50 protein-coding genes, 1 other RNA gene and 2 pseudogenes are annotated in these 42,726 nt (G+C 63.2%); 32 read left to right on the plus strand and 21 right to left on the minus strand.

Annotated features, from left to right (window positions below; all coding sequences use genetic code 11):
• On the minus strand, positions 1–879 hold an 879-nt coding region (locus EOB80_RS35340), incomplete at its 3' end, for a UvrD-helicase domain-containing protein (protein ID WP_245466378.1).
• A gap of 274 nt (positions 880–1,153) precedes the next feature.
• On the opposite strand from EOB80_RS35340, the pseudogene EOB80_RS18380 reads away from it, so the two are divergent.
• Positions 1,154–3,456 (plus strand): annotated as a pseudogene (locus EOB80_RS18380) (glucose/quinate/shikimate family membrane-bound PQQ-dependent dehydrogenase).
• A 137-nt stretch (positions 3,457–3,593) separates the two neighbouring features.
• On the opposite strand, the gene EOB80_RS35345 reads toward EOB80_RS18380, so the two are convergent.
• A complete protein-coding gene (locus EOB80_RS35345) occupies positions 3,594–3,848 on the minus strand; it encodes a hypothetical protein (RefSeq protein ID WP_245466379.1) in 255 nt (84 codons plus the stop codon).
• A 54-nt stretch (positions 3,849–3,902) separates the two neighbouring features.
• Entirely contained in the window at positions 3,903–4,028 is a 126-nt protein-coding gene (locus EOB80_RS35885; RefSeq protein ID WP_281058031.1) for a hypothetical protein, read from the minus strand.
• Between the two features lie 433 nt (positions 4,029–4,461).
• On the opposite strand from EOB80_RS35885, the gene EOB80_RS18395 reads away from it, so the two are divergent.
• Positions 4,462–5,349, plus strand: coding sequence for a dienelactone hydrolase family protein (locus EOB80_RS18395; protein WP_127328897.1), 888 nt, complete (start codon positions 4,462–4,464; stop codon positions 5,347–5,349).
• A gap of 9 nt (positions 5,350–5,358) precedes the next feature.
• On the opposite strand, the pseudogene EOB80_RS35350 reads toward EOB80_RS18395, so the two are convergent.
• Positions 5,359–5,469, minus strand: a pseudogene (locus EOB80_RS35350) (EamA family transporter); the annotation flags it as partial.
• 3 nt (positions 5,470–5,472) lie between these two features.
• On the opposite strand from EOB80_RS35350, the gene EOB80_RS18405 reads away from it, so the two are divergent.
• Positions 5,473–5,952 (plus strand): Lrp/AsnC family transcriptional regulator, encoded by a 480-nt coding sequence (locus tag EOB80_RS18405; protein WP_127328898.1) that lies wholly within the window; start codon positions 5,473–5,475, stop codon positions 5,950–5,952.
• A 17-nt stretch (positions 5,953–5,969) separates the two neighbouring features.
• On the opposite strand, the gene EOB80_RS18410 is transcribed toward EOB80_RS18405, so the two are convergent.
• Together EOB80_RS18410 and EOB80_RS18415 are read right to left on the minus strand one after the other, a co-directional pair.
• Complete coding sequence (locus EOB80_RS18410; RefSeq protein ID WP_056582983.1) at positions 5,970–6,167, minus strand: hypothetical protein; 198 nt, start codon at positions 6,165–6,167, stop codon at positions 5,970–5,972.
• A gap of 236 nt (positions 6,168–6,403) precedes the next feature.
• Positions 6,404–6,883, minus strand: coding sequence for a thioesterase family protein (locus tag EOB80_RS18415; protein WP_127328899.1), 480 nt, complete (start codon positions 6,881–6,883; stop codon positions 6,404–6,406).
• A 187-nt stretch (positions 6,884–7,070) separates the two neighbouring features.
• Here EOB80_RS18415 and EOB80_RS18420 point away from each other — a divergent pair, with 187 nt between their 5' ends.
• Complete coding sequence (locus EOB80_RS18420) at positions 7,071–8,483, plus strand: FAD-linked oxidase C-terminal domain-containing protein (protein WP_127328900.1); 1,413 nt, start codon at positions 7,071–7,073, stop codon at positions 8,481–8,483.
• 62 nt (positions 8,484–8,545) lie between these two features.
• Here the strand turns inward: EOB80_RS18420 and EOB80_RS18425 are convergent, their stop codons facing one another.
• Positions 8,546–9,055, minus strand: coding sequence for a DinB family protein (locus EOB80_RS18425; RefSeq protein WP_127328901.1), 510 nt, complete (start codon positions 9,053–9,055; stop codon positions 8,546–8,548).
• Between the two features lie 115 nt (positions 9,056–9,170).
• Here EOB80_RS18425 and EOB80_RS18430 point away from each other — a divergent pair, with 115 nt between their 5' ends.
• Together EOB80_RS18430 and EOB80_RS18435 are read left to right on the plus strand one after the other, a co-directional pair.
• Positions 9,171–9,767, plus strand: coding sequence for a TetR/AcrR family transcriptional regulator (locus EOB80_RS18430; protein WP_206516822.1), 597 nt, complete (start codon positions 9,171–9,173; stop codon positions 9,765–9,767).
• A 122-nt stretch (positions 9,768–9,889) separates the two neighbouring features.
• Complete coding sequence (locus EOB80_RS18435) at positions 9,890–10,411, plus strand: hypothetical protein (protein ID WP_127328902.1); 522 nt, start codon at positions 9,890–9,892, stop codon at positions 10,409–10,411.
• Between the two features lie 65 nt (positions 10,412–10,476).
• On the opposite strand, the gene EOB80_RS18440 is transcribed toward EOB80_RS18435, so the two are convergent.
• Positions 10,477–11,439 (minus strand): Dyp-type peroxidase, encoded by a 963-nt coding sequence (locus tag EOB80_RS18440; RefSeq protein WP_127328903.1) that lies wholly within the window; start codon positions 11,437–11,439, stop codon positions 10,477–10,479.
• Between the two features lie 153 nt (positions 11,440–11,592).
• Between EOB80_RS18440 and EOB80_RS18445 the strand changes: the two genes are divergently transcribed.
• Positions 11,593–15,561, plus strand: a complete 3,969-nt coding sequence (locus EOB80_RS18445; RefSeq protein ID WP_127328904.1) for an AsmA family protein — start codon at positions 11,593–11,595, stop codon at positions 15,559–15,561.
• 23 nt (positions 15,562–15,584) lie between these two features.
• Here EOB80_RS18445 and EOB80_RS18450 read toward each other — a convergent pair whose 3' ends face one another.
• Positions 15,585–16,022: a helix-turn-helix domain-containing protein gene (locus EOB80_RS18450; RefSeq protein WP_127328905.1), complete on the minus strand. Its 438-nt coding sequence runs from the start codon at positions 16,020–16,022 to the stop codon at positions 15,585–15,587.
• 157 nt (positions 16,023–16,179) lie between these two features.
• Here EOB80_RS18450 and EOB80_RS18455 point away from each other — a divergent pair, with 157 nt between their 5' ends.
• Complete coding sequence (locus EOB80_RS18455; protein ID WP_127328906.1) at positions 16,180–17,982, plus strand: chloride channel protein; 1,803 nt, start codon at positions 16,180–16,182, stop codon at positions 17,980–17,982.
• Here EOB80_RS18455 and EOB80_RS18460 read toward each other — a convergent pair.
• The 4 genes from EOB80_RS18460 to EOB80_RS18475 form a co-directional block, all read right to left on the minus strand.
• Positions 17,979–18,203, minus strand: a complete 225-nt coding sequence (locus EOB80_RS18460) for a ribbon-helix-helix domain-containing protein (protein ID WP_127328907.1) — start codon at positions 18,201–18,203, stop codon at positions 17,979–17,981. The genes EOB80_RS18455 and EOB80_RS18460 overlap by 4 nt on opposite strands.
• Positions 18,200–18,397: a DUF4169 family protein gene (locus tag EOB80_RS18465; protein WP_127271798.1), complete on the minus strand. Its 198-nt coding sequence runs from the start codon at positions 18,395–18,397 to the stop codon at positions 18,200–18,202. Before EOB80_RS18465 ends, EOB80_RS18460 begins: the two co-directional genes overlap by 4 nt.
• Positions 18,398–18,413: 16 nt before the next feature.
• Complete coding sequence (locus EOB80_RS18470; protein ID WP_127328908.1) at positions 18,414–18,950, minus strand: SspB family protein; 537 nt, start codon at positions 18,948–18,950, stop codon at positions 18,414–18,416.
• Positions 18,951–19,068: 118 nt separating this feature from the next.
• Positions 19,069–19,758, minus strand: coding sequence for a TetR/AcrR family transcriptional regulator (locus EOB80_RS18475; RefSeq protein ID WP_127328909.1), 690 nt, complete (start codon positions 19,756–19,758; stop codon positions 19,069–19,071).
• 188 nt (positions 19,759–19,946) lie between these two features.
• Between EOB80_RS18475 and EOB80_RS18480 the strand changes: the two genes are divergently transcribed.
• Complete coding sequence (locus tag EOB80_RS18480) at positions 19,947–21,152, plus strand: multidrug effflux MFS transporter (RefSeq protein WP_127328910.1); 1,206 nt, start codon at positions 19,947–19,949, stop codon at positions 21,150–21,152.
• A gap of 60 nt (positions 21,153–21,212) precedes the next feature.
• Here EOB80_RS18480 and EOB80_RS18485 read toward each other — a convergent pair whose 3' ends face one another.
• Together EOB80_RS18485 and ssrA are read right to left on the minus strand one after the other, a co-directional pair.
• A complete protein-coding gene (locus EOB80_RS18485) occupies positions 21,213–21,545 on the minus strand; it encodes an AAA family ATPase (RefSeq protein ID WP_245466380.1) in 333 nt (110 codons plus the stop codon).
• An 87-nt stretch (positions 21,546–21,632) separates the two neighbouring features.
• Positions 21,633–21,992: a transfer-messenger RNA gene (gene ssrA / locus EOB80_RS18490) on the minus strand.
• A 170-nt stretch (positions 21,993–22,162) separates the two neighbouring features.
• Here ssrA and EOB80_RS18495 point away from each other — a divergent pair.
• The 4 genes from EOB80_RS18495 (at position 22,163) to EOB80_RS18510 (ending at position 24,217) form a co-directional block, all read left to right on the plus strand.
• Entirely contained in the window at positions 22,163–22,474 is a 312-nt protein-coding gene (locus EOB80_RS18495; RefSeq protein ID WP_127271793.1) for a DUF2853 family protein, read from the plus strand.
• Positions 22,475–22,632: 158 nt separating this feature from the next.
• Positions 22,633–23,427: a thymidylate synthase gene (locus EOB80_RS18500; RefSeq protein ID WP_127328911.1), complete on the plus strand. Its 795-nt coding sequence runs from the start codon at positions 22,633–22,635 to the stop codon at positions 23,425–23,427.
• Positions 23,424–23,843 (plus strand): HEPN domain-containing protein, encoded by a 420-nt coding sequence (locus tag EOB80_RS18505; RefSeq protein ID WP_127328912.1) that lies wholly within the window; start codon positions 23,424–23,426, stop codon positions 23,841–23,843. The genes EOB80_RS18500 and EOB80_RS18505 overlap by 4 nt, the downstream gene beginning before the upstream one ends.
• Positions 23,822–24,217 carry a hypothetical protein gene (locus EOB80_RS18510; RefSeq protein ID WP_127328913.1) on the plus strand — a complete coding sequence of 132 codons (396 nt, stop codon included), beginning with the start codon at positions 23,822–23,824 and terminating at the stop codon, positions 24,215–24,217. The genes EOB80_RS18505 and EOB80_RS18510 overlap by 22 nt, the downstream gene beginning before the upstream one ends.
• Positions 24,218–24,237: 20 nt before the next feature.
• On the opposite strand, the gene EOB80_RS18515 is transcribed toward EOB80_RS18510, so the two are convergent.
• Positions 24,238–24,447, minus strand: a complete 210-nt coding sequence (locus tag EOB80_RS18515; RefSeq protein ID WP_127328914.1) for a molybdopterin-binding protein — start codon at positions 24,445–24,447, stop codon at positions 24,238–24,240.
• Between the two features lie 160 nt (positions 24,448–24,607).
• Between EOB80_RS18515 and modA the strand changes: the two genes are divergently transcribed.
• The 4 genes from modA to EOB80_RS18535 all read left to right on the plus strand — a co-directional run bounded on the left by modA (position 24,608) and on the right by EOB80_RS18535 (position 27,653).
• Complete coding sequence (modA, locus tag EOB80_RS18520; RefSeq protein WP_127328915.1) at positions 24,608–25,402, plus strand: molybdate ABC transporter substrate-binding protein; 795 nt, start codon at positions 24,608–24,610, stop codon at positions 25,400–25,402.
• Positions 25,403–25,417: 15 nt separating this feature from the next.
• Positions 25,418–26,122, plus strand: coding sequence for a molybdate ABC transporter permease subunit (gene modB / locus EOB80_RS18525; RefSeq protein WP_127328916.1), 705 nt, complete (start codon positions 25,418–25,420; stop codon positions 26,120–26,122).
• Complete coding sequence (gene modC / locus EOB80_RS18530; RefSeq protein ID WP_127328917.1) at positions 26,119–27,231, plus strand: molybdenum ABC transporter ATP-binding protein; 1,113 nt, start codon at positions 26,119–26,121, stop codon at positions 27,229–27,231. The genes modB and modC overlap by 4 nt, the downstream gene beginning before the upstream one ends.
• An 80-nt stretch (positions 27,232–27,311) precedes the next feature.
• On the plus strand, positions 27,312–27,653 hold the full coding sequence (locus EOB80_RS18535; protein ID WP_127271788.1) for a winged helix-turn-helix domain-containing protein: 342 nt from the start codon (positions 27,312–27,314) through the stop codon (positions 27,651–27,653).
• A gap of 60 nt (positions 27,654–27,713) precedes the next feature.
• Here the strand turns inward: EOB80_RS18535 and cobF are convergent, their stop codons facing one another.
• On the minus strand, positions 27,714–28,499 hold the full coding sequence (cobF, locus tag EOB80_RS18540) for a precorrin-6A synthase (deacetylating) (RefSeq protein ID WP_127328918.1): 786 nt from the start codon (positions 28,497–28,499) through the stop codon (positions 27,714–27,716).
• Positions 28,500–28,630: 131 nt separating this feature from the next.
• On the opposite strand from cobF, the gene EOB80_RS18545 reads away from it, so the two are divergent.
• The 9 genes from EOB80_RS18545 (at position 28,631) to EOB80_RS18580 (ending at position 34,988) form a co-directional block, all read left to right on the plus strand.
• Positions 28,631–29,632 carry a DUF4424 domain-containing protein gene (locus tag EOB80_RS18545; RefSeq protein ID WP_127328919.1) on the plus strand — a complete coding sequence of 334 codons (1,002 nt, stop codon included), beginning with the start codon at positions 28,631–28,633 and terminating at the stop codon, positions 29,630–29,632.
• Positions 29,632–30,150 (plus strand): dihydrofolate reductase, encoded by a 519-nt coding sequence (locus EOB80_RS18550; RefSeq protein WP_127328920.1) that lies wholly within the window; start codon positions 29,632–29,634, stop codon positions 30,148–30,150. The genes EOB80_RS18545 and EOB80_RS18550 overlap by 1 nt, the downstream gene beginning before the upstream one ends.
• 168 nt (positions 30,151–30,318) lie before the next feature.
• A complete protein-coding gene (hflK, locus tag EOB80_RS18555; protein WP_023813074.1) occupies positions 30,319–31,443 on the plus strand; it encodes an FtsH protease activity modulator HflK in 1,125 nt (374 codons plus the stop codon).
• Positions 31,443–32,411, plus strand: coding sequence for a protease modulator HflC (locus tag EOB80_RS18560; RefSeq protein ID WP_127328921.1), 969 nt, complete (start codon positions 31,443–31,445; stop codon positions 32,409–32,411). Before hflK ends, EOB80_RS18560 begins: the two co-directional genes overlap by 1 nt.
• 6 nt (positions 32,412–32,417) lie before the next feature.
• Entirely contained in the window at positions 32,418–32,606 is a 189-nt protein-coding gene (locus EOB80_RS18565) for a DUF2065 domain-containing protein (RefSeq protein ID WP_023813072.1), read from the plus strand.
• A gap of 127 nt (positions 32,607–32,733) precedes the next feature.
• Positions 32,734–34,251, plus strand: coding sequence for a DegQ family serine endoprotease (locus tag EOB80_RS18570; protein WP_127271780.1), 1,518 nt, complete (start codon positions 32,734–32,736; stop codon positions 34,249–34,251).
• A 56-nt stretch (positions 34,252–34,307) separates the two neighbouring features.
• Entirely contained in the window at positions 34,308–34,445 is a 138-nt protein-coding gene (locus EOB80_RS35980; RefSeq protein WP_348629444.1) for a PIN domain-containing protein, read from the plus strand.
• On the plus strand, positions 34,438–34,731 hold the full coding sequence (locus EOB80_RS18575; protein WP_245463834.1) for a PIN domain-containing protein: 294 nt from the start codon (positions 34,438–34,440) through the stop codon (positions 34,729–34,731). Before EOB80_RS35980 ends, EOB80_RS18575 begins: the two co-directional genes overlap by 8 nt.
• The gene (locus tag EOB80_RS18580) at positions 34,728–34,988 is read left to right on the plus strand and encodes a pilus assembly protein HicB (protein ID WP_127328922.1); all 261 of its coding nucleotides are present in this window, start codon (positions 34,728–34,730) and stop codon (positions 34,986–34,988) included. The genes EOB80_RS18575 and EOB80_RS18580 overlap by 4 nt, the downstream gene beginning before the upstream one ends.
• On the opposite strand, the gene EOB80_RS18585 is transcribed toward EOB80_RS18580, so the two are convergent.
• Together EOB80_RS18585 and serB are read right to left on the minus strand one after the other, a co-directional pair.
• A complete protein-coding gene (locus EOB80_RS18585; RefSeq protein WP_127328923.1) occupies positions 34,989–35,552 on the minus strand; it encodes a GNAT family N-acetyltransferase in 564 nt (187 codons plus the stop codon).
• Positions 35,549–36,436 carry a phosphoserine phosphatase SerB gene (gene serB / locus EOB80_RS18590; protein ID WP_127328924.1) on the minus strand — a complete coding sequence of 296 codons (888 nt, stop codon included), beginning with the start codon at positions 36,434–36,436 and terminating at the stop codon, positions 35,549–35,551. Before serB ends, EOB80_RS18585 begins: the two co-directional genes overlap by 4 nt.
• Here serB and miaA point away from each other — a divergent pair.
• From miaA to EOB80_RS34570, 3 genes are all read left to right on the plus strand, one after another.
• Complete coding sequence (gene miaA, locus EOB80_RS18595) at positions 36,426–37,394, plus strand: tRNA (adenosine(37)-N6)-dimethylallyltransferase MiaA (RefSeq protein WP_127328966.1); 969 nt, start codon at positions 36,426–36,428, stop codon at positions 37,392–37,394. The two genes, serB and miaA, sit on opposite strands and share 11 nt — an antisense overlap.
• Before the next feature lie 105 nt (positions 37,395–37,499).
• Entirely contained in the window at positions 37,500–38,291 is a 792-nt protein-coding gene (locus tag EOB80_RS18600) for a GGDEF domain-containing protein (protein ID WP_127328925.1), read from the plus strand.
• A 70-nt stretch (positions 38,292–38,361) separates the two neighbouring features.
• The gene (locus tag EOB80_RS34570) at positions 38,362–38,514 is read left to right on the plus strand and encodes a hypothetical protein (protein ID WP_164762654.1); all 153 of its coding nucleotides are present in this window, start codon (positions 38,362–38,364) and stop codon (positions 38,512–38,514) included.
• On the opposite strand, the gene EOB80_RS18605 is transcribed toward EOB80_RS34570, so the two are convergent.
• Positions 38,511–40,340, minus strand: a complete 1,830-nt coding sequence (locus tag EOB80_RS18605) for an ATP-binding protein (protein WP_127328926.1) — start codon at positions 40,338–40,340, stop codon at positions 38,511–38,513. The two genes, EOB80_RS34570 and EOB80_RS18605, sit on opposite strands and share 4 nt — an antisense overlap.
• A 154-nt stretch (positions 40,341–40,494) precedes the next feature.
• Between EOB80_RS18605 and EOB80_RS18610 the strand changes: the two genes are divergently transcribed.
• From EOB80_RS18610 to EOB80_RS18620, 3 genes are read left to right on the plus strand one after another with little or no spacing between them, the layout of a single operon-like run.
• Positions 40,495–41,058 carry an XRE family transcriptional regulator gene (locus EOB80_RS18610; RefSeq protein WP_127328927.1) on the plus strand — a complete coding sequence of 188 codons (564 nt, stop codon included), beginning with the start codon at positions 40,495–40,497 and terminating at the stop codon, positions 41,056–41,058.
• Positions 41,059–41,062: 4 nt separating this feature from the next.
• Entirely contained in the window at positions 41,063–41,371 is a 309-nt protein-coding gene (locus tag EOB80_RS18615; protein WP_127328928.1) for a hypothetical protein, read from the plus strand.
• 44 nt (positions 41,372–41,415) lie between these two features.
• The gene (locus EOB80_RS18620; RefSeq protein ID WP_127328929.1) at positions 41,416–41,943 is read left to right on the plus strand and encodes an N-acetyltransferase; all 528 of its coding nucleotides are present in this window, start codon (positions 41,416–41,418) and stop codon (positions 41,941–41,943) included.
• A 4-nt stretch (positions 41,944–41,947) separates the two neighbouring features.
• Here the strand turns inward: EOB80_RS18620 and EOB80_RS18625 are convergent.
• The coding region (locus EOB80_RS18625; protein ID WP_245466381.1) for a LysR substrate-binding domain-containing protein at positions 41,948–42,726 on the minus strand (779 nt) is incomplete at its 5' end.

Consider the following 42,726-nt stretch of genomic DNA (forward strand, 5'->3'; position numbering starts at 1 on the left):
GCCGGACATCTCCCCCTCAAGGGGGGAGATCGGCTTGCCTTGCGGCCTTTGCGCCAGGAGGCGCAGCCACATGTACTGGGCGGTGTTGGTGTCCTGGTACTCGTCGACGAGGATGTATTTGAAGCGCTTGTGGTATTCCTTGAGCACGTCCGGATTGGCGCGGAAGATGCGGATCGGGTGGCACAGCAGATCGCCGAAATCGCAGGCGTTCAGCGTCTTCAGCCGCTCCTGATAGGCCTTGTAGAGTTCGCGGCCCTTGCCGTTGGCGAAGGCGCGGGCGTCGCCCTCGGCGATGTCGGCCGGGCCTTGCCCCTTGTTCTTCCAGCCGTCGATCATCTGGGCGAACTGCTTGGCCGGCCAGCGCTTGTCGTCCAGACCTTCGGCCTGGATCAGCTGCTTGATCAGCCGCACGACGTCGTCGGTGTCGAGGATGGTGAAGTCGGAGCGCAAACCGGCGAGTTCGGCATGTCTGCGAAGCAGCTTCACGCCAATCGAGTGGAAGGTGCCGAGCCATGGCATGCCCTCGACATTGCCTTCGCCGATCAGCACGCCAATGCGGATCTTCATCTCGCGCGCGGCCTTGTTGGTGAAGGTCACCGCGAGGATTTCCCAGGGCTTAGCTTTGTGGGTTGAAAGGATGTGAGCGATGCGGGTGGTCAGCACGCGGGTCTTGCCGGTGCCGGCTCCGGCCAGCACCAGAACCGGCCCTTCGGTGGTTTCCACCGCCAGCCGCTGCTCGGGGTTCAGCCCCTTGAGATAGTCGCGCGCATCGCTATGGCCGCTGCGGGCAGCCATGGCGCGCGCGGCGATGCCCGACGGGGCCGTGGGCCGCGCATTGGGTTCGTCGAAAAAGGGCATGTCTTCGGAAAAGCCGGACATTGCCCCGAATGTAGTGATTCGGTGGGGAAAGACCAGAACTGTCTACGTTTTGTTCCGCTAAAGTGCCCGATTGCTGCCCCGCGCTCCCAGTGCGGTCGATGTTATGCCAATGGCGATGGACCATTCCGGCTTGCGCTTGAGGCCCGTGCTTGACAGGCGGGACCGTCAGGAGAAAGTTGTGCTTCGGGCAGCGACGCAATGCCGGGTTGCCATGGCCGCGCCGCGAAGCGCAACAGTCGAAGCCGCGAAGCGCAACAGTCGAAGGAGTATCATCTTGGCTGTCACCATCACCTCCCTCATTCTTTTCCTCATCGGCCTGGCACTCGGCGGCGGCGGCATCCGCCTGGCGATGCTGGGCGGCAGCTGGTACTATGTCGTTGCCGGCCTTGCCTTCCTGATCGCCGCCTGGCTGCTCTACCGGCGCCGGTCCACCGCACTGTGGCTCTACGCGGTGATCGTGCTCGGCACGTTGGCCTGGGCGGTCTGGGAATCCGGCTTCGACTGGTGGGAACTCGGGCCTCGCGGCGGCATCATCGTGCTTCTCGCTTTTTGGCTGCTGACGCCGTGGGCGAGGCGGGGTCTCGTCGGCCCTGACGGGCGCGCGCCGCTGATCCTTGCCGTGCTGGCATCATTGGCCGTCGCCGGTTATTCGATGACTTCGGACCCGAAGGACATCGCCGGCGAACTCGGCACCGACAAGGTGGTCGCCAACGCCAATCTCGGCAATGATGTGCCGGCCGGCGAATGGCACTATTACGGCCGCACGCAGTTCGGCCAGCGCTATTCGCCGCTCGACCAGATCACGCCGGACAATGTCGCCAAGCTGCAGCCTGCCTGGACCTACCAGACCGGCGATGTGAAGGGTCCCGACGATGTCGGCGAGACCACCTACCAGGTGACGCCGCTTAAAATCGGCGACACGCTCTACATCTGCACGCCGCATAATTTCGCCATCGCCATCGATGCGGCGAGCGGCAAGGAGAAATGGCGCTTCGATCCCAAGGTCAAGCTCGACAAGGACCGCCAGCACCAGACCTGCCGCGGCGTGGCCTATTACGCCGATGCCGCCGCGAGGCCCGAGTTCCCACCTATCTGCCGACCTCGGATGCGCGGCTGATCGCGCTCGATGCCGCCAACGGGCAGATCTGCCCGGCTTTCGCCGAGGGCGGCACGCTGAACCTTCTGACCAACATGCCCTATCCGAAGTCGGGCTATTATTACTCGACCTCGGCCCCGCTGATCTCAGGCGGCAAGATCATCGTCGGCGGCGCGGTCAACGACAATTATTCGACGCAGGAGCCGTCCGGCGTCATCCGCGCCTACGACGCCGCCACCGGCGCGCTGGTTTGGAACTGGGATTCCGGCAATCCGGACCAGACGACGCCGCTGCCGGCCGGCCAGACCTATACCGCCAACTCGCCCAACATGTGGTCGACGCCGAGCGCCGACGAGAAGCTCGGCCTGCTCTACGTGCCGCTCGGCAACCAGACGCCGGACCAGCTCGGCGCCGGGCGCAGCGCCAATGTCGAGAAGTTCTCGTCGTCGATCACCGCGCTCGACCTTAACACCGGGCAGGTGCGCTGGGTGCGGCAGACCGTGCACCACGATCTCTGGGACATGGACGTGCCGGCGCAGCCGAGCCTGATCGACATCACCAAACCCGACGGCACGGTGGTGCCGGCGCTGGTCGGGCCGACCAAGCAGGGCGACCTCTATGTGCTCGACCGCCGCACCGGCGAGCCGGTCATTGCGGTCAACGAAGTGCCGGCGCCCGGCGGCGCGATCGAAGGTGACCACACATCGCCAACGCAGCCGGTCTCCGATCTCACCTTCATGCCGAAGCCGCTCACCGGCGCCGACATGTGGGGCCTAACCATGTTCGACCAGTTGGCCTGCCGGATCGAATTCCAGGGCCTGCGCTATGAGGGTCGCTATACGCCGCCTTCCGTCCAGGGCTCGCTGATCTATCCCGGCAATTTCGGCACCTTCAACTGGGGTGGCGTCGCCGTTGACCCGGTCCGGCAGGTGCTGTTCGGCATGCCGACCTATCTGGCGTTCAAGTCGGAGCTCATTCCGCGCGATCAGGTGCCGCCACCGGACGAGGGGCGCGGCAGCGAGCAGGGGCTGAACCGCAACGAGGGCGCGCCCTATGCGGTGGTGATGGGACCGTTCCTGTCGCCGCTCGGCATTCCTTGCCAGGCGCCGCCCTGGGGCTATGTCGCCGGCGCCGATCTCAGGACCGGCAAGATCGCCTACATGCATCGCAACGGCACTGTCTACGATATGACGCCGCTGCCGCTGCCGCTGAAGGTCGGGGTGCCGGGCATTGGCGGGCCGATGATCACCGCTGGCGGCGTCGCCTTCCTGGGGGCGGCGGTCGACGACTATCTGCGCGCCTACGACCTGACATCGGGCAAGCAGCTGTGGCAGGCGCGGCTGCCGGCCGGCGGGCAATCGACGCCGATGACCTATACGGTGGCCGACGGCCGCCAGTTCGTGGTCATCGTCGCCGGCGGCCACGGTTCGGTCGGCACCAAGCCCGGGGACTATGTGATCGCCTACGCGCTGCCGAAGTAGGGGCGCAGGGGGCGCGATCTCTCAGAGGTCGCGCCGCCCATCATCTGTGCCGGTATCTTTTCCCCGCATAGTGACGGGGAAAAGTGCCCGACTGGGCGATGAGGGGCGGCAAATCTTCCGATCGGCCCGATTGTCGATCAGCCAATCCCCAGATGGCCCTTCAGGCTGGGCACCGAGCCGAGCACCTTGTTGGTCAGGTCGGGGCCGGCGGCAGCTTCGGCCTGCTGGATCAGCGTCGCGCCGGCCTTCTGGATCTGCGCCATGTCGAGCCCGGATGCCTTGAGCGAGGCGACGCCGTTGATCAGCGCGCCGGCCTTCTCGCCGAGAACGCCGCCAAGCGCGCCCTGCAACGACGACAGAAAACCGCCACCGCCGGCCGGAGCGGCAGCCATGACGTCATATTGATGGGCGAGGTCGTCGGCGTCGGGGATCCTGGCGAAGAACGCCTAGGCGCTTGTGCCTTCCGCCTCGTGTTCGAGCACCGAGAAGATGGTGCCGACGACTTTCTCCGTCGTCGCGTGGTCGAGGCCCGCCTTCTGCGAAACGGTGTTGACGATGTCCTGGACGTTCATGGCGTCACTCAGCCCTGGGTTTTCGTGTTGCGGTTCCGCTCAGTGCGGACCCTGGTCAACGATCGTCTGCCTGCGTTCAGAACCATCGAGCACAGGGCCAAAGCGGCGGTCGCCGCAAGGACGAGCGCGCTGGCGAGGATCGGGGAAGGCATGGTCATGGTCATCGCTTCCTTCTGGGTCTGACGTGTGGGCACACGGCCAGATACTGGTCGATAGCTACCTTCCCTCACGATTGTGGCAGCGCTAGCAGGATTTATCGCCAATGACCAAAAAGTGATGACATGGCCGCGCATGGCGCCGGCTTTACTGCTCGGGCGCGGCCGGCGCCCTGCGCCCTGAGGCAATCGGCGGCCGCGATGAGTGCTCGACTGGATCATGCCGGCTTGGTCCCTATGTAGCTGGGAACTAAAGCCCGAAGCAGAGGACCCCATCCATGACGAAACCCGACGCCAAGCCCGCTATCACCCAGGCGATGATCGACGCCTATGACGAATATACGCATCTGACGCTCGATCGCCGCCGGTTCATGGAGCAGTTGACCCGGCTTGCCGGATCGGGTGCGGCGGCCGCCGCGATCGCGCCGCTTCTGGCGGCAAATTCGGCGCAAGCGGCTGTTGTCGCCGACAACGATCCGCGGGTGAAGGGCGAGGACATCAGCTATCCCGGCGGCAGCGGCGAGATGAAGGGCTACCTAGTCAAGCCCGCGGACAAGGCGGGCAAGCTTGGGACGGTGATCGTCGTGCATGAGAACAGGGGGCTCAACCCGCATATCCGCGATGTGACGCGACGCGTGGCGCTGGAGGGGTTCGTGGCGCTGGCGCCGGATTTCCTGTCGCCGCTCGGGGGAACGCCGACCGATGAAGACAAGGCGCGCGACATGTTCGCCAAGCTCGACCCGGCGCAGACCATCGCCGACGGTGTTGCGACCGTCGCTTTCCTCAAGAGCGACAAGGACGGCAACGGCAAGGTCGGCGCCATCGGCTTCTGCTGGGGTGGCGGCACGGTCAACATGCTGGCCATCAACGCGCCCGATCTCAGTGCCGGCGTTGCCTATTACGGCATGCAACCGAAGGCCGCCGATGTATCCAAGATCAAGGCGGCCTTGCTGCTGCACTATGGCGGACTGGACGAGCGCATCAATGCCGGCATCGACGCCTTCAAGAAGGAACTCGACGCGGCGCATGTCGAATACACGGTCTATGTCTATGAAGGAGCCAACCATGCCTTCAACAACGACACGTCGGCAGCGCGCTACGACAAGAAGGCGGCCGACCTGGCCTGGGGCAGAACGATCGCCTTCCTCAAGCAGAAACTGGCATAGGGCGTTCGTCTAATCCGTGTTCGCCGGCTTGTGGAAGGCGACGCCGGCGACCACCAGCGCAATGCCGAGGCAATCGGTAAAACTTGGCATCTGGCGCAGCACGACGACGCCGATCAGCGTCCCATGAAACGCCTTCGAACTGAAAAAGCCGATCTCGATGCCGCCGACATGAAGATCCTGCGTCTGCTGGAAAAGGACGCGCGCACCAGCACGGCGGAACTGGCACGCTCGGTCGGCCTGTCGGCGCCGAGCGTGGCAGAGCGCATCAAGCGGCTACTGGAAAGCGGCGTCATCGAGGCCTATTCGGCCAGGATCAACCCGGCGGCACTTGGCCTGCCGCTGTCGGCATGGCTGCGCATCCGGCCGGTGCCGGGGCAACTGGCCGTCGTGGCCGAGATCATCCGCGAACTGCCGGAGATCGTGCAATGCGACCGGGTGACCGGAGAGGATTGTTTCATCGCGCTGGCGCATGTCGGCTCGGTGGCCGACCTCGAGCGGGTGATCGACCGGATCATTCCCTACGCAATGACCAATACGGCGATCATCCAGTCGTCGCCGGTGGTGGCGCGCTCGGCCCTGGCGGCGTTGAGGCGCCAGGCTTGACGTAGAGGGAGAGGGCCTTATGCGTGGCCGCGTTTCATGCGCGCCTGCTTCAGGATGGCACGCCAGCGGATCATGTCGAACGGGATCGGCTCGTTGCTATTGGCGATGTGGAAGATCTCGTTGTTGACGTTCTTGAGCGAGCGCCAGAAATCGTAGTCGGTGATGCGCGGATCGGCAGCCAGCCTGTCCACCTCGACCTTGATGTCGGTTTTCATGCACTTTCCTCGAACCGGCGCCGCGCCGCCCGTGTCGCTACCTCGATGCGGATCGTTTTCGACCGACCCGCTGAGTCGCGCAACGGCTCAGATGGCTTGTTCCCGTTAAAACCTTGGTAAGGTTAACGAGGGCGCCGCGTCGCTTCAAGCACTGCTGCCGGCCGATGGGAGGGTTCTGCGATTTTAGATTGCGGGTGTGGCTTTGAAGCCGGGAACGAGAAGGTGTCGGCTTCGCCCTATTTGCGTTTGATGCCGATCGAACGGCCGGCCCGTTCCGGCATCGGCAGTGCCGAATGGGCGGCGCGCATGGCTTCGACCCTGGCCAGCACATCGGCGGGGAAGGGTGAGACCTTCGGCCCGGACATGTTGACATGCAGCGACAGCGATTCGGAAGTCGCGGCCAGCCAGCCGTCGACATGGCGGATTTCCTGGTAGGCCCGCAGCCGCTTGTCGTCGTGGTCGATGAGCTGGAAGGAGACCGTGACCTTGTGCTCGAGGTGCAGCTCCTGCACGTAGCAGACATGGACTTCGGCCGTGTAGATGGTCAGGCGGCGATCCCTGGCATAGTTCGGTCCCATGCCCATTGCCTCGAAGGCATCGTCCGAGCAGCGGTCGAACAGCACGTTGTAATAGGCCATGTTGAGATGGCCGTTGTAGTCGATCCAGTCCTTCTCGATGTCCATGGGTTTCGAGACGAAGGGAGTGGGGATGGGCATCGAAACTTCCTTGTTCTGGCGCTGGACAGAGCGTGGCTCCGGAGACTCTATTTGTTCTGACGCAATTCCCCAAGGAAAGCGCTAAGCGGTTTTCCCGGGAAAACCGCTTCACACTTTTCCTGGAATTGCTTTACGCATCCATAGACGCATAACAAGCGTGGACGCTGGTCCATTCGCGGAGGAATTCATGGCTCTGAGCGACCTCAACCCGGTCGAACGCAACGAGGAAGGCATCGCGGCGGTGCTCGGCATCCTCAAGCAACGGCTCGGCGAGCGATTCCAGACCGGCCAGGCGATCCGCTCGCAGCATGCCCACACCACCACCTATATTCCGACGCAGGCGCCGGACGGCGTCGCCTTTCCCGAGACGACCTCCGAGGTGCAGGACATCGTGCGGGCCTGTGCCGCGCACCGCGTGCCGGTGATCGCCTTTGGCGTCGGCTCCTCGCTGGAAGGCCACACCAACGCACCGGGCGGCGGCATATCGGTCGACACATCGCGCATGAACCGTGTCCTGGCGGTCAATCCACAGGATCTCGACTGCACGGTCGAACCCGGCGTCACCCGCGAGGATTTGAACCGGCATCTGCGCGACACCGGACTGTTCTTTCCGATCGACCCCGGCGCCAATGCCTCGCTCGGCGGCATGGCCGCAACGCGGGCCTCCGGCACCAACGCGGTGCGCTACGGCACGATGCGCGAGAACGTGCTGGCGCTGACCGCCGTCATGGCCGACGGCGAGACGGTGACGACCGGCAAGCGGGCGAAAAAGAGCTCGGCCGGCTATGATCTGACGCGGCTGCTGGTCGGCTCGGAAGGCACGCTCGGCATCATCACCTCGCTGACCGTGAAGCTACAAGGCATCCCGCAGGCGATCTCCGGCGGCGTCTGCCCGTTTCCGAGCGTCGAGGCGGCCTGCAACGCGGTCATCGCGACGATCCAGATGGGCATCCCGGTGGCGCGCATCGAACTGGTCAACGCGCTGCAGATGCGGGCGATGAAGAATTATTCCAAGCTCGACTATCCCGAGAGCCCGTGCCTGTTCGTCGAGTTTCATGGTAGCGATGCCGGTGTTGCCGAACAGGCCGAGACCTTTGGCATGATCGCGGAAGAGAATGGCGGCGGGCCGTTCCTGTGGACCAGCGTCGCCGAGGAGCGCACCAAACTGTGGAAGGCCAGGCATGACGCCTACTGGTCGTCGCTGACACTGCGGCCGGGCGCCAAGGGGCTGTCGACCGATGTCTGCGTGCCGATCTCGCGCTTTGCCGAATGCGTCCTGGAAACCGAAGCCGACATCGCCGAGATGGGCCTGATCGCGCCGATCGTCGGCCACGCCGGCGACGGCAATTTCCACGTTCTGGTGCTGATGGATGTGAACGATCCCAAGGAGATCGCGCTGTCGGAAAAGTTCGTCGCGCGGCTCAATATGCGGGCGATCGCCATGGACGGCACCTGCACCGGCGAGCACGGCATCGGCCAAGGCAAGATCGGCTTCCTGCGCCATGAGCTAGGCCACGGCGTCGACATCATGCGCACCATCAAGCAGGCGCTGGATCCGCTTGATATCATGAACCCTGGCAAGATCTTGCCAGCAGGGTAGGGATTATCCCGCCGCAGCAATGAAGGAGCCGGAAACCGGCATCTCCAATGTAAGGTTTCCGATTACACCGGTGCTCGGCGGGCGGGCTCTGCCTGATGGAGATAACCCGTGAAGGTGTCGGGCGACGATGGCTTCGACAATTGTGTCACTATGCGTCCGACCTCACCGCGATGATAGCCGCCATGGGTGATGACATGTGCCAGCATCTCCTCTCGTGACATCTGCCCGGGGGCGCCGTCCGTAAAGGCAAAACGGATCGCCTCCGCCAGTTCTTCGGGTTCGACCTGTTCGACGTAGCGGAGGTACCATCGGTCGGTGTCCTTGATCGCCTTGGACAGCTCCGCGAGCGTCGGTGTGCTGCTCGTGCCCGTGTCTCGATAGGAGTGCTTCTGCTGCTGGAGGTTCGACGCAAAGATCCGGTCGACGACATGCGCGTGATTGACGGTCTCAAGGATCGCGCCAAGCTGCTTCTCGGTTGTCTCGTTTTCGATCTCTGCCAAAAGAGCGAGGAGTTCATTGTCGGCCCAGGATTTGTAGCTGAACAGGGATAAAAGCAGTGTCTTGTTGCTCATAGCGACCTCTCATTGACTTGCGTGGCAGGCTTGGCTCGATAAATGTGAGCGGACACTCGCATTTTGGTGAAAAGGCCCTGATATGGCTACTCGCGTTCCCTCAGAGCATGGAAGCGTGCGCAAAGCGCCACGGCAACTGCGTTCCCGCGCAACCGTGGATACGATTGTCGAAGCCGCGGCTCGCGTTCTAGCTCGGCGTGGGTGGGCGCATTTCACCACCAACGAGACGGCTTCGGCGGCTGGTGTCAGCGTCGGCTCGATCTACCAGTATTTTCCCAACAAGCTGGCCTTGGCGGAGGAGATCCGAAAACGCCATCTCGACGCGGTGCTCGCGGCCATATCCGGTTCGGATGAGCGTGACGCAGTGATCACGGTGGAACAGCGGGCGGCGAAGCTTGTCGATGGCGTCGTCGCCGCCCACAGCGTCGATCAGGAACTGCATCGCGTCCTGCTCGACGAGGTGCCGCTTGCCGCACGCTCGACACAGGATCAGTTCGAGGCGGAGTATCTGCGCCGCTACCAAGCCGTGATCGCATCTGCCCCGGGCAAGCCCGATCCCAAGCGCGACGACATTGCCGGACGTGTGCTGTCGGGTGCGGTCGAAGGGGTCGTGCATGCCGCAGCGCGACATGGCGAACTGCAATCGCCGGAATTGCGAGCGGAACTCATCGAGCTGGTCTGCGCCTATCTGCGCAGCCGATGCACAGGCTGAGCGGCTCGGTATTCGACCATCCGGCATCGTCAGCAGGGCTATTCTTGACCGACGCGGTTTTGGGGCAGAAACTCATGCGAATGGCCTGAAACAGACAGGCGTGCCAGCGGAGGAGGAATGCCATGGCGATTTCACGCAAGGAAGCGGCGCGTGCGCTGAGCGCGGACGAACAGGAACTGGTGGAGAAATCGCACCATCCGGCGGTGCAGGAGCTTTCCGACGCCGATCTTGCCGGCCTGGTCAAGCTGTTGCGGGAGCGGCGCGACAAGGCCCAGACCCAAGCACACCGCCGCCAGCGTGAGATACGCGGCAAAGGAGCGCCGAAAGGCGCCGCGCCCTCAAAGTCCGATGGCGGTTCGCAGACAAAGCTTGCGGTGCTGGCCATGGCCATGCGGCGGCTGAATGGCGAGGCCGAGCGGCGCCGGCAGCTGGCGGCCAGCGTTTCGCTGATCGAAAACGCGCGCAAGGTATTTGTCATGAAGCAAGTGGCGACGCCGGAAGGCCCTGCTTTCAATTCGCGCACCGCGCGCAAGGGGATGCGGTCGGTGGCAAACCAGAGGGCGCAAGACCTCGTCCGACCGATGGAGCTTGGCCGGCAGCGCAAGGCGGCCAAAGTGGCGCAAGCAAAGCGCGACGCACGCTGAGGGTTCTGACAATCGCCGGGTGAAATCGTTGGGACGCCGGCCTGCCGTGCGGTCGCAGGCGTCTTCTATGCGCCCTCAACAAGGGTTTGCAGCATGGGGCGGGTTGGCGCGAAGAACGTCGTGCCGGTGTGCGGCGTGGAGAAATCGAGCAGCCGGTCGTAAGCGCCCGGCGGCTCACCGATGTACATTCGCTGCAGCATCTTCTCGATCACCCAGAGATACCTGCTGTAGCCGATAAAATAGGTGCCGAACTCCTTTTGCCCCGGCCTGCCGAACGGCATGTTGTCGCGCAAAATGTCGTACTCGTTGCCATCGGCATCCTCGATGGTGGCCAGCGACTTGTGCGATTTGCGCGGTGCGTCGTCATCATCGATTTCGATGTTGTCGATCTTGGTGCGGCCGATGATCGCTTCCTGCTCGGGCGTCGGAATGCGCGCCCAGGCCTGGAGATCGTGCAGGTATTTCTGGACGACGACATAGCTGCCGCCGGCGAAGTCGGCGTCCTCATCACCGACGAGTGCCGAGGCCGGAAGGTCCAGCCCGGTCGGGTTGGCGGTGCCGTCGACGAAGCCGAGCAGGTCACGCGCATCGAAGTACCGAAAGCCGGAAACCTCGTCGACGACGTTCACGGCATCACCGAGATTGTCGAGCAGAATGCGCTCGAACTCGAAGCACATATCGGGCCGCTCGGAGCGGATGTGGAAGAGAAGATCGCCGGCGGTCGAAGGCGCCGAATGAACGGCACCCTTGATCGGCGCAAACGGTTTCAGTTCCAGCGGTCGCCGATCTGGGGAAAGACGATCCCAGAGATCGCGGCCGATGCCGGCAATGCACGAAAGCCGCCCGGAAAGATCGCGGAACCCGACGGTTTTGACGAGATCATCGAGGCCGCCGAGCACGGAGGCTATCTTGGCGAGCGCGGTCTGACCGCTGGCGACGGTGACGACAAGAAAGACCGCCGAAAGCGACAGCGGGGCGTCGACACTTTGCGCATCGATCGGCACGCGATCCCAGTTCTTTCCAGACATCCGAATTCTCCGCTTCGCCGGGATTTGTTTCAGATCGCCCGATATCACGCAACTGCGGATGAGACATCGCGCAACACTGGATGAATTGCCTCTTTATCGACACGCGGATGCGGGTAGAGTGCGGCAGAATTTCAATCAACCCATTCGGAGCTGATGCTCGCTCGCCTGTTCGTGATCTTCGGTGGCCTTTTTGTGCTGGTGCTGTGTGCGGCGCTGGTGGTGCCGTATTTTATCGACTGGACCGGCTACCGCGCCCAATTCGAGCGCGAGGCCAGCGCCATCCTCGGCCGCAAGGTGACCGTGCAGGGCGACGCCACGGCAAGGCTGTTGCCGTTTCCCTCGGTGACCTTCTCGAACGTCGCGGTCGCCGGCGGCCCCAATGGCCAGCCGGCCATGACCGTCGAGACGTTTTCGATGGATGCGGAACTGGCGCCCTTCCTGCGCGGCGAAGTGCTGATCTTCGACATGCGGCTGGTGCGGCCGAAAGCGACCATCGATATCGCCAATGACGGCACCGTCGACTGGGCGATGCGGCCGTCCTCTCCCTTCGACCTCAATCAGATCTCGATCGAGAAGCTGACGGTGACGGAAGGGCAGATCGAACTGCGCCATGCCGCCGGCGGGCGCAGCCACCTGTTTTCCGAGATCAATTCGACCATCTCGGCCAAGTCTCTGGCCGGGCCATGGCGCATGGACGGCACGCTGCGGCTCGACGGTCTTCGCACCACGGTCACTGCCTCCACCGGCAAGGCCGAAGGCAACGGGCAGATGCGGCTTCGGCTGAAGGCCGATCCGGACGCCTATCCGCTGGTCATCGAAACCGACGGCAATGCCGGCATCGTCAATGGCGCCGCCGCCTATTCCGGCCAGTTCAAGATCTCCGGTGCCGACAAGAACAGCGCCGAGCTGCGCGGCACCGATGGCGAGACGGTGAGGGTTTCCGCCGGCAAGCCCGATCCGGGCTTTCGGCTGAACGGCAAATTTTCGCTCGACCACGAGAAGCTCGGTGTCGACGAGTTCCGCTTCGAGACCGGGCCGCTCGACAACCCCTACATCGCCGATGGCAAGGCTTCTGTCGATCTCGGGCTGAAGCCGAGTTTCGCCATCGAGGCCAATGGCGCGCAGGTGCAGTTCGACGAGGCGGTGGGCGCCGAAGCCGGCGCCGGCCTGACGCTGGACCAGCGCATCGCGGCGTTTGAGCAGGCGCTGCTCGACATGCCGAGGCCGACCATTCCCGGCACTGTCGAGGTCAAGCTGCCGGCGGTGGTGGTCGGCGACACCACGGTGCGCGACGTGCATCTTTCCGCCGAGCCGGTCGATGGCGGCTGGTCGGTGAAATCGCTTGCCGCGACCTTGCCCGGCCGCACCACGTTGGAAGCCGATGGCATGCTCGTGCTCAATTTGGAGGGTCATTTCGGCTTCAACGGCTCGCTGCTGCTGGCCGTGGCGCAACCCTCCGGCTTTGCCGCCTGGCTGTCGAAGGATGTCGACGAGGCGATCCGCCGTCTCCCTGCCGCCGGCTTCAAGGCCAAGGTCGACCTCTCGCAGAAGCGCCAGGCCTTCAGCGATCTCGAATTGATCCTGGGCAAGGCGAAGTTTTCCGGCCGCATCGATTCCAGCCAGCCCGACGATGCCAAGCCCTCGGTGCTGATGCGTCTCGAAGGGGGCGACCTCGATGTCGACGGGCTGGCGGCCTTCGCCTCGATCTTCGTCAGCGACAAGGGCGCCAATCGCTTTGCCGACCGCGACCTCGATTTCCAGATCAAGGCAGGGCCGGTCAACGCTGGCGGGTTGACCGCGGATACCGTCGACACGGCGCTCAGGCTGCGCGACGGGCTGCTCGAAATCGACCGGCTGTCGGTGGGCGGGCTGGCCGGCGCCTCGATCAGCGCCACCGGCAGGATCAAGGATTTCCCGGCGAGCCCGACCGGCAAGCTCGATGCATCGGTGGTTGCCGTCGATCTGAAGCCGCTGATCGACGTCGCCGCCCGGCATTATCCCGACAGCGCCGTGCTCAAGGGACTGGCGAGCCGTGCCGCAGCCTATCCCGAGCTGTTCCAGGATGCGCGTGTCGACCTCGTGGCGAGTGCGGCCGACAATGGCGACGGCACCACGGGCCTGGCGGTGAGCGGACAAGGCAAGGCCGGCGGCTCGGCCTTTTCCGCATCGCTGTCGGGAAAGGGGGCGGTGGACAAGCTTCTCGAAGCGCCGGTGGCGCTTACCTTCAATGCCAAAAACCCTGATGCCACCACGCTGCTGGCCCTCTACGGCCTGCCGGCACTGCCGCTCGGCATGCTGGGCGAGGCAAGCACCGACATTCAGGCCAAGGGAACGCTTGGTGGCGGCCTGACGACGAATTTCAGCCTTGCCGGCAACGACTTCAAGGCGGGTTTCGAGGGGACGATCGCCGATACGCCGCAAGGCTTCGCCGCCAAGGGCAAGCTCAGCCTCGATGCCGCCGACATCGAGCCATGGCTGATGACGACAGGTATCGGCCTGCCGGGCATGGGGGCGGGCATGTCGACGTCGTTTTCGGCACAGGGCGACTATGGCAACGGCCTGCTGGTGCTGGACGAACTCAACGGCGCCATCAACGAAGCGGCGGTGTCCGGCGACGTCAATATCGATGTAAAGGAGGGGGTCGACGGCAAGGCTGGCGTGCCGCATCTGGCCGGGGCGCTGATGCTCGACGAACTCGACCTCGATCCGATGGCGGTGGCGCTGTTCGGCGATTCCGCCTTTCTTGCCGACAAGGAAGAAACCAATAAGGGTGGCGTGTGGCCGGCGACACCGTTCAGCCAGAAATCCAACCTGCCGTTCACCGCCGACCTAGACCTGACGACGGCAGCGCTCGCCGCCGGTCGGTTCGCCACCGCCTATGATGCCGCCTTTTCGCTCAGGCTCGACCAGGAAGGCATCCGCGTTTCGGATTTGAAGGCGAAATTGCTGGGCGGGGCGCTCACCGGCCTGTTCGAACTGAAGAACAATGACGGCACCGGCCTGTTCTCTGGCCAGATGAAACTGGCGGGCGCCGATCTGGCGACCGTGCTGCCGGATGCCGGCATCAGCGGCATCGGCGATTTCTCGACGGCGCTGTCAAGCAGCGGCAAATCGGTCGAAGGGATGGTGGCCGCCTTGTCCGGCTCCGGCACGGCGGCGTTGAAGGGCGTGAAAGTTGCTGGCGTCAATCCAGATGCGTTCAGTGCATTCCTCGCCAAGGCGGATGCGATCGGGCGCGATATCGATACGGCCAAGACCGCCGGCTTTGCGCCCGACATCGCCGCTGACGGCAGCTTTGCCGCTGGCGATACCGACGTCGCCTTCACGGTCGCCGGCGGCACGCTGCGGGCGCCACCGGTCAGCCTGGAAAATCCGGCGGCGACCTTGTCCGCCGACGTCACGGCGGATCTCAACGCGGCCACGGTGTCGGCCAAGGGTGCGATCACCTATCGGCCTGGCGACGAGGCACTGGTCGGCTCCGAGCCGGTCGTGAATTTCACCGCCGAGGGGCCGTTCGGCGCGGTCAAACGAGCATTCGACAGTGAGCCGCTGGCGCAGTTCCTGACCCAGCGCGCGCTGGAGAAAGAGCAGCAGCGCGTCGAGGCGATGCAGGCCGCGTTGCTGGAAAAGCAGCGGCTTCGGCGCGAGGTGCGCTACTACGCGGCGTTGAAGACCGAACGGGATAAGGCCGCCGAGGAATTGCGCAAGCAGGAGGAAGCAGCACGGCTGAAAGCCGAGGCTGACGCCAAGGCCAAGGCCGAAGCGGATGCCCAGGCGAAAGCCGATGCCGATGCCAAGGCTCAGGCCGACGCGGAGGCGAAAGCAAAGGCGGACGCCGATGCCAAAGCCAAGGCGGACGCCGACGCCAAGGCCGCTGCCGAACAGCAAGCCGCCGACGAGGCGGCCAAGGCGCAGGTCGACAAGCAGGAGCGGCAGAAGGCTGAAGAGGCTGTGCGCATCGCGGCGCAGGAAAAGGCAAGGCTCGAGGCCGAACGCAAGGCCGCGCAGCAGGCTCCGAAGGTGGAGCGGGCGCCGCTGCCGGAAGCCAACGACAATCCGCCGCCGGCCAAGCCGAAGTCCAATCCGTTCACGATCGACAATCTGCTGAAGTCGCTGCAGTAGGCTGAGCTTTCTGGGCGATACGACTACCCTCCATCTAGATCGAGCAGACGCCGCAGCATCGGTTCGATACGCGACAGTTCGTCGAGATGCACCGCCGACAGTTCGGCCAGGCAATCGTCGGCGCGCTCGGTCAGTTGCAACAGCACGCGGCGGTGGTCGTCCTTGTCCTGATCTCGTGTGACCAGCCCAGCTTCGCCGAGGCGGTTGACCAGTTCGACGGCGCTGTGGTGGCGGATGCGCAGGCGCTCGGCGAGGTCGCCAACCGTCACCGGGCCGCCGCCGGGGAATCCCTTGATCGCCAGCAGCGCCTGATGCTGGCGCGGGGTCAGGCCGGCGTCTTCCGCCTGGACCTGGCTGAATTCGAGGAACCGGCGGATCAGGTAGCGAAACTCCGACAGCCGCTGGTAATCGGCCTGGCTGATGGCGGGGCGTGGTTTTTGTGGCTGCGACATATCAGACATGTGTTCGTTTTCCGGCGAAAGCTCAAACGGATTTCGGGCGAAACCGACTTGAATATTTATATCGTGTTACGATACATATCCATCGACAAGCCCGGCTGGCCGCTTCGACCGTGCCGCATATCCACATTCGGCCCGCCGCCAGGAAGCAAAGCCCGCCATGAAGACCCCTCACTCGAACCCGGAGCATCTGCGTGATTTCACCACGGACGCCAGGGTGCTGCTCGTCGCGGCCATTGCCGTGGTGGTGGCGACAGCCGGACTGGTTGCCGGCATCGCGCTTTTGAAGCTGATCCGGCTGGCCACCAACATCGCCTATTTCGGCCAGTTCTCGCTTGCCGACCTGAAACTCCAGGACACGCCGCTTGGGCTCGCCGCCGTCATCGTTCCGGTGATCGGCGCGCTGATCATCGGCCTGATGGCGCGCTTCGGCAGCGAGAAGATCCGCGGCCATGGCATTCCCGAGGCCATCGAGGCGATCCTGCTCGGGCGCTCAAAACTCGACGCCAAGGTGGCGATCCTGAAGCCGCTGTCGTCGGCGATCTCGATCGGCTCCGGCGGACCGTTCGGCGCCGAAGGGCCGATCATTATGACAGGCGGTGCGATAGGCTCGCTGATCGCGCAGATGCTGCCGGTCAGCGACAACGAGCGCAAGACGCTGTTGGTGGCTGGTGCGGCAGCAGGCATGACCACGGTGTTCGGAACACCGATCGCCGCCATCATGCTTGCGGTCGAACTGCTGCTTTTCGAATGGACCCCGCGCAGCTTCATCCCTGTGGCGGTGGCGGCTGTTATCGCCGAGGTCGAGCGCACCATGCTGCATTTGCCTGGGCCGATCTTTCCGTTTCAGGGCGGCATGGAGGTGTCCTTTGTCGGCCTTGCCGGCTGGGTGGCGATCGGCGTTTGTGCAGGACTTTTGTCGGGACTGCTGACGCAGATGGTCTATGCCTGCGAGGACGGTTTTCAGAAACTGCCGATCCACTGGATGTGGTGGCCGATGCTTGGCGGCCTGGTGGTCGGCATCGGTGGGCTGATCGAGCCGCATGCGCTCGGCGTCGGCTATGACAACATCACCGACATGCTGGATGGCCGCACCGTCGCGACAGCGGCCCTCCTGCTGCTGGTGGTCAAGGCGATCATCTGGTCGGTTGCGCTCGGTTCGGGAACGTCGGGAGGTGTGCTGGCGCCGCTGTTGATCATGGGTGGGGCTATGGGCGCTGTGCTCGCCGGCGTTCTGCCTGCCGCGGATCCCGGTTTCTGGGCGCTGCTGGCGATGGCCGCCACGATGGGCGGCACGATGCGTGCGCCGCTGACCGCCACGTTCTTCGCCGTCGAACTGACCGGCAACACACATATGCTGGTGCCGCTGATTGCTGCCTGCGCCGCGGCGCACGCCGTCACCGTGCTTCTGATGAAGCGGTCGATCCTGACCGAAAAGATCGCCAGAAGGGGACATCATCTGGTTCGCGAATACCGCGTCGACCCTTTCGCCCTGACCAGGGTGCGTGAGGTGATGACCTCAAAGGTCGAAAGCGTGCCGGCGACGATGACGCTGCATGGCGCGGCAGCGTTCCTGACAGGGCCGGAAACACGGCATCCGAGTTTCCCGGTGGTCGATGAGCACGGCCATGTGCTGGGCCTCATCGATCCGCCGGCGATATTGCGCTGGAGACGCGCCGGCACGCACCGCACCACCACGCTTGGCGAACTGCTGGCCGACAGCAAGGTGACGCTGGCCTATCCGGACGAATATCTCGAAGGCCTCTCCGACAAGCTGCTGACGGCCAACGTCTCTCATCTGCCCGTCGTCACTCGCGAAGGCTCCTTGCTGGTCGGCTATGTCGGCTGGAAGGATTTGATGCGCGTGCGGTCCAGGAAACAGGCCGAGGAGCGCGAACGTTCGACCTTGCTTGGCTTCGGCACCAGACGCAGGAAGAAGGAAGCGGCGGTCGAGGGCCTCTAGAAATCCGTTCCGCGCTTCGCCCACTCCAGGACATGGAGCCTCAACGCAGAGGACAGGTTGGTGTCGCGGGGCCTTGTCTCGTCGACTTCGGCGACAAGCGCGGCAAGCGTCAGCTTTCTGGTCGCCGCGATCGCGACGAGGTCGTCATAGAAGGGTTTTTCGAGCGAGTAGCTGGTGCGGTGGCCGCGAATGGTCACCGAACGCTTTTCGACCGGGCTCATAGGTGGTCAGGGTCGCCGGGCTTTTCACGACGATGCCCGGCAACGAATTTTTCGCTCTTGTCGGCAGCGATGCGGTCGCGTTCTTTTTCGGCCTTGGAGCGGCCGTGCAGCGCGCGATTCTGTTCGGCGGCGCGCAGCTTTTCGTCCCGCGCCTTTTGCTTGCGGGCCTGGCGGAGATTGACGATTTCGGCCACGGCGTAAGTCGCCGGCCTATTTCTTGCGGAAGGCGTCGAGCGAGACCACTTCGGCGCCCTTGGTGGCGGCGTCCGCGGCCGCGGGCTTCTTCTCCGCCTCGGCGGCGGCCTTCTTCTCGGCCTTCGGCTTTTTCTCGGAGACGATGGTCAGCGGCTCCGGAGTTGGCGCAGCCGGTTCCTCGGCTGCCGGGCCATCCGTCTTGACGTCGAATTCGAGTTCGAAATTGACCGAGGGATCATAGAAGCCGCGCACGGCCGAGAACGGGATTTCGAGTTTTTCCGGAACATCGGAGAAGGACAGGCCAACCTCGAAGCCGGTATCGGTCACCTTCAGGTCCCAATACTGGAACTGGATGACGATGGTCATCTGCTCGGGATAGCGCTCGCGCAGCCGCGAAGACACGCGTACGCCCGGCGCGCCGGTCAGGAAGGTGATGAAGAAGTGGTGGTTGCCGGGGAGGCCGGTGCGCGCGACCTCGGCCAGGACCTTGCGCATGACGCCGCGCAACGCCTCCTGGGCCAGAATGTCGTAGCGGATGTGGTCGTCGGCCATGTGGCGGTCGGGTTCCGTTGAATCGTCCGCATAGCTGTAATCAAGCTTGAGGGCGGCGTAAACCGCATATAGATCACCCTCGCGCGGAAGCGAAGACTATTGCCAGCGATTTGATCGCTCAGGCGCTGGTGAGCGCGCTTTGCTTTTCGGACGATGCCGCGGACCGGCGCTTGCCGAAGGCGCGCAGGAAGGTGCGCACGCCATTGGTCGCGGATTGCAGCACCTCGTCCTCGCGCGGCGAGCCGCCAAGCATGAAGGTGGTCTGCAGTTCGGCATTGACGAGGCCAAGGAACTGGCGTGCCGCCACGTCGGGATCCTCGATCGTGAGATAGCCGCCATAGGCGAGGCGGGCGAAGCGGGCGGCGATTGCTGGCCATGTCCTGCCCGGACCCTGTTCGCGCCATTCGGCAAACAGTTCGGGATAGCGCTCGCCTTCGGTCTGGATCAGCTTGCGCAGGAATTTTCCGTCGCGGTTGCAGATGCAGTTCTGGTTCAGGCGCACGGCAAAGCCGATCAGGTCGGCTTCGAGATCCCCCGGCTGGTCGGGGAAGGTGGCAATGGTGGCGAAGATGCCGGCATTGCAGCGTTCGGTGAGGTCGCGGACCACAGCGACGAACAGTCTCTCCTTGTCGCCATGATGGTTGTAGATGGTCTGACGCGAGACGCCAGCTTCGGCGGCGATCAGGTCGATGTTGGCGCCGGCGAAACCTTCGCGGCAAAACACGGTGGCGGCGGAGTCGACGATCGAGAGGCGCTTGGCCTCATGGCCGCGTGGCGGGAAAATGTCAGGAGAAACGTGCAGCTTCATAAAAAACTATATAGAGATGATTGACGATTTAGACAAGAGTGTCTAAATTTGTGGACACAAGATAAAGAGATTTCGCGTGAGAGAGACGAATAGGATTCGCTCTTGAGGTGTCGGAATCTCACGGGATGGAACGTCCTAGGTTAGACGTCGCCTGGCGGCGGCAACCAGATTTGAAAGAAGCCTTTATCATGAGTCCCAAATTCCTCCGCATCGCGGTCGTGCTCGGCTTGTTGTCCGCCATCGGCCCGTTCGCCATCGACATGTATCTGCCCGCGCTGCCGTCGATCGGCGCGGATCTGCATGCCAGCACCGCTGCCGTGCAGATGAGCCTGTTGATCTTCTTCCTGTCGATGGGTTTTGGCCAGATCGTCGTCGGGCCGATCTCCGACATGGTCGGCCGCAAGCTGCCGCTTTATGGCGGCCTTGCGCTGTTCATGGTTGGCGGCATCGGTTCGGCAATGGCGCCGACCATCGAATGGCTGATCGCTTTCCGTTTCCTGCAAGGGCTTGGCGCCAGCGCCGGCATGGCTGTTCCGCGCGCCATCGTGCGCGACCTGCATACCGGCAATGAGGCCGCCAAGCTGATGTCGTTGCTGATGCTGGTGTTTTCGGTGTCGCCTATCCTGGCGCCGCTGACCGGCAGCGTGATCATCGAGAGTTTCGGCTGGCGCGCCGTGTTCTGGACGGTGACGGGTGCGGCTCTGCTGGCCACCATCCTTCTGGCGACATCGCTCAAGGAGACGCGGCCGGTGGAAGACCGCGCCGGTTCCTCCTTCGGCACCGCGCTGTCGGCCTACCGCTTCCTGATGGGCGACCGCAACTTCCTTGGCCTGACGGCGATCGCCGGCTTCGGCATTGCGAGCTTCTTCGTCTATCTGTCGAGTTCGTCGTTCATCCTGATCGACCATTACGGGCTGTCGCCTTCGGTCTACAGCGTGTTCTTCTCGATCAACGCGGTCGCCTTCATCGGCATGTCGCAGATGACGGGGCTGCTGGCCGAGCGCTTCGGCCTGAGGCGCGTGGTGCGTGTCGCGGTGACCGGCTATGCGACGACGATGGTGGTGCTGTTCGCGGTGATGGCGACGGGGATCGATCGGCTCGAGGTGATGGCGGCGCTGCTGTTCGTCGGCTACGGCTTCCTTGGTCTGGTCATCCCGACCACCTCGGTGCTGGCCATGGAAGAACATGGCGAGATCGCCGGTACGGCGTCGGCGCTGATGGGCACGCTGCATTTCGCGATCGGCGCACTCGCCATGGGTGTTGCCGGCGTGTTCTTCGACGGCACGCCGCTGCCGATGGTGGCCGGCATCACGCTGTGCGCGGTGATTTCGTTCACGCTGGCCAAAGTCACGCTCGGCCGCTCGCGCGAAGCTGCCGAGGCACCGGCGGAATAAGCAACCAAAAACAAATGAAAAGGCCGAGGTTCATCCCGGCCTTTTTCACGCCAATCCTGTTCACGCCAATCCTGTCTCGGCCAGCACGAAGCGCAGCCGCGCCTCGACAGGTGCCAGCGGCAACGGAATCATCTCATAGCCCAGTTCCGTGTAGACGCCGACCAGCGCATGGTGGGTACGCTCGGCCTCGTCGAGCGTCTGCTTGCGCTCTTCGTCCTGCGCGAAGATCTCCGGCCAAAGCGGGGCGACGAAGATGCGGGGGTTGTAGCGGAAACGCTTGGCGGCGGCGTTGATGTGTTCGGGTAGCGGCAGGCCGCTCAGCCTGAGGTAGCCAAGCGTGTCCGGAACGCCCCGATCGAAAAAAAACAGGACGCCCGGTCTGTTCTTGCGCAATTTGATACGAGCGCATCTCCCATGACAGCATCAACTCGGCGGCGGGAGCTGCCGTTGTGCGTAACGCATGTTGAGGAGGAGGGGAGAAGTGGAGGTTTCTGTTGCCAGGTACCTCCGAACCCCGCCTAGAAGTGCGAACCTCTAGGGCTTGATTTGAAGCTATCGCACCGCTTACGCGGCGAGACGTGCTTCCGCATAGTTGTCATTTGCAACTACAGGTTTAGCCCGATGACGGTGGTACCATGCCGGGCAAAAGTACGATCTTTACACCTTCGTCGATCCTATTTCGCCCCCAGCAAAAACCGCTCTGTCATCAGCAGCGGCTTTTGGTGGAGGCGCCGGGTACCGCCCCCGGGTCCGAACGGCTTATTTCATCGCCCATTTATCGCCATAGTCGGTCAAGCCGACAGACTGAATATAGGGGGCCATCGCAAGAAATGGAAGGCCGCAATGGCACTTTGTCCCCCTGACAAAACCGCAAGTCCAAAGGGTTGACTTGGGCGCGGTCTCAACCGAAGCTTTGCCCCGGTGAGGAGTTACCGACCTAGCGCACATGTTGCAGCAGCGCGCCACAGCCCTCATCGATCGGATCCGTGGCGCCGACGAGGGGAATTTTGATGGCCGACTATCTTGCAGACGTGAAGAAATACGATGCCTCGGCGAGTGCCGACGTGGTCGACAAAATCGTCAAGCATCTTGGCATAGCGCTCCGGAACCGCGATTCCTCGCTGGTGTCCTGCACCGATCCGAAGGAGCTAGAGCGCGTCAAGGCTGGCTGGGTTGCGAAGAAGCTCGGCATATCGGACGACAACAAGGCCGACGCTTCGATCGAGAAGGTCTGCAAGGCGATGGCCGCCGACAGTACCAAGAACCGGGTTACCTTCTACTATCTGGTTGCCAAGGACCTGGGTAAACTCGGCTCCCTCTGACGACCGCACGTCAATTTGCAGGGGCTGGCGCGGTCCATGCGTCAGCCCTGATGTTGTTGGGGACTGGCAGCCTTCGGGCAGGGCTTGCGCTGCTTTGTGGTGTTCGATTGCCTGTCCGTCAGCTATGATGGCTGGACAACCGAATCGAGCCGGAACCGATGCGCCAGTATCTCGACCTCCTGCAGCACGTGCTGGACAACGGCGCCGATCGCGGCGACCGCACCGGCACCGGAACGCGCTCCGTCTTCGGCTACCAGATGCGTTTCGACCTGGCGCGCGGCTTTCCCGTCACCACGACCAAGAAGCTGCATCTCAAGTCGATCATCCATGAGCTTCTGTGGTTCCTGGCCGGCGACACCAACATCAAATACCTCACCGATAACGGCGTTTCGATCTGGGACGAATGGGCCGACGAGAATGGCGATCTCGGCCCGGTCTACGGCAAGCAATGGCGCTCCTGGCCGGATGGCCATGGCGGCTCGATCGACCAGATCGCGAATCTTCTCAAGGAGATACGCAAAAATCCTCAATCGCGGCGGCTGATCGTTTCGGCGTGGAATCCGGCCGAAGTGGAAGCGATGGCGCTGCCGCCCTGCCACTGCCTTTTCCAGTTCTATGTTTCGGAAGGGCGGCTTTCCTGCCAACTCTACCAGCGTTCCGCCGATATCTTCCTTGGCGTGCCGTTCAACATCGCGTCCTATGCCCTGCTGACCTTGATGGTGGCGCAGGTCACCGGGCTGAAACCCGGCGATTTCGTCCACACGCTTGGCGATGCGCATCTCTACTCGAACCATTTCGAGCAGGCGCGCGAACAGTTGCGGCGCACGCCGAAGGTGCTGCCGACGATGTGGATCAATCCGGAGGTGAAGGACTTGTTCGCCTTCCGCTTCGAAGACTTCCAGCTGGAAAACTACGTCGCCGACGCGTCGATCAAGGCGCCGATCGCGGTATGACATTAGAGAGGACCGCGCTTCAAGCCATAGCCAATGCGAAGCTGCAAGACGCAGAACTTTTGTTTCAAAACGAACGTTATTCGAATGCTTACTATCTTTTCGGATACGCTGCAGAAATTGCCATCAAGGCACGAATTTCACGGGTTTTTCAGCCAGATACCATCCCTGACAAGAAATTCGTCCAGGACATTTATAGCCATGACCTCAACAGGCTCGTGGCCTTGGCTGGCTTGTCTGCGGACCTAAACGAAAGCCGGACGGCGTCGCCTGTATTCGACGGCCATTGGTCGGCGGTCTCAGATTGGAATGAGGCTTCGCGTTACGATATGATAGATGTGTTCGAGGCGACGGCCATGCGAAACGCAATGGTCGACGAAGAGCAAGGAATATTCAGATGGCTTCAGGGTCGTTGGTAAGGACCGATATCGACGCCGGCATCAACCTAATTCGTGCTCTTGATGAAAAGGGATTTGGAGTTGCAGCCGCACTATGGTTGTACAACAGTGACGTCGACAATTGGCGCATGATTATCGCCTATCGCGGCCCACGAAAGGATCTCGAAAAAAAATATCTCGATGCGGCAACCATTGCTGCTGACTGGCGCAAGGCACGCCCACAAGAGCCTATTTTAGACCTTAGCAAGGTGAAGATCACATCAGCGGATGACCGGCTCATCGCCGGCCTAGGCATCGCCATGCGGGTTGATGGCCTAGGTGAGGTGCGATTCTCTCACAACACCATTAATGGCATCTATGTCGAAGATGCCTTGATCCATAGGCTTGCGGCGTAAGCCCATTAATCAGGCGCCGATCAGTCGACGCCGACCAGCACGTCCGAGGCTTTGACCACGGCGTAGGCCTGCTTGCCCTTTTCGAGCTTGAGATCGGCGACGGCCTCGTTGGTGATCGAGGCGGTGACGATGGCGCCGCCACCGATGTCGATCCTGACATGCGAGGTGGTGGCTCCCTTGGCGATCTCGGCGATCGTTCCCTTGAGGATATTGCGGGCGCTGATCTTCATCGGAGTTTCCTTTCCAGGGTTTCTTTGCCGGTCTCATCAGAACAATCGGTGTCGTACAGACGCTTTCATGGGGCGCCGGGCCTTCCCTTGTTATATTCATACGGATATATCGGTTAGCAGGCTTCGAGCCGGCCGGATTTCAAACCAGGGAGAGTTTTCCATGACGCGCAAAGGTTTTGGATCGAGGGCGATCGCCATTGGCGGTTTGGCTGCGGCGCTGATGGCAGTCGTGCCGGCAGCGCATGCGGAAGACAAGGTGGTGGTGTTTGCCGCGGCCAGCCTCAAGGATGCGCTCGACGCGGTGAACAAGGCCTGCCAGGCCGATGTCGGCGAAGCCGCGACCGTCTCCTATGCCGCAAGCTCGGCGCTGGCCAAGCAGATCGAGGGCGGGGCGCCTGCCGACGTCTTCATCTCGGCCGACCTCGACTGGATGAAATATCTCTCCGACAAGAAGCTGACCAAGCCGGACACCGAAGTGAAGCTGCTCGGCAATGAGATCGTGCTGGTGGCGCCGAAGGACTCGGCGGTCGACACCAGGATCGAGAAGGGTTTTGACCTCGCCAAGCTGATCGGCGACGGCAAGCTCGCCATGGGCGATTTCAAGGCGGTGCCGGCCGGCAAATACGGCAAGGCCGCACTTGAATCGCTCGGCGTCTGGTCCTCGGTCGAGGGCAAGGTGGCGCAGGCCGAAAACGTGCGCGCGGCGCTGAAGCTGGTTTCGACGGGCGAAGCCGCCCTTGGCATTGTCTATGCCACTGACGCGCATGCCGAAAAGGGCGTCAAGGTGGTCGGCACCTTCCCGGAGGATTCGCATCCGCCGATCATCTATCCGGTTGCCCAGACCGCCGATTCGAAGGACAAGGATACGCGGGCTTTCCTGAAATGCCTGCAGTCGGCCAAGGCGGCCGCGCTGTTCAAGGATCAGGGATTTGCCGTACTCGCGCCGAGCAACTGAGTTCCAAGGGGCACAATGAACTGGCTGCTGGACCTCACTCCCGACGAATGGAATGCGGTTCGGCTGTCCATCAAGGTGGCAATGGTGGCGATGCTCGCCAGCCTGCCGCCGGGCATCTTGATCGCACTGCTGCTTGCCCGGGGACAATTCTGGGGCAAGACCGTTCTCAACGGGCTGGTGCATCTGCCGCTGATCCTGCCGCCCGTGGTGACCGGCTACCTGCTGCTGCTGACCTTCGGCCGGCGTGGCCCCGCCGGCGCCTTCCTGGCCGAGCATTTCGGCATTGTCTTCTCCTTCCGCTGGACAGGTGCGGCGCTGGCCTGCGGCGTCATGGGCTTTCCCCTGATGGTGCGGGCGATCCGGCTGTCGATCGAGGCGGTGGACCGCAAGATGGAAGCGGCGGCGGGAACGCTCGGCGCCAATCCGCTCTGGGTGTTCGCCACCATCACGCTGCCCCTGATCCTGCCCGGGCTGATCGCCGGCGCCATCCTGGCCTTCGCCAAGGCGATGGGCGAGTTCGGCGCCACCATCACCTTCGTCTCCAACATTCCCAATGAGACGCAGACATTGCCGTCGGCGATCTACACCTTCACGCAGGTGCCGGGTGGCGATGAAGGGGCGCTCCGCCTGACGCTGATCTCCATCGTCATCTCCATGGCAGCACTTGTGGCTTCGGAGGTGCTGGCGCGGCGTGTCGGCCGGCGACTGGACATCGAATGAGCGTTCTCGTCGACATCAGTCATCGGCTGGGTGGTTTCGCCATCGACGCCCGCTTCGAAAGCGCCGGGCGGCTGACGGCGCTGTTCGGCGCGTCTGGGTCGGGCAAGACGACACTGATCAACATGATTGCCGGGCTGATCCGGCCCGACAGGGGACGCATCGAGGTCGACGGCCGTGTGCTGGTCGATACCGATGCCGGCATTTTCGTGCCGAAGCATAAGCGCCGCATCGGCATGGTGTTCCAGGACGCACGGCTGTTTCCGCATTTGAGCGTTGCCGGCAATCTTCGCTACGGCCGCTGGTTCACGCCGCCGGCGGAGCGCTACGCCGATATCGATGCCGTCGTCGACCTGCTCGGCATCGGGCCGCTCATGAACAGGCGGCCGGCAAAGCTCTCGGGCGGCGAGAAACAGCGCGTGGCGATCGGCCGGGCATTGCTTGCCAGCCCCAGACTGCTGCTCATGGACGAACCGCTGGCCTCGCTCGACGAAGCGCGCAAGGCCGAAATCCTGCCCTATGTCGAAAGGCTGCGCGACGAGACGAAAATCCCGATCGTCTATGTCAGTCATTCGGTCGCCGAAGTGGCGAGGCTGGCCAGCGATGTGGTGATGCTGGCACAGGGCAATGTCGTTGCCAGCGGGCCGACCGAGGCGGTGATGCAAAGGCTCGACCTGTTGCCGGCGGAGGAGCGCGGCGAGGGCGGCGCCGTGCTGGACACCAGGGTGCTGCGTCACGACGAGACTTTCGGCATGACCGTGCTCGGCTCGGCCGCGGGCGAGCTCCGGGTGCCACAGCTGGCGATGAAGACAGGTACGCCGGTGCGCATCCGTATTCGCGCCCGCGATGTGATGATCGCCACCGAAAAGCCGACGGGTCTCAGCGCGCTCAACATCCTGCCGGGGACCATTACCGCGATGAGCCCGGGCGAAGGGCCCGCGGTCGAGGTCGGTATCGACTGCAATGGCGCAACCGTGCTTGCCCGCATCACCGAACAGTCGCGGCAGGCGCTGAAGCTTCATCTTGGCGGCAAGGTTTTCGCGGTGATCAAGACGGTGAGCTTCGATCGGGCAAACACCGGCGCCGGCCTGCCCGCCGAGGCGGATGGATAATCCCGCTATGTCTTTTTGGAATAGCGGTTTCGCCAGGGAGCTTCTAGTATGGGGTTGGGTTGTGACCGCGGAGAGCAAAGATGCCGTCGCTGAGCTTGCGGATAAATCTCGATCCCGACGGGCGCGTCGGGCCGGGCAAGATCGAACTCCTGGAACAGATCGCCGCCTTCGGCTCCATCTCGGCCGCCGCTCGCGGCATGGAGATGTCCTATAAGCACGCCTGGGACCTGGTCGAGGACATGAACCGGGTGTTCGGCAAGCCGCTGGTGGCGGCACAGACCGGCGGCCGCAAGGGCGGCGGCGCACAGTTGACGGCGGTCGGCCTGGCAGTGGTCAGCCGCTTCCGCGCCATCGAGCGCGCGGCTTCTGCCGCGGCGGCGGCGCATATGGAGGCATTGCAGGCGGAGATTGATGCTGGGTGAGGGCAGTAGGGCAGTAGGGCAGTAGGGCAGTAGGGCAGTAGGGCAGTAGGGCAGTAGGGCCTAATCCTCTGCGCTTGGCTTGCGAAGCAGGTAAGTGTCCATGATCCAGCCCTTTTTCCGGCGCGCTTCTTCACGGGTTCTCTCGATCTCGGCGCCGACATCACTGAGACGGCCAGAGATGAGAATCTCGTCTTCCGTTCCGAGATAGGCGCCCCAATGGATGACGAGATCCTTGTCGACCAGCGTGTTGAAGGCGCATTTGCCGTCCAGCAGGACGACCGCGCTGCCGGCATTGTCCGGCATGCCTTCCTCGGTCAGGCGGCGGCCTGTGGTGATGAGGACGGAATCGCCGATGCGGTTCAGCGCCATCTTGTGGCTGGCGGCAAGTGCCTGGACAGCGGTGATGCCGGGGATCACCTCAAGCTCGAACGCCACATTTCCTCGCAGGCGCACGCGCTCGAGGATGCGCAACGCGCTGTCATAGAGCGAAGGATCGCCCCAGATCAGGAAGGCGCCGCAGCCGTCGCCGGCAATCTCATCGCGGATCAGGCCTTCGTAAATGGCGGCGATGGCTTCGTGCCAGTCATCGACGGTCGCGCGGTAGGAGGGCGCCGGCCCATCTTCTACTGGCATGTCGCGCACCGGCACGTCGAATTCGACGCGGCGCGACTTCGGATTGGTGACGAAGCGGTCGCATATCCGGCGGCGCAGTTCGGCCAGCTCATTTTTTTTCGCGCCCTTGTCGGGAATGAACAGCACATCCGCCTGGTTCAAGCCTGATATGGCCTGAACGGTCATGTGGTCGGGATTGCCGGCGCCGATGCCGATGACGAGAAGCTTGCGCATGGGCGAACTCCTGCCCGATCGGAACCTGTTAGTCCAGACCGCGCTGGCGCGCGTCCGCGGATACGGAAGGGCTTTGAACGCCACATTGAAACCGCTAGGGTCCTGCAAGCATTCTGGCCGAGGTGGTTTCCATGTTGCGATATATTCTGACCGCCGTGCTGGCCCTGTCGCCCGCGCCCGCCTACGCCAACGATTCGGTTGCCGAACTTGGCACCGGTGGCCTGATCCTGTCGCGCAGCGACGCCGTGTCGATGCAAAGCGAGGACCTCTTCATCTCGCCGGAAAACGTCACGGTCGACTATGTCTTCCATAACAACACCGATCGGGATGTCGAGGCCATCGTCGCTTTCCCGATGCCCGAAATATCGGGCAATCCCGAAGAAATCCCGGCGATCCCCGAAAACCAGAGCGACAACTTCCTCGGCTTCGAGGTGACGATCGACGGCGTTGCCGTCAAGCCGCAGCTGGAGCAGAAGGTGTTTGCGCTCGGCATCGACATCAGCGCCGAGTTGAAGGCGCAAAACGTGCCGTTCTATCCATTCGGCGATGCGGCGAAGGCGGCGCTGGCCAAGCTGCCGCAAGCGGTTGTCGATGACTGGGTCAACCGCGGCATCATCATCGAGGACACCGGCAGCGACGGCACCGAGACGACCAAGGTCTACACGCCGTTCTGGCAATTGCGTTCGACCTACTGGTGGCGCTCGACCTTTCCGGCCAACAAGGACGTTCATGTGTCCCACCACTACAGACCGAGCGTCGGCGGCACGTCTTCAGTCAGCTTCTTCTACGACGGCAAATTCCAGGGACAGTATGCGGCCTACAAGGCCCGCTATTGCATGGATGGCACATTCGAAAATGCGGTGCGCAAGGCTGCCAAGGACGACCCTGACGGCTACCCCAAATATTTCGAGAACCGCATCGCCTATATCCTGACCACCGGCGGCAACTGGGCCACCGGCACGATCGGCAAGTTCAAGCTGACGATCGACAAGGGCAATCCGAAAGCCCTGGTCTCGTTCTGCGGCGACAATGTCAAAAAGACCGGACCGACGACATTCGAGATGACGGCGGATGATTTCTACCCCGAGCGCGACATCGACATCCTGATCCTCGAGCCAACGGACGGCAATTGATGCACGTCGCAATCTACGTTGCCATCGCCGAGAACGGCGTGATCGGGCGGGACGGCGGGCTCCCGTGGCGGCTCTCCACCGATCTCAAGCGCTTCAGAGCCGATACGATGGGCAAGCCCATCATCATGGGCCGCAAGACCTATGAGGGCATCGGCCGGCCGCTGCCGGGCAGGTTGAACATCGTCGTCACCCGCGACAAGACCTGGCGCGCCGAGGGCGTCGAGGCGGCACATTCGCTCAAGGCCGCGATCCAACTGGCGACGGAGCGCGGGCGCCGCATGGCCGATGTGGACGAGGTGTGCGTCATCGGCGGCGGCGAAATCTATGCCCAGGCCATGCTGCTGGCCGATCGCCTGCATGTCACCCATGTGCTGGCAGCGGTCGACGGCGACGCGCATTTCCCGCCGATCGATCCTGATTCCTGGCACATTGTCAGCTCGCACGACGTCCCAGCCGGGGAAAAGGACAGCCACCCGACGCGTTATTCGGTCTACGAGCGGCGTCGAGAGAGACATTGAATGAAAAAAGGGGCATTGAAGGAAGACAAAGGGTCGCGACCGGACAAATCGGACGAAGTCGGCAGCGCATCGCGTTGAAAGCGCCTCGTTGCGTCCCTATAGAAGAACAATACTGGATTTTGCGCCGTAATACCGGCGCTTGAGGGAATTCCAAGCGAAAGGACATTCATGCCCTGGAACGACAAAAGCGGCGGTGGCGGCGGCCCATGGGGTGGCGGCGGCAACAATCAAGGACCCTGGGGGCAGGGTCCAAAGGGACCCAGCGGGCCACAGGGCTCGCCTCCCGATCTCGAAGACATCATCCGCCGCGGCCAGGACCGGCTGCGGCGCGCTCTTCCGGGTGGCGGCGGCGCGAGCCCGGCTATCTTCGCGCTGATCGCGGCTGCACTTGTGGTGCTGTGGGCGTTCAAGGCGGTTTATACCGTGCAGCCCGACGAGGTCGCGGTCGAATTGCGCTTCGGCAAGCCGAAGACCGAACTGTCGCAGCCTGGTCTGCATTTCCATTGGTGGCCGCTCGAAACCGTCGAGACGGCCAAGATTTCCGAGCAGCTCGTCGATATCGGCGGCGGCGGCGCGACAAGTGGCAACACGTCCGGGCTGATGCTTACCGGCGACCAGAACATCGTCAACGTCCAGTTCTCGGTCGCCTATCAGGTCTCTGACCCGAGCGCGTATCTGTTCGATGTGTCCGATCCCGACGGTATGCTGCGGCAGGTAGCCGAAAGCGCCATGCGTGAAGCCGTCGGTCGCCGGCCGGCGCAGGACATCTTCCGCGACGACCGCCAGGGCATTGCCGCCTCGGTGCGTGAAATCATCCAGACGACGCTGGACGGCTACAAGGCCGGTCTCAACGTCAACGCCGTCTCGATCGAGGATGCGGCACCGCCACGCGAAGTGGCCGATGCGTTCGACGAGGTGCAGCGCGCCGAGCAGGACGAGGACAAGTTCGTCGAGCAGGCCAACCAGTACTCCAACCAGAAGCTCGGCCAGGCGCGCGGCGAGGCCGCACAGATCCGCGAAGACGCGGCCGCCTACAAGAACCGGGTCGTGCAGGAAGCCGAGGGTGAGGCCCAGCGCTTCATCTCGGTCTATGACGAATATGCCAAGGCGCCCGATGTAACGCGCAAGCGCCTCTACCTGGAAACCATGGAGAAGGTTCTGAAGGATTCGAGCAAGGTCATCGTCGAGCAGGGCAACGGGCAAGGGGTCGTTCCCTATCTGCCGCTGCCGGCATTGCAACCGAAAGCGCCGGCACCCGCTGCGCCCAGTGGCGTTACGGGAGGTAACCAGTGATGGCCAACCGTCTTCCCATCATCGTCGTCGCAGCAGCGGTTATCCTGTTCCTGCTCTATTCGTCGGTCTTCGTGGTCAATGCGCGTCAGCAGGCGCTGGTGCTCAGGTTCGGCGAGATCGTCGACGTCAAGAGCGAACCCGGCATCTACTTCAAGGCGCCGTTCTCGTTCTTCGACGCCGACACCGTGCAACTGATCGAGAACCGGGTGCTGCGCTTCGACCTCGACAACATCCGCGTCCAGGTGTCAGGCGGCAAGTTCTATGAGGTCGACGCCTTCATCGCCTACCGCATCTCGGATCCGCGGGTCTTCCGCTCCACCGTGTCGGGTCAGATCGAACTGGCAGAAGCCCGGCTCAGGACGCGTCTCGACGCTGCCTTGCGCCGTGTCTACGGTCTGCGTGATTTCGAGGCCGCACTTTCCGAACAGCGCACCGTGATGATGCGCGAAGTCCGCGACCAGCTCAGGCCCGACGCCACCTCGCTCGGCCTGCAGATCGAGGATGTCCGTATCCGCCGCACGGATCTCACGGCCGAAGTCTCGCAGCAGACCTTCGACCGCATGAAGGCGGAACGCCTGGCGGAAGCTGCGCGGCTGAGGGCGCGCGGCAATGAAGCGGCACAGCGCATCACCGCCCGCGCCGATCGCGAAGTGGTCGAGATCGTCGCCGAAGCGCAGAAAGAGTCGGAAATCCTGCGCGGCGAGGGCGAAGCCCAGCGCAGCGCCACCTTCGCGGGAGCCTATCAGCGCGATCCGGCCTTCTTCGACTTCTACCGGTCGATGAATGCCTATGGCACGGCGCTGGACAACACCGGAACGACGATGGTGCTGTCGCCGAACTCGGAGTTCTTCCGCTTCTTCCGCAGTCCTGACGGCAGCGAGGGGCCGGCAAAGCCGGCTTCGCCTGCGCCAAACGCTCCGGCGACGGCACCCGCCGCGCCGGCGGCACAGCCCAGCACCGGCCAGTAGCGGCCGGTGCAGGATTTTCTTGCCGCCATGGGCCTGGTCCTTGTCATAGAGGGTCTGGTCTATGGCGGTTTTCCCGGCCTGGCCAGGAAACTTGCCACCGAAGTGCTGTCGCTGCCCGAGAACGCGCTGCGGATCGCCGGGCTGGCGGCGATCGTGATCGGCGTCGGCATCGTCTGGCTGGTACGGGGCGCATGACGGCGGCGATGATTTATCCTCTGCCGATAGTCATAGCCGCAAACGTGCCGTATTTTTTGCCAACATGGCGTGACGCGGCGTTTTCGTCGAAGCGCTTTTCTTTTCAAGGATACCGGGAGGCTTCTCGATGACATCCAATACAATTCTGTGCGCGGCTCGGCGGACATTCATCGCCGGCGCGGCGGCACTTCTTGTCAGCGCCGTCGCTGTCCCGTCCTTCGTGACGCCGACATTTGCCGCCGATGGACCCGCCTCGGTTGCCGATCTGGCGCAAGGCCTGCTCGGCGCAGTGGTCAACATATCGACCTCGCAGACGGTCAAGGGCACCGAAGGCCCGGGCGCGGTGCCGATGCCGCAATTGCCCGAGGGGTCGCCCTTCCAGGATTTCTTCGACGATTTCTTCAAGAACCGCGGCGGTGACAAGGACAACGGCTCGCAGAAGGTGCAGTCGCTGGGCTCCGGCTTCGTCATCGATGCCGAGCAAGGCATCGTCGTCACCAACAACCATGTCATTGCCGATGCCGACGACATCGAGGTCAATTTCTCCGATGGTGTCACCTTGAAGGCGACGCTGGTCGGCACCGACACCAAGACCGATGTCGCCGTGCTCAAGGTCGATCCGAAAGGCCACAAGCTGACGGCGGTGAAGTTCGGCGATTCCACCAAGATGCGCGTCGGCGACTGGGTGATGGCGATCGGCAATCCGTTCGGCCTCGGCGGCACGGTGACGGTCGGCATCGTCTCTGCCCGCAACCGCGACATCAATTCCGGCCCCTATGATGACTTCATCCAGACCGATGCCGCGATCAACCGCGGCAATTCCGGCGGACCGCTGTTCAACAGCGCCGGCGAAGTCATCGGCATCAACACGGCGATCATTTCGCCTTCCGGCGGTTCGATCGGCATCGGCTTTTCCATCCCCGCCCAGCTCGCGTCCGGCGTCGTCGACCAGTTGCGCCAGTTCGGCGAGACGCGGCGCGGCTGGCTGGGCGTGCGCATCCAGCCGGTGACCGACGACATCGCCGAAAGCCTCGGCATGGCGACCGCCAGGGGCGCGCTGGTCGCCGGCGTGATCAAGGGCGGCCCGGTCGACAATGGCACCATCCAGGCGGGCGATGTCGTCATCAAGTTCGACGGCAAGGACATCCATGAGATGCGCGATCTGCCGCGCGTCGTCGCCGAAAGCCCGGTTGGCAAGGCGGTCGATGTGCTCATCGTGCGCAAGGGTGTCGAGCAGACCGTGAAAGTGACGCTCGGCCGGCTCGAGGATGGCGAGAAGCTCGCCAGCAGCGAGGAGGGCAGCAACACCGATCAGGACAAGGGCGACAAGGCTCCGGCCGTTTCCACTGCTTCGGTGCTCGGCATGACGGTCGGCGAACTGAACGACGAGACACGCAAGAAGTTCAGCATTGCGGCCGATGTTTCGGGCGTCGTCATCACCGACGTCACCAAGGACTCGGCAGCCGCCGAACGCGGCATCCAGCCCGGCGAGGTGATCACCGAGATCGCACAGGAATCGGTTGCCACCCCCAAGGATGTCATGGACCGCATCGGCGCCTTGAAGGAACAGGGGCGCAAGAATGCACTCTTGATGCTGGCCTCGAAGACCGGCGAGCTCAGGTTCGTGACGATCCGGATGGACTGAGATCCGCCAGCTAACAGGTATATTGTAGCATCCCATGGGATGTACTATTTTAGCTTGTGAGACGGATCGTACTGGACACAAACGTTCTGACGGCAGGTTTGCGAAGCAGGAATGGTGCGTCGTTTGCCGTCTTGCACGGAATCGCGGATCGGCACATCCGCCCATTGGTGACGACAGCGCTGTTTCTTGAATGAAACCGTGTTGACCCGACCCGAGCAAATGGCGGTTCACGGATTGTCGAATGCGGATCTGGATCGTTTGCTTGCCGGTTTTGCTACCTTGGCAGAACCGGTTGAACTGCACTTTCTCTGGCGCCCGCAATTGAGCGATCCGAAGGATGAAATGGTGCCTGAAGCCGCGATCAACGGCCGGGCAGATGCCTTGGTGACCTACAATCGCCGGGATTTTGCGGCTGCGGCAGGCCGTTTCGACGTCCAAGTCGTAAGCCCGGCTGAATTCCTGGAAGGACTTCGAACATGAGCAAAGCGACTTATCCTTTGAAGCTCCCGCTGTCGGTAAAGGAGGCGGCCGCGCGTTTGGCTAAGGCGGATGGCGTGTCGCTCAATCAGTGGATCGCTTCGGCTGTGGCGCAGAAGGTTGGAGCAATGGAAACGGCGGCGGATTTCCTGCGTCGTCGGGCGGGCGATGCGTCCGCCGGCGATTTTGGAAAAATGCTTGAGCGGGTTGCTGGCGGACCTCCGCAAGCTGGCGATGAGCTTCCGCCTGATCGACATTGATCAGCGACGGTTCTTTCGCCAGTTCTGGGCAGTCAGCCGGTAGAACACATGGCGCTTGAGCGCGGGATGGCTGTCGGGAATGCTGGGGTGACCGAAGTCGGCCGATGGATCGGCTCTCATGCCGAGGCGCTCCATGACGGCGGTGGAGCGGCGGTTTTCCGCGACGGCGAAGGAGACGATTTCGTCAAGGCCGAGTGTTTCGAAGCCGTAGGCAAGCCATGCCTGAGCCGCCTCGGTGACGTAACCTCTGCCCCAGAATTCAGGCGCCAATCGCCAGCCGATCTCGATCATGCTGGCTGGCAGGAAGTCCATGTGATCGGTTCCGGTTATACCGACAAAACCGATACATTCGCCCGATGCGGCGATTTCTGCGGCCGCAAAGCCAATGCCGTCGCGATCGATGGCGGCGCGGAACTGATCCATCTTGGCATCCGCCTCGGCGCGGTCGCGGCGGAACGGAAAGAACTCCATCACCCGGTCGTCGGAGTTTATGCGGTGGAACAGGTCGCGGTCGCGATCCTCCCAGTTGCGCAGGATCAGGCGCTCGGTGCGCATTGGTTTCATTGCACAAACTCCTCCCGCCTGTAGCCTTGCACATAAAGCAGCGCGGTCAGGTCGCCATGATCGATGCGGACCTTGGCCTGTGCCGCCACCGTCGGTTTTGCGTGGAGCGCGACACCGGTACCGGCCAGGCGGATCATGTCGAGATCATTGGCGCCGTCGCCGACGGCGATGGCGTCGGCGGGCGTCAGGCCGAGGCGCGCTGAAATTTCGATCAGCGCGTCGGCCTTGGCGGCGCGGCCGAGGATCGGTTCGCCGACCAGCCCGGTGAAGCGGCCGTCCTGCTCGAGCAGGCGATTGGCGCGGTTCTCCTGGAAACCGAGCATGGCGGCGATGCGCGTCGTGAAGACCTCGAACCCGCCAGACACGAGTGCCGTCCAGGCGCCGTTGGCGCGCATGGTCCGGACCAGAACACGGCCGCCCGCTGCCAGCGTCAGGCGATTGGCGACGATGCGATCGACCACGGCGGCGTCGAGGCCCTTAAGCAACGCCACCCGTTCACGCAAAGCCGGTTCGAAGGCGATCTCACCATTCATGGATCGCGCGGTGATGGCCGCAACATGATCCTTGACGCCGATCTCGTCGGCCAGCTCGTCGATGCATTCCTGGTCGATCATGGTTGAATCCATGTCGGCGATCAGGATTTTCTTGCGGCGGGTTTCCGCCTGCTGGACGATCACGTCGACGGCCTCGCTGGCAAGTGCCGTGCGCAAGACGGCACTCGTGACGGCGTCGTCGGCTGCCTCAGGCAGGACGAGATCGCAGGCAATACCTTCGGCCAGCCAGACAACAGCGCTTGCGCCGACCGACCGTGAGGCCATATTCGCAAGCGACAGCGACAAAGCGCGCTCAGCGGGACGGGAAACAAGGGTGGCGATCAGCGGCATGAAACATTCCGGCGGGCAGGCGGGCGAGGGCCGCGTGAAGAACGCGATCCTGATAGCCGGGCCGACCGCCAGCGGCAAGTCGGCGCTTGCGCTCGATCTGGCCGAGCGCAGGGGTGGCGTGATCGTCAACACGGATTCCATGCAGGGTTATTCGGTGCTCGACGTGCTGACCGCCCGGCCGGAGGCGGCCGACCTCGCCCGCGCACCGCATTATCTTTATGGCCATGTCCACCCGGCCACCGCCTATTCCACCGGCGCCTGGCTGCGCGACGTGATGAAGCTGATCGAGGACGGCACATTCTCCGAACGGCCAGTGATTTTTGTCGGCGGCACCGGGCTCTACTTTCGCGCGCTGGCCGAGGGCATTTCGGAAATGCCCGACATTCCGCAGCGGGTCCGCGACCGCTGGCGCTATGAGTTGAAGGAGCAGGGCGCCGTCAAGCTGCACAGCCTGCTGCTGCGCGAGGATTCGGCGGCCGCCATGATGCTCAAGCCAACCGACAGCCAGCGCATCGTGCGGGCATTGGAGGTTCTCGATGCGTCTGGCCGTTCGATCCTGGAATGGCAGGCAGAACGCGGCCAGCCGCTCATCGACAGGGAAAGCGCACGTTTCTTCGTGATCGAGCCGGATCGGGCGGCGTTGGTCGCTCGCATCGACAAACGCTTCGACCAGATGCTGGACAAGGGCGCGCTGGACGAGGTCAAGCGGCTTGCAGCACTTGGCCTCGATCCCGAATTGCCGGCGATGAAAGCGATCGGCGTTCGCGAACTGCAGGCAGCGATGGCCGGAGAGATTGGCTTTCCCGAGGCAATCGAACGCGCCAAGATCGCGACCAGGCAATATTCCAAGCGGCAAACCACCTGGTTCAGGCATCAATTGGGGCCGGAATGGCTGAGATCGCGCCCCGGTGATGATCTGGAAACCACGATCTCAGCGCTTGCCTCCGATGCAACCTGAAAAGTTTAACTGCAAGGAAAGGTTCCCGTTGTGGTTGTCCAAATTAACCCTCCGTAAGCCCGCCCATGCCATAAGATCAGTGGGCACTTTTCCAACGGGGAGCAGATGCGTTTCCAAAAGGCGGAATCAGCATTTTTCGTCTTTATATTCGTGATCCTGGCCGCCGGCCTGGTGACGCTGCATGCTTACGGACTTCTGCAATCCTTCGCCGACGAGTTGCATACGGCTTCGGGTCTGGACAAGGTCATCTATCTCAACAAGCTCTTGTTCGCGACCGGCGTGCTCCTGGCCACCGCGCTGTTCTTCGGCATCTTCTTCATCTATCCGCTGATCCGCAAACAGGCGATGGAGGAAGGCAAGCTGCGCGCCATGACGGTCTCGCTCAGCGCGCGCTCGGAAACATTCGAGCATGCGGCGCTGACCGATGGCCTGACCGGCATGCAGAACCGGCGCTATTTCGATGATGCGCTGAAGGAGTATCTCGAGGAGTTCCGGCGTATCGAAAAGCCCGTCGGGCTGATGATCCTCGATCTCGACCATTTCAAGCAGGTCAACGACACCCACGGCCATGACGTCGGCGACGAAGTGCTCAAGGCCGTCGCGAACTGTCTCAAGGACATGACGCGCTACCACGATGTGGTGGCGCGATTGGGCGGCGAGGAGTTCGCCGTGGTCACGCCCAACATGGACGCCGAGCTTCTGGGCAAGTTTGCCGAGCGCATCCGCAAGGCGATCGCCAACATGTCGGTGCTGTCAGGCAATGTCCGCCTCAAGATCACCACTAGCGTCGGGCTCGCCGTCTGGGACCGCAAGGAAACAGCGGAAGAGTTCTATCGCCGCGCCGACCGCCAGCTTTACGAAGCGAAGAGGCAAGGCCGCAACCGCGTCTGCGCCTAAATCCCGAAGAAGAATTCATGAGGCCGGTCGCCTGACGCGGTTTTCTCGACTTCCGTTGCTCACGGACTAGATGTCCGCTCCGCTCCGGCTTCTCGAAAACAGCACCACCCGACTCAGCCTGGACGAATTCCCTGACGGGATTTATCCGAGCGGGCTGGGCAAGGGCGCAAGCTTGGCGCGGCTTCTCGGTCAGAAGGCAGAGGAGTTGGCGCTGCTGACCTAATCGTTTTGCGGGCGCAGGCCGAAGGTTGCGGGCTTTAGGCCGTAGCGCATGTCGAAATCGTCGTCCGATGGCGCGCGTGCGGCGGGTGGCTTGCGGTAGTCGGGGTCGCCGGCCTGGCGGCCTGAATCGACGACCTCGGCGAAGGCCATCGCCTGCTGCGTTGATTTAGGCACGTTGCGCAGTCGTTCCACGATCGCCACCAGATCGACATCGTCGCCTGGCTTCGACGTGGCCTCTTCGCGTTTTGCGGTGCCGGGGAGCAGGTCGCTCGGCAGTTTTTCGAACTTCAGCCGCATGGTCGTCGCCACGCCTTCGCCGAAGGCGATGGCTTCGCGCTGGCCCATGGAGGACAGGAAGGCAAGCGTCGAGGCGGAAGAGTCGGCAATCGCCGAGCGGATGATCGCCTGGTCCTGCTCATTTGCAAGCCGCATGGCGAAGAAGGTCGAGCATTGCGAAAGGATGGTCGGGTCGAGCTCGCCCGGGCGCTGGGTGACGACACCGAGATAGCAGCCATATTTGCGGCCTTCCTTGGCAATGCGCGACAGCGCGTGCCTTGTCGGCGCGAAGCCGAGGCGCGGATCGGCCGGCATATAGCGGTGCGCTTCTTCGCATAAAAACAGGAGCTGCAGCTTGCCCTCGCTCCACAGAGCGAGGTCGAAGGCCAGGCGCGCCAGCACCGAGCAGACGGAATTGACCACTTCGGACGGCATTCCGGCCATCTCGAAGCAGGTTACCGGTCGGCCATGATGCGGCACGCGGAAGATGTTGCCGATCGTCTCGTGGATGGTGTCCTCGATCAGGCGCGAGTTGAACATGAAGCGGTAACGTGGATCGGCCGCCGCCGATTCGATGCGCGTCTTCAGCGATTTGAGCGTCGGGCGATCGGTCTTGCTTTCGAGCATGCCCATTCGCTCATCGATCTGCTTGAGCAGGTCGGCGATGCGGTAAGGCACAGGCGTATCGGCGGTCAACGCATCGCTGCCTCGCCTGATATAGGAGCCCGAATTCGGGTTGCGGTAGAGATTCTTGGCGGCCGGGATAAGGTCGCGCAAGGCGTCGATTTCTTCCGGCTCGGTCTCGCGGCCCCGGAACAGCACCTCGGCGAATTCCTCGAGCTTGAACATCCAGAACGGCAGATCCAACGTTTTGGAATCGACCCTGACGCAGTATTCGGGCAGCGATGCAGCGAACTCGTTGTGCGGATCGAGGATCAGGATGCGCAGATCCGGCCTTGCTGCGATCGACTTGCGCAGCAGCAGCGAAACGGCGGTGGATTTGCCGACGCCGGTCGTGCCGACAATGGCGAAGTGACGCGCCAACGTATCGTCGATGGCGATGTTGGCGGCGATCGTCTCGTCCTGCGCGAGCGTGCCGATCGTGATCGAATGACGCCCGGCGAGGTCATAGACCGCCTGCAGGTCGCGGGTGCGGATCCGATGCGCAACGGCGCCGATATGCGGATAGGTGGTGATGCCGCGATCGAAGACCGGTTTGGCGCCGGGCTCTGCTCCGTCACGGACTTCGCCGATCAGCTCGATGCTGACCTCGATGGCGTTCTGGCCCTCATTGCTCCAGGCGCGGTCCGACTTGCCGATTGCGTAGACCAGGCCGACGGTTCGCGTCGATCCGAGATTGATGGAAATCATCTTGCCGACCGTCCACAGGCCGGTCACCGCGCCGTCGGCGTCGTTCGCGTAGGCGCTGATGGTGGCGCGTGCGCCATCGCATTGCACGACATTGCCGAGGATGCGCTTGTCGTTCTGCTCTGCGTCGCGGCGCTCCTGTGATGTCGGTTCTCCAACGGAGGCTTCGCGTTCGACATACATGGACAGGCCAATCCCCATTTCCCTGGAGCATCGATCCTACCCGAATGGGGTTAAGGCCCGATGAGGTCGGATGGTGTAGAGAGCGTTAAGGGGCTCGTGAAAATTGTCGCAAGGCGGCTCTTCTCCGGCGTCTATTTTTCGCTATAATAGACATATGGATGATATAGCGAACGACATTTCCTCGACGATCGGCCGCAGGATACACGCCGAAAGAATCGTGCGCGACTGGTCTCTGGCCGAACTCGCGGAGCATTCCGGCGTCTCGAAGGCGATGCTCAGCACGATCGAGCGTGGCAAGACCAGCCCGACGGCGGCGCTTCTGGTGCGCATCGCGTCGGCCTTCGGCATGACGCTGTCGACCTTGATCGCACGCGCGGAATTGCAGGGCGGCGGGATATTGCGCGAGGCCGACCAGCCGGTGTGGCGCGATCCCGACACCGGCTATGTCAGGCGGCATCTTTCGCCGGCTGGCGATATGCCGCTGGAACTGATCAAGGTGCATCTGCCGGCGGGCGCCAAGGTCAGTTTTCCGGCCGCTTCATACGCCTTCATCAAGCAGCAGATATGGCTGATTTCCGGGCGGCTCGAATTCGTCGAAGGTGAGACAGTGCACAAGCTTGTATCAGGCGACTGCCTGGCGCTCGGGGCGCCGTCGGACTGCACCTTCCATGCCCTCGAGCCCGGCGCCGACTATCTCGTCGCGCTGGTCAGGGGCTGACACAATGGCAAGAAGACCAAAGCGCTCCCACAATGGGGGGCCGCGTCTCGATGAGTACAAGGGCCCGCCATGGGGCAAGGGCGATCCCTACATCTTTCTTGCCTGGCAGGCCGCCCATGCCAAGGCGTGGAAGGCGCCGAGCCACGAGGTGATGCTGCTGCGCATGGACAGAGCCGAGCGGCTTGGCCTGACCTATGAGGAGTACACGCTCGAGATCCTTGAGCGCGGGCGGCATCTCGGGCACGAAGACGCCGACCGCATCAGCGCCATCAAGGCGGCGCGAAAGCGACGCCGCGCGCACCGTCTGGACTGACAGCAATGCGCCCGCTTCTATTGCAATCACAGGATATCCTGCACATGAACTCGATCGAGATCGCAACCCTGAACCCGGCTGCCGAGACGCAGGACATGCTGACCGAATTGCTGGTCGCAACGGTGGCGACCGGCGGTTCGGTCAGCTTCATGCATCCGTTGGCGCCGCAGGCGGCAAGGACGTTCTGGGAGAAATCGCTGGCCGCGGCGGCAAGGGGCGAAAGAGCGGTGGTTGGCGCCTGGGACGGCAAAAACCTCGTCGGCACAGTGACCTTGCTGCTCGATTGTCCGCCCAACCAGCCGCACCGGGCCGAGATCGCCAAGCTGATGACATCAGTCGATTACCGGGGCAGGGGTGTGGGGACGCGCCTGATGCGAGCCGCCGAGAGCCTCGCCGTGGAGAAGGGCCGCACGCTGCTGGTTCTGGACACGGCGACCGAGGAGGGCGCCTCAGGCCTCTATGAGCGGTTGGGCTTCACGCTGGCCGGTGAGATACCGGACTATGCCCTGAAGCCGCATGGCGGGCTGACCGGCACGTTGATCTACTGGAAGCGGATCGGGCCAATCTCATAACCAGTCATGCCGGCGCGGAGAGGCGCAGGAGCAGCCATTGGCGGAAATCCTGTTCGGCTCCGGTCAGGCGTGCTGTCGACGCCTTGGTCAGGAAATGCCCCGATGTGCTGGAAAGTTCATAGTCGGAAAGCCTGACCAGCGTCTTACTATCGAGCGCCGCATCGACCAGCGGCCGCGAGCCCAAGAGCACGCCGGCGCCGGCGCTCGCCGCCTCCATGGCGGTGACGAAACTGTCGAAGCGGTGTGATCGTCTGGGATGGCCAGCCAGTCCAGCGGCGGCGAACCATTCCGCCCACATCTCGCGCGCGCCGGCGACCAGAAGCAGCGGCAGGGAAGGCCAGTCGCCGTCGCCGGCGAGTGCAGGTGCGGCCACCGGCACGAGCCGCTCGGCGGTCAGCCTGTCGGCTTCGCGTCCGGGGAACGATCCGTTGCCGAAGCGGATGTCGAGCACCGAGCCCGGCAGATCGTAGTCGGCAGGGCGATGGATCGTCACCAGATCGAGCTGGATGCGCGGCAATGCCTTTGCCAGATCGGGCAGCGCCGGAACCAGCATCAGCAAAACAAAGGAGATCGGCGCCCGGATGGTTACGGTCTGGACCGCGCGCGGCTCGAACAGTTCCGCGGTGCTGTTGCCGATGGTGGCGAAGGCCGACTGGATGTGAGGCAGGTAGGCTGCCCCCTCCGGCGACAGTGCGACGCCGCGGGCCAGCCGCGAAAACAAACGTGTCTTGAGCCGCTCCTCGAGAAACCGGATGTGCTGGCTGACGGCTGCCTGGGTGAGAC

This window comes from Mesorhizobium sp. M7A.F.Ca.MR.245.00.0.0 (assembly GCF_003997415.1).
GTDB lineage: Bacteria > Pseudomonadota > Alphaproteobacteria > Rhizobiales > Rhizobiaceae > Mesorhizobium.

Excerpts from the sequence above, each read along its gene's own strand:
- EOB80_RS35345 (WP_245466379.1), bottom strand. The coding sequence starts at position 3,848 with ATGGCTGCCGCTCCGGCCGGCGGTGGCGGTTTTCTGTCGTCGTTGCAG.
- EOB80_RS35885 (WP_281058031.1), bottom strand. The coding sequence starts at position 4,028 with ATGAACGTCCAGGACATCGTCAACACCGTTTCGCAGAAGGCGGGCCTC.
- EOB80_RS18395 (WP_127328897.1), top strand. The coding sequence starts at position 4,462 with ATGACGAAACCCGACGCCAAGCCCGCTATCACCCAGGCGATGATCGAC.
- EOB80_RS18405 (WP_127328898.1), top strand. The coding sequence starts at position 5,473 with ATGAAACGCCTTCGAACTGAAAAAGCCGATCTCGATGCCGCCGACATG.
- EOB80_RS18410 (WP_056582983.1), bottom strand. The coding sequence starts at position 6,167 with ATGAAAACCGACATCAAGGTCGAGGTGGACAGGCTGGCTGCCGATCCG.
- EOB80_RS18415 (WP_127328899.1), bottom strand. The coding sequence starts at position 6,883 with ATGCCCATCCCCACTCCCTTCGTCTCGAAACCCATGGACATCGAGAAG.
- EOB80_RS18420 (WP_127328900.1), top strand. The coding sequence starts at position 7,071 with ATGGCTCTGAGCGACCTCAACCCGGTCGAACGCAACGAGGAAGGCATC.
- EOB80_RS18425 (WP_127328901.1), bottom strand. The coding sequence starts at position 9,055 with ATGAGCAACAAGACACTGCTTTTATCCCTGTTCAGCTACAAATCCTGG.
- EOB80_RS18435 (WP_127328902.1), top strand. The coding sequence starts at position 9,890 with ATGGCGATTTCACGCAAGGAAGCGGCGCGTGCGCTGAGCGCGGACGAA.
- EOB80_RS18440 (WP_127328903.1), bottom strand. The coding sequence starts at position 11,439 with ATGTCTGGAAAGAACTGGGATCGCGTGCCGATCGATGCGCAAAGTGTC.
- EOB80_RS18445 (WP_127328904.1), top strand. The coding sequence starts at position 11,593 with ATGCTCGCTCGCCTGTTCGTGATCTTCGGTGGCCTTTTTGTGCTGGTG.
- EOB80_RS18450 (WP_127328905.1), bottom strand. The coding sequence starts at position 16,022 with ATGTCTGATATGTCGCAGCCACAAAAACCACGCCCCGCCATCAGCCAG.
- EOB80_RS18455 (WP_127328906.1), top strand. The coding sequence starts at position 16,180 with ATGAAGACCCCTCACTCGAACCCGGAGCATCTGCGTGATTTCACCACG.
- EOB80_RS18460 (WP_127328907.1), bottom strand. The coding sequence starts at position 18,203 with ATGAGCCCGGTCGAAAAGCGTTCGGTGACCATTCGCGGCCACCGCACC.
- EOB80_RS18470 (WP_127328908.1), bottom strand. The coding sequence starts at position 18,950 with ATGGCCGACGACCACATCCGCTACGACATTCTGGCCCAGGAGGCGTTG.
- EOB80_RS18475 (WP_127328909.1), bottom strand. The coding sequence starts at position 19,758 with ATGAAGCTGCACGTTTCTCCTGACATTTTCCCGCCACGCGGCCATGAG.
- EOB80_RS18480 (WP_127328910.1), top strand. The coding sequence starts at position 19,947 with ATGAGTCCCAAATTCCTCCGCATCGCGGTCGTGCTCGGCTTGTTGTCC.
- EOB80_RS18495 (WP_127271793.1), top strand. The coding sequence starts at position 22,163 with ATGGCCGACTATCTTGCAGACGTGAAGAAATACGATGCCTCGGCGAGT.
- EOB80_RS18500 (WP_127328911.1), top strand. The coding sequence starts at position 22,633 with ATGCGCCAGTATCTCGACCTCCTGCAGCACGTGCTGGACAACGGCGCC.
- EOB80_RS18505 (WP_127328912.1), top strand. The coding sequence starts at position 23,424 with ATGACATTAGAGAGGACCGCGCTTCAAGCCATAGCCAATGCGAAGCTG.
- EOB80_RS18510 (WP_127328913.1), top strand. The coding sequence starts at position 23,822 with ATGGCTTCAGGGTCGTTGGTAAGGACCGATATCGACGCCGGCATCAAC.
- EOB80_RS18515 (WP_127328914.1), bottom strand. The coding sequence starts at position 24,447 with ATGAAGATCAGCGCCCGCAATATCCTCAAGGGAACGATCGCCGAGATC.
- modA (WP_127328915.1), top strand. The coding sequence starts at position 24,608 with ATGACGCGCAAAGGTTTTGGATCGAGGGCGATCGCCATTGGCGGTTTG.
- modB (WP_127328916.1), top strand. The coding sequence starts at position 25,418 with ATGAACTGGCTGCTGGACCTCACTCCCGACGAATGGAATGCGGTTCGG.
- modC (WP_127328917.1), top strand. The coding sequence starts at position 26,119 with ATGAGCGTTCTCGTCGACATCAGTCATCGGCTGGGTGGTTTCGCCATC.
- EOB80_RS18535 (WP_127271788.1), top strand. The coding sequence starts at position 27,312 with ATGCCGTCGCTGAGCTTGCGGATAAATCTCGATCCCGACGGGCGCGTC.
- cobF (WP_127328918.1), bottom strand. The coding sequence starts at position 28,499 with ATGCGCAAGCTTCTCGTCATCGGCATCGGCGCCGGCAATCCCGACCAC.
- EOB80_RS18545 (WP_127328919.1), top strand. The coding sequence starts at position 28,631 with ATGTTGCGATATATTCTGACCGCCGTGCTGGCCCTGTCGCCCGCGCCC.
- EOB80_RS18550 (WP_127328920.1), top strand. The coding sequence starts at position 29,632 with ATGCACGTCGCAATCTACGTTGCCATCGCCGAGAACGGCGTGATCGGG.
- hflK (WP_023813074.1), top strand. The coding sequence starts at position 30,319 with ATGCCCTGGAACGACAAAAGCGGCGGTGGCGGCGGCCCATGGGGTGGC.
- EOB80_RS18560 (WP_127328921.1), top strand. The coding sequence starts at position 31,443 with ATGGCCAACCGTCTTCCCATCATCGTCGTCGCAGCAGCGGTTATCCTG.
- EOB80_RS18570 (WP_127271780.1), top strand. The coding sequence starts at position 32,734 with ATGACATCCAATACAATTCTGTGCGCGGCTCGGCGGACATTCATCGCC.
- EOB80_RS18580 (WP_127328922.1), top strand. The coding sequence starts at position 34,728 with ATGAGCAAAGCGACTTATCCTTTGAAGCTCCCGCTGTCGGTAAAGGAG.
- EOB80_RS18585 (WP_127328923.1), bottom strand. The coding sequence starts at position 35,552 with ATGAAACCAATGCGCACCGAGCGCCTGATCCTGCGCAACTGGGAGGAT.
- serB (WP_127328924.1), bottom strand. The coding sequence starts at position 36,436 with ATGCCGCTGATCGCCACCCTTGTTTCCCGTCCCGCTGAGCGCGCTTTG.
- EOB80_RS18600 (WP_127328925.1), top strand. The coding sequence starts at position 37,500 with ATGCGTTTCCAAAAGGCGGAATCAGCATTTTTCGTCTTTATATTCGTG.
- EOB80_RS34570 (WP_164762654.1), top strand. The coding sequence starts at position 38,362 with ATGTCCGCTCCGCTCCGGCTTCTCGAAAACAGCACCACCCGACTCAGC.
- EOB80_RS18605 (WP_127328926.1), bottom strand. The coding sequence starts at position 40,340 with ATGTATGTCGAACGCGAAGCCTCCGTTGGAGAACCGACATCACAGGAG.
- EOB80_RS18610 (WP_127328927.1), top strand. The coding sequence starts at position 40,495 with ATGGATGATATAGCGAACGACATTTCCTCGACGATCGGCCGCAGGATA.
- EOB80_RS18615 (WP_127328928.1), top strand. The coding sequence starts at position 41,063 with ATGGCAAGAAGACCAAAGCGCTCCCACAATGGGGGGCCGCGTCTCGAT.
- EOB80_RS18620 (WP_127328929.1), top strand. The coding sequence starts at position 41,416 with ATGAACTCGATCGAGATCGCAACCCTGAACCCGGCTGCCGAGACGCAG.